Origin of the sequence: Thermoanaerobacter sp. A7A, from assembly GCF_000445185.1 — a bacterium.
In the GTDB taxonomy this organism is placed as follows: Bacteria; Bacillota; Thermoanaerobacteria; order Thermoanaerobacterales; family Thermoanaerobacteraceae; genus Thermoanaerobacter.
Genome location: NZ_AVAF01000115.1, coordinates 1 through 53,942, shown reverse-complemented (window position 1 = coordinate 53,942; position 53,942 = coordinate 1). Strand labels below are relative to the sequence as shown.

Below are 53,942 nucleotides of genomic sequence, written 5' to 3'. Positions count from 1 at the left end.
CGGAGCCTGAAGGTCGAGCTTTAGTTTTGTCGCTTTGGAATATCGGAACGACGACTGCAAATATCTCCTTTGAATATTTTTTTACTTTGTCAACAAACTGAGCCGGGAAAACCCCGGCTTTTAGTTTATCCTCTTAATCTTTTTTCTAACAATTCTTTTTCTTTTTCATATCCTGGTTTTCCTAAAAGTGCAAACATATTTTTCTTGTAAGCCTCTACTCCTGGCTGGTCAAATGGATTGACCCCATTTATATATCCACTTATGCCACAAGCCATTTCAAAGAAGTAGACCAGATTGCCAAAATAGTAAGCTGATATTTCAGGGATATTTACTACAAGGTTAGGAACATTCCCATCTGTATGAGCCAATAATGTACCTTCAAAAGCCTTTTTATTGACAAAATCTATAGTTTTTCCTGCTAAAAAGTTAAGCCCATCTATATTGCCCTTGTCTTCATTTATAACTATATCTTTAACAGGTTTTTCAACATTTAAAACTGTTTCAAAAATATTTCTGCTTCCCTCTTGTATAAACTGCCCCATTGAGTGTAAATCTGTCGTAAAATCTACTGAAGCAGGATAAATTCCCTTATTGTCTTTACCTTCACTTTCTCCAAAAAGCTGTTTCCACCATTCAGAAAAATAGTGAAGCTTTGGCTCATAATTTACAAGTATTTCTATAGCTTTGCCTTTTCTGTACAAAATATTTCTCAAAATTGCATACTGCATGCTTATATTTTCATTAAGGTCATTTTTGGTATAAACCATGGAAGCATCGTAAGCACCCTGCATCATCTCGTCTATACTAATGCCTGCCACTGCTATTGGCAAAAGGCCTACTGCTGTCAAAACTGAGTATCTTCCTCCAACATCATCAGGAATTACAAATGTTTCATATCCTTCTTCATCGGCCAGTTTTTTAAGCGCTCCTTTTTCTCTATCTGTTGTAACGTATATTCTTGATTTAGCCCCTTCTTTTCCGTATTTTTTCTCAAGGAAATCTCTAAAAACCCTAAAAGCTATCGCAGGCTCTGTGGTAGTGCCAGATTTAGATATTACATTTATAGAAACATCTTTGCCTTCTATAAGTTCAAGTAAATCGCTTAAATACGTAGAGCTTATGCTGTTTCCAGCAAAATAAATCTCCGGCGTATTCCTCTTACCTTTTGGCAATAAATTATAGAAGGAATGAGAAAGCATTTCAATTGCCGCTCTTGCCCCTAAATAAGACCCACCTATACCTATAACTACAAGCACATCAGAATCTGATTGAATCTTCTGTGCTGCTTTTTTAATGCGTTCAAACTCTGCTTTATCATAATCTTTGGGAAGACTTACCCATCCTAAAAAGTCATTCCCTTGAGCATTTTTATTAAGCACCATATCAAGAGATAACTTTGCATGCTTTTCCATATATTCAATTTCTTTTTGACTTACAAATTGTAGAGCTTTTGAATAATCAAAACCTATCAATTTCTTCATATGTAAACCTCCATTCCTTATTTACATACTCATATTTTATATCATAAATCTATCTTATTCAAGTTTTTCAAAAGTATGTATAAGTTTACTTAGCTTTATTTTTATACAGTAATAAATTTTTGTCAATCTTTTTGGAATTTTTACTTTATGGGATATAATATAAAGAGGAGGTGCAAAAGTTATGAAGGCATTAGAGGCTTTAAAAAAGAGAAGAAGTATAAGGAAATACATAGATAAACCTATTCCAAAAGAAATATTAGAAGACATAATAGACTGCGCAAGGCTTGCTCCCAGTGGAAATAACGCACAGCCTTGGCATTTCGTCGTTATAACAGACAAAGAAAGACTTAAATTCATAGCAGAAAAAGCTACATATGGGAAATTTATTAAAGATGCAGGAGCTTGTATCATCGTCTACTGCGATAAAAATAACAGACATCACCTGGAAGATGGTTCAGCAGCAACAGAAAATATATTACTCGCAGCTACTGCCTACGGCATAGGTTCCTGTTGGGTAGCTGGGTATAACAGAACCTATGAAAAAGAAATAAACGAATACCTCAACATTCCTGACAACTTAAGAATGATTTCTATTATATCATTAGGATATCCCGCAGAAGAGCCACAACCAAAATATAAAAAAGCTTTATCTGAAGTTTTACATTGGGAAAAATTTTAAATGAAAGAGGGTTATAATATGTCAAAAGTAGTGGAGAGATTTTTAAAATATGTAAAATATCATACAACATCGGATGAAAACTCAACAACTTATCCCAGCACTGAGGGACAAGTAATATTTGCAAAAGAATTAGCAAATGAGCTTGAAGAAATAGGCCTTAAAGAGGTGAATGTAGATGAAAACGGTTATGTTACGGCTTTACTTCCTTCAAATACTGACAAAGAACTTCCTACAATAGGATTTATAGCTCATATGGACACAAGTCCTGACATGTGCGGCAAAGACGTAAAGCCTCAGATAATAGAAAATTATGATGGCAAAGATATAATCTTAAACAAAGAAAAAAACATAGTATTATCTCCTACTGAATTTCCAGAGCTTAAAAATTACATAGGAAAAACTTTAATCACCACAGACGGAACAACTCTTTTGGGAGCTGATGATAAAGCAGGAATTGCAGAAATAATAACAGCTATGGAATATTTAATAAATCATCCTGAAATAAAGCATGGCAATATAAAAGTAGCCTTCACACCTGATGAAGAAATTGGTAGGGGTGTAGACAAATTTGATGTAAAAAAATTTAATTGTGATTTTGCTTATACTGTAGATGGCGGTGGAATTGGAGAAATAGAATACGAAAATTTCAATGCTGCCAGTGCTAAAATCAAAATTAATGGCAGAAATGTGCATACTGGAACAGCAAAAGGCAAGATGAAAAACTCCATTTTGATTGGAATAGAACTCCAAAATATGTTACCTGAACATGAAATTCCTGCCCATACTGAAGGATATGAAGGTTTTTATCATTTGAACAATTTTGAAGGCAATGTAGAACAAACTAAAATGTATTATATTATCAGAGATTTTAATAAGCAAACTTTTTTAGATAAAAAAGAATACCTAAAAAGCATTGTAGAAACATTAAATAAAAAATATGGTGAAGGCACACTAGAGCTTGAACTTAAAGACCAGTATTACAATATGAGAGAAATAATTGAAAAGCATATGCACATAGTCGATACAGCATTAGAAGCAATGAAATTAGTAGGAGTGGAACCTAAAATAGTGCCTATAAGAGGAGGCACTGATGGAGCAAGATTAAGCTATATGGGGCTTCCAACACCTAATTTATTCACAGGAGGGCATAATTTTCACGGTAAATATGAATTTATACCGACATATGCAATGGAAAAAGCAGTCGAAGTTATAATAAAAATAATTGAGCTTTATGCACAAAAATAAGGGATGGTCAAAAACTATCCCTTTAATAATACAACCACTAAAACAAAAAAGTTTTTCACATACACATATTTTTCATTTATCAAAAATTGAAGTTTGGCTAATAGCGCAAGATTTAATTTCCCTTTTTTTTATTACATCATCTTTTGCCAATTTGCTACACAACAATGGAGAATTCACATTATATTGCTTTACATTTTCTTTTATAGAACTTATATTGCTGTTTGCATAGCAATAAATACAACCATGCAAACAAGTATCATAAGCACCAACATCGACGCTTTCAGCGCAACCACAAAGCTTCCTCTGATTTTTATCTTTTCCTACATTAAGCTTTTTCCCCGAAAGTTCCGCTATTAAATCCGGGTCTATACATCTTGCATGCTCTACACCATAGGAAGATAAATCCAATTCTTCAGCACAAATCTCAAGTTTAATTGAGTGCTCTTTCGCTATTTCATAAAATCTATGTGCAATTTCTAACTTCTGTTCTTTATTTATCTCATAAGCACCTATCTTTTCTAAATTCTTACGCACTTTAGGATAAAAGGTCACAAAACTAATGATACATTTTGAAGTGTAGCCGTAAAGTTTAGACAGTATCTCTTCAAAATTTTTCACATGGTAATCTATATCAAACCCTTGAGTTAAAATAATAGGGTCATATCTTAAAATAACACGCTTTTTCCCTATTTCTTTGGCTAACCTTTTAAAAACTTCAATTGCATGAGACTTTTTCGGCACATTTTTTTCTATTTTTTTATCATAAGGATTTAAAGTAAATTGAAAATAATATGTATAGTCCTCTATTAAATGCAATTTTGGTATCATTTTTTCTGGATTTTTTGTCCAAAACACAATGCCATCTACTGCATCTTTCTTTAAAGAAACTTTACTGACTTGATGAAAATTAAAAGGATTCCTCACCAAAACATAGCCTTCCTCAATTCTTTTAAAAAACCAATCGCTGTAAAAAGCCGGAATATCCGTTCTCCTGCTCGCACTTATTATCATTCAAATTTCTCCTTTCAAAAAAAGAGAAATTGACATGTTCATTTTTACTTTAACATCAATGACAATTCATGTCAATTTCTCCGCTTTTGAATTAACTTTCTTTGTTAAGTTTGTACTCTATTGAATCAACAAGGGCTCTCCAACTGGCCTCAATAATATCTGTAGAAACCCCAATTGTGCTCCATGAATCTTTTCCGTCTGTCGACTCTATTATAACTCTAACTTTAGCAGCAGTTGCAGAATTAGAATCCAAAACCCTCACTTTATAATCTGTCAACCTCATTTCTTTTATCTGTGGGTAAAATCTCTCCAGTACTCTTCTTACAGCATTATCAAGAGCATGTACTGGCCCATCTCCCTCAGCTGCAGCTATCTCCTCTATACTATCGACTTCCACTTTTATAAGTGCTGAAGAATTAACACTATTTACAGAAGGCTCATTTACAATAACTTTGAACTCTTTTAAATTAAATGCTGGTTTATATTTTCCAAGAACCTTTCTTATCAAAAGTTCTAAAGAACCTCCTGCATTTTCATATTGATACCCTAAATACTCCATTTCTTTTAATTTATCTAAAATTAACTTTGTTTCAGGAGAATCCTTTGTAATAGTTGGATCTATTTCATTTATGGCATTTAGCACTGTTCCTCTGCCTGCAACTTCAGAAATCAAAAAGGTCCTACTATTTCCCACTAAAGAAGGGTCAATCAGTTCATAAGAATAAGTATTTTTATTTACAGCATCAGCATGCATCCCCGCTTTGTGGGAAAAAGCATTTTTCCCCACATAAGGCGCCCTTTCATCGTGAGTGACATTTGCAATTTCACTTACAAATCTGGCTAAATGAGTCAATTGTTTTAGATTTTCATCAGGCACACATTTATATCCCATAAGTAATTGCAAATTCGGTATCAAGGTACATAAATTCGCATTGCCACATCTTTCACCATAACCGTTTATTGTACCTTGTACTTGTATTGCCCCTGCTTGTACTGCCATTATAGAATCTGCGACAGCCATTCCGTTATCATTATGACAGTGTATTCCTACTTCTGTATTAAATTTATCCACAACAGTTTTTGTTATTTCATAAACCTCCATAGGAAAAGCTCCGCCTTTTGTATCACACAAGCATATACTGTCTGCGCCCGCCTCTAATGCTACTTCTAATGTCTTTAAAGCATACTCTGGATTTTGTTTGTAACCATCAAAAAAATGCTCTGCATCAAATATAACTGACTTACCTTTGTCTTTAAAAAACTTTACTGTATCATAAATCATTTTTAAGTTTTCTTCTAAAGTAGTTTTCAAAATTTCTGTAACTTGAAAGTCCCATGACTTGCCAAAAATAGTTACTACCTCTGTGTCAGCATTTAAAAGGGAAATCACATTAGCATCCTCTTCGGTAGTTGTATTCGCTCTTCTTGTGCTGCCAAAAGCGATTAATTTAGCATTTTTTAACTTAATATTTTTAACTCTTTCAAAAAATTCAATATCTTTAGGATTAGACCCAGGATTACCTGCCTCAATATATGTTACACCAAACTCATCAAGAACTTTAACTATCTTTAATTTGTCTTCCACAGTAAAAGATATACCTTGTCCTTGAACCCCATCTCTTAATGTTGTGTCGTATATCCGTATACTCTTCACAATGCATCCCCCTTTATACCTTTTTTATGTATAGTACATATTTTATCAAATTGAACTGATAAAGTGAAGAGGTAAATAAAAGTTTTTCATTAAAGGTTTCATTGGCTTAATTATGTCAATATCTATGTTATAATAACATTAGCAAATCAAATGAAAAGGAGGGCTTTCAATGGATGCACTAGACAAACTTAAAAATAGAAAAAGTTGCAGAAGTTTTCTAGAAAAGCCTAAAAGACTTTACATTAAAAAAATAAATAAATGATATTTAATTAATTTTACCATTTTAGCATAACAATACTCATTAATATAACTCCAATAACTATTGACATCGTTATAAAAACAGAAGCCAGTTTAGAATTTAATCCCCTTTCATTGGAATATACTACAGCCACCATTGGAGTTGGGAGTATAGAACCAATTGCAATAATTTTTACAATCAATTGGCTTGTATCAAATAAAAATGCCAATAATAAAAATAAAATGATACCAGGCAAAAATTTTACAAACATACCTATGCCCAAAGCTTTTAACTCATCTTTATTTAAGTTAAAATCTAAAAAGTAACCTATTGTAAATAAAGCAAGAAAACTGTTAGGTATAGAGAGCTGATAAATAAAATCTTTAACAATTCGTTCTAACTTAATATTTAAAAAATTCATCAAGAGAGACAATAAATATATATCAAGTGGAAAGAAAAAAATTATTTTTCTTATTACTTCTTTTAAATTAAAATTCTCCTTATCAGAGCCTAAAAATGCTACAGCATAAGCAAGTCCAAAAACAATAAAAGAATTGCCTATATCAAACATTGAAATAGTCATTACTCCTTTACTTCCATACACCTGCTGTATAAAAGGCAAAGCAAATAAACCAATATTATACCCACATATAGAAACTAATAAAGTCCATTTATCTTCATCATCCAATTTAACTTTTTTTACAATAAAATAACCTAATAAAAAAGTAAGTAAACCTAAAAGAATACTTATAATAGGCAAAATTAATAAATGCAAATTAATAGTATGCTCAGAAAAAACTATTAATATTGTAGCAGGTAGTGTAATATATAAAACTATTTTACTTAGTACATCTCCAGCGTTATCTGGTATGATTTTTAATCTTTTAAATAAATATCCCAATAAAATAATTCCAATGTTCAACAAAATCTTTTCTACTATAATAAAATGCTCCAATATAAGTCACCTCAATATTATTTTAGCATGATATGATATGTTGACAAATCATAGTTTGTATTTTAAAAAATGTTTTGAATTTTCTTTAGCATAGCATACCCGGAAGTCTTAATATTTATTTCAATCTGTCCTTTTGCATTATTACCTACAATTTTTATCCTGCTTTTACCTTTTTCAGTTTGTATAGTTTTTTCACCTTTTCCGCTTTGTTCAAAAACATTTATTACTTTATTTTCAGGTGTAATAAATACCAATTTGAATTTGCCTTTATCTACTTTTGAATCAAATTTAATCGTTACTGTCCCATTCCCCTCAGATTCTACTTCCCAAATAGTCTCCATTCCATAAAAACCACTGTATACTATTTTTAAGTTGTTATCTTTTATATCTCCTACCCTATTTAAAAATGTATAACTATCTCCTTCATTTATTATTTTAGCATTGTCATTGTATATTTCTTTTTGATAACTGCTAATATTGCCACATCCGCAAAAAATAAACATTACCAAAAACAAAAGTATGAATTGCTGTAAAAATTTATTCATCATGGAATTATACCTCCCATATTAATTTCTGATACATAAAGTAAACCACAGTATGTTTATTTATACTTAAAAATATTAATTTTTTCGATCTCTATACATTTGTCGCCATCAAACTCAAACTTTACAATCCACGGCATAACATGTTTGATTTCATTAAATTCATTATATCCAAATGATTTATCATAAAAATTGATAATAGTACTCAATATAGTACCATGAGTCCCTATTGCAATATTTTGGTTTTTATAATTCTCTAAAACTTTTTTCAGTGCTGCAATACCTCGTTGCTGTACCTCTGATAAACTTTCCCCATCTGATAATTTAAAATTAAAATCTTGCCATTGCTGTCTCGCAAAAGAATCAAAATCATCAATCCATTCACTATCAACCTTGCATTCTCTAAAATCCGGAACAGTAATTACTGGTAGGTTAACTTTATTAGCAAAATCTACCAAAGTATCCAACTGCTCGTTTATATGGACTTGATAAAATAATTTTAATATCTTTATCCATCAAATAAGCTGTGACAAGTTGTCTATCGATTAAGCCTTTATCCTGTAAGAGGTCTTAACTCATCATTGTGCTCTGTATAGTCTGATTCTGCATGACGAATAAAATAAATTGTTGTCAATTAACCCACCTCCACCATATTATTTCAACATTATTCCTTAACTCCTGTATTATGTTGATAAATTTTAACATAATCACCGTCACTTTGAAATATGGTTTCGTGATTAATTCCTCTTAGCATGATGTGGTAAATTCCCGTTTTGCTCTTTTCTCGTGCTTTCCTTGGCATTTACTACCTCCTATCGTAAATTATATATATATTATATCATATTGTTAAACAAGTCCCTGTTACAATATTTTTTTCATTTTCTTATTTTTCAGCCAGGCCCCTGTCTCCTTATCCTTAAGTATAAGTCTTCGTTACTGTAAATTTTCCCTTTTGTGCTATAATACTATTAGCAATTAAAAAGTGGAATTTTTGAAGAATACAATAGATAAATTTAAAAAGGAATTAATATAAAATAATGGTTGTATAAACTCCGCCAATTCCTCAACAAACAGGAGGTATTATATGGCAACTAAAAAAGAAATAAAAGAAATACTTAATTTAGCACTACCTGCAGTTGGAGAAATGCTACTATACATGGTAGTGTGGGTAGTAGATACGATGATGGTGGGACAATTTGGCGGTAAAGACAGTGTCAGCGCTGTAGGCCTTGCATCAGAAATTATATATACCTTCTCTAATATTTTTATAGCAATGGGAATCTCCATAGGAGTAACTTCTTATGTCGCCCGTAGTATTGGAGCGAAAGATTTTGAAGTTGCTAAAAAATACGCATCTCAAGGAATTTTTTTAGGATTTATTTTTGCTATTTTCATTTCTTTAATACTTTTTACCTTTGCAGGAAATTTTTTAATAATAGCTGGCGCTACTGGTAATGTGCTTGTCTTAGGAAGGATATTTATAAAAATTGCATCAATAGGTATTTTCTTTAATATGCTTATGAATATATTAAACGCAATTTTAAGAGCTCAAGGAAATACAAAAACGCCTATGATAGGAGCAAGTATAGTCATATTTATTAATATTTTATTGGACTGGATTTTGATATTTGGAAAATTCGGATTGCCTGCTTTAGGTGCAAAAGGGTCTGCAATTGCTACTACTATAGCACAAATTACTGGCTTTATATTTATAATGTTATATTACTTCAACCAAAAAATATTAAATATCGAGCTTCGTGATATAGTGGACTTTGACAGGCAAATAATTGTAGATATACTGAAACTTGCCTTCCCTGCTTCTCTTCAAGAAGCTGCCTTTGACATAAGTCGACTTATTTCAATATTCATGATAATGCACCTTGGGACAGTAGCTTTTGCAGCAAATCAAATTGCAACTACGATTGAATCTATATCTTTTATGCCAGGATGGGGTTTTGCAGTCGCTGCAACCACAATGGCAGGTCAAATGGTAGGAGCTAAAAAATATGACAGTGCAAAAAGGTATACAAATATTTCGGCATTATTTGCTGTAGCAATTATGGGTACAATGTCTATACTATTTCTGACAATACCCCATCTCTTTATAAGAGCTTTTATAAAAGATGCTGACGTAATAGCTGTCGGCATCCTTTGCCTTATGGTAGCCTCCATTGAACAGCCTTTTATGGCAGTTGGTATGGTTTATGGAGGAGGCCTTAAAGGAAGTGGAAATACAAAGACTCCCTTTATTATCTCTACAATATCCAGCTGGTTTATAAGACTTCCTCTTATGTACGTAGTCATTTACATCTTAAAATTAGGAGTTGTATATGTATGGTTTGTAACAGCTATCCAATGGGCTTTTGAAGGAACTACAATGTATTTATACTTTAGAAAAGAAATAAATAAATTGAAAGGTGCAGTAAAAGATTTTTAATACGCTTTACTGCACCTTTTTATCACTATTTAAGCATTATAAAATTAACTGGGAGGTAAGAAAATGATTGACGATGGCTTAATCCATGAAATCAAAAATAAATTCCCTTTTATTAAAAACCTAAAGGATAAAAATAAGTTAGACAATTTTATGAGAATCATCAAAATTATCAAGTTGAAAAATGGAGAAAAACTTTTAGAAGAAGGAGATTACTGTACCGACATAGTTTTTGTTATAAATGGAGTAGTAAGAGTATATAAACTTTCTCCTGAAGGAAAGGAAATAACTCTCTACAGACTTTACGATGGCGAAACCTGTGTCTTAAATGTAGCGTCTATTATGAGTAATACACCTTATCCTGCAACTGCTGAAGCTGAACAAGAAGTTTTAGTTGGTCTTATTCCAGTTTCATTTTATAATGATTTATTTTTTACAGAGCCATCATTCCAACAATTCATTTTTAATACTGTATCTACAAGGTTTCAAGAAGTTATATTGTTAATTGATGAAATTGTATTTAAAAATGTAAACTTAAGATTGGCTAAATTTATATTAAAAAAATCAGCTGAAAATGGGCAAAAAGGAAGCTTGGAAATTACCCATGAAAAAATCGCCGCAGAATTGGGTACCGCAAGAGAAGTAATCAGTAGAATACTTAAAGACTTCGAAAAAGAAAATATTGTTACACTTTTACGAGGAAAAATTATCATAAAAAATGAAGAAAAATTAAAAAGAATTGCAGAAATGTGACTTTGTCACTGAATTAAATTTTATAGTCTTGTATAATAGATATCAAGATAGGAAAAATAAATCGAGGAGGTTATAAAAATGAAAAATATTGGAAAAATTGATAAAATAATCAGATATATAATAGGAATAGCTTTGTTGAGTCTGTTGTTTTTAGTTCATAGTAACCTAAGATTTTTGGGATTAATAGGACTTGTACCAATATTAACAGCTGCTTTTGGTTTCTGCCCATTATATGCCTTATTTGGCATTAATACATGTTCAACAAAAAAATAAAAATTTTCTTTATGTAATATCTTAGTTTTAAATTTTAAATCAGTTAATGATGTAATAATTTTTTATCAAATTAATGTGAGGGTTTAATACCCTCCTTTAATTTGATATATCTTTAAAAAATTGAAGGCAACACCAATGCCACACTTTCCACATGATACGTATAAGGGAACATATCAACAGGCTGAACTTCTATCGTTTTGTATCCATTGTCTTCAAGATATCTTAAATCTCGTGCTAATGTAGAAGGATTACAAGAGACGTATACAATTTTTTTCGGATTCATTTTTATAACTGCTTCTAAAACAGATGTATCACAGCCCTTTCTTGGAGGATCCATTATAACTACATCTGCTTTGACTCCTTTATCAGCCAACTCAGGCATTACTTTTTCCGCATCCCCTGAAATAAATTCCACGTTTTTAATGCCATTTATGTAAGCATTTCTCTTTGCGTCTTCCACTGCTTGGTGGACAGCCTCAATACCATAGACAAAGGCTGCCTTTTGTGCTGCAAACAAAGATATAGTCCCTATACCACAATACACATCTATTACAGTCTCCTCACCTTTTAAATCAGCATATTCAAGGGCTTTTCCGTATAAGACTTCTGTTTGAACAGGATTTACCTGAAAAAATGACAAAGGGGATATTTCAAATTTTATGTCTTTTATATAGTCAATAATGTTATCGCTTCCGTAAATAGTTATATTTTCCTCCCCCATAATCACATTAGTTTTTTTGGTATTAATATTTATTACTATACTTTTAAGCCCCCTTATCTCTTCTTTTAAAGCATCAATCAGTTGTTTTTTATATGGTATGTCCTTTCCATTAATCACAATAACAGCCATAACTTCCCCAGTTTTAAAAGCAACTCTTGTGGCAATATGCCTTATCAGACCTTTTCCTGTTTTTTCGTCATATACAGATATGTTGTATTTTCTAATCCAATTCCTTACAATCCTAGCAATCTCATCACTAATCTCATGCTGTATCATACAACTTTCCACAGGCACAATGTCATGAGAACGAGGAGCGTAAAAACCTGTAACAGCAGCTTTCCCTTCAACCATTCCAACTGGAAATTGTGCTTTATTTCTATACCGCTGAGGCTTTTCCATCCTTATGGTATCGTGGACTTTTGTATACACTTTGCCTATTCTCTCTAAATTGTCTTTGACTTTTTGTGTTTTATATTTTAACTGCCCTTCGTAGCTTAAATGCTGTAAAGAACAGCCACCGCACTTATCTGCATAAGGACATAAAGGTTCTACTCTATCGCGAGACTTTTCTAATATTTCTACTACATGACCTATAACGTAATTTTGGGAAATTTTATCTATTTGTGCAACGACCCTCTCTCCTGTCAATGCTCCTTCTACAAAGACAGCCACTCCTTCAATTCTTCCAACTCCTTGGCCTTCATGGGCCATATTGTCAATATATACCTCGTATTTTTCCCCTACTTTTATGTCGTGCAATTCAAAAACGCCTCCTTCACAATTATTATACCTTTATATAGCAAAAAAATATAGAGGATAATACATCCCCGCTATTTTTTCCCTAACACATATCTATCATAAACTGTTTGAGGCATATCTACAACTTTATGCTCTATATTTGAAACGAACAATACTACATACTCTGCATGGGCCCAGTTAAGAGGCGATGCAGAATCTGTAGGAAGTCCTGTATCTTCCCAAACTTGCTCAGACAACACATAGCCTTGATTTGCAAAATTCTCCATTGCCTTAAGGTATTCATCAGCACTTTTACCTGCCGCTATTTCATACATACCTCTTTCACCAGTAAGAAGAGGCCATAATCTTCCTTTACCTGTGCCATGATATAGTTCTGTTTTAGAAGGCTCTCCATAGCCATCATGATTATACCTATACCAACAAGGACCTTTTGGAGTATTAACTTTTATGAGGTTGTCTACTACATAAATAGTGGTTAATATCTTAGGGTCATTGGCAGGTTTTACTCCCAACCGCACCAATTCAAGAAAACTTGGGTCTATAATTTCCTTTTGGTCATAGACTCCACCACCGTTAGCGATGCTTATTAAAAAGTCTGCATTTGGATCCGGTAGTCCTGCTATTCTTATGTAATACTGTCCATTTCCATACGGTCCTTTTGTTGTATAAGTCAGCTCATCAATTAACTTTTGCCATTTATCAGCCTTATCCAAATATTTTTGGGCACTTTCCATATCTTTATTTTGTTTTGCTATGTCCGCAGCACATACAAGTCCCGCAACTTCAGCTGCCATTGTTGCAGGTGAATATCCCCCTGCTTCTTCCCATCTTTCTTGCCCTGTTTTGGGGCCAATTTTTGTAATAAAGTCCGCAAGAGGTTTTACCAATTTTTCATACAAATCATACCGCTTTAGCTGATATGCCAGTATTATAGGGTCTGCTTGCTCATCCATTTGAATGCCATTCCAATAAGGCCCCCCATTTATCCAGGTATTTTGTGGAATAAACCCATTTTTCTCTACTACCATAGTTAAAAAGTCTAAGGCTCTATTAGCAGAATCTTTGTCTCCAGCTGCAATAAAAGCATTCGCAATGTGATATAAGTCCCTTGCCCAAACTAAGTGGTATCCCCCTTTATTTTCATCTCCTTGACCTTCACCCCATGGAATTGAAAGAGAAGCAATGTAGGCACCTTTATTAGTCTTATCTTCACTGGCTTTTAAAATCATCATACTCGTGTAGTATAACTCATTAGCTTTTCCTTTAAAATCTTTAAGCCCATCACAGTATTTATTCCACTCAGCAATGTATATGCCAAGCATTTTATCATAATTGTCCTTTAATGTACTCAAAGCAGTTTTTGCTGCCTCCTCTTCACTTTCTCCAAAAGAAAGCACTGTTTTAAACTCTGTCTTATCGCTTAAATCTATCTCTATTCCTTCAATAATATTCCCTCTTGCCTTATCAAAATGTTGTGTCATAGTTTTGTTTTTTTCTAAATCTGATATCGGGTCATTCACCTGATTATATCCTATAGAATACCCTTTCCATTTTACATCAGTTGTCAAAGCTGAATATATTTTTTCTCTATGTACTATAAGAATTTCCTTATCATTTGCCTTTATAACATACCCCTCATTGTATTTACCTTGATTAGCAATATGAGGGTCATAAGCAAGATAAAGTTTATAATCTTTTACATTCCCTTTCAATGCTTCAAATGTTGTCTTCATAATAACAGAATTCCTTCTAGGATCAGTGAATATCTCTTTTGTAATCTTATATCTTCCTTGTTTGTCAGTATTTATTAGTTTAAATGCTAAAGACCTAGTGTTGAGTTTCTCCACTTTGCTCACTGTATCCTTTGTCTCATCAGAAACAAAACTTTTTCCGTCAGTTACTAAAAATTTTAAAAATTTGCTATTAGCCATATCAATCGTGGGATAGTAAACTTCTGATATTGCACCATGAGTCAAAGTAAACCATACCTTTGAAACATCATTATTTGCAGTTCCAATGCCTTGTTTTTGAGCAGATGCCCAAGTGTCCTCTTTGCCAGGTGCCTGTGGTGCTTCATTAGCAGTTAAGTGCTGAATTTTTACATAAGAAACATCAGAAGAACATCCTGAAAAAATAGTTATTGAAAAAATTATTAAAAATAATATCGCTACAATTTTTCTATTCATCTAATAACACCTCCGTCTTATATCTCTATTTTATCTCAAATCATAAATTTGTGCAAACGTTTGTTATGAATAAAAAAGAAAAAATACACTTAGAAAGTGTATTGAGAAAAAATCGGTTACCCTATTATTTATTATAACTCATTTTAATAGTATTTTATACCATTTTTTATAAATTTTAATCACAGCATTTTGCAAGCATTTCATAAACTTCTGGCATTACTTTTTTTAAATTGATAGGCTTTTTTTCAAGATTTGTAAAGGGATGCTCTGTATAACCTTGTGCTAAAAGTTTGTTATCCTCTTTGCGTATTATATCATATAAAAATTTAAGACGAGTTCCTTTCACAAATTCTAATCGTGTTCGTATTATTATGAGGTCATCGTACAAAGCAGAAGAAAAATATCTACACTGAGCGTCAATTACAGGTAGCATTACATTTTTTTCTTCTAAGCTTCTGTAGGACATCCCCAAAGAGCGAAAAAACTCCGTCCTGCCAATTTCAAACCAATTAAAATAATTGGAATAGTAAACTATACCCATTTTGTCCGTTTCTCCGTATCGAACCCTTACCTCGGCATCCCATACATGCATAATTTAAATCACTCCTTAAAAAAACAAAGACAAGAGAAAATCTTGTCTTATTTATTTAATATTTACAATTCCTTTATACACAAATCCTCTAACTGTGTCAACCGTTACAGTCATGCCATCTTTTAATTTAGAAGTCGCTCCTTCACAACCTACAACTACAGGAATTCCTAAGTTTAATCCCACAATAGCTGCGTGAGAAGTAAGCCCTCCTTCTTCTGTAATTATAGCAGAAGCTTTCTCTATAAGAGGCATAAAATCTCTTTCTGTCTTTGCAGTTACTATTATATCGCCTTCTCTAAATTTATCTTTATCTTTGCTGATATCATTAATAACACATACAACACCTGTAGTAGCCTTAGAACCTATACCTATTCCTCTCAACAAAACATCTCCTACTATATGTACCTTCAACATGTTGGTGGTACCTGTCATAGCTACAGGAATTCCTGCAGAAATTACTACGATATCGCCATTTCTTATAAGTCCCGCATTTAAAGCACTTTGTATTGCAACATCTATCATTTCATCTGTAGTAGAAACCTCTTCTGTAACTAAAGGATATGCTCCCCAGACTATAGAGAGTTTCCTTGCAACACTTTCGCTTGGAGTAGTAGCAATAATCGGAGCTTGAGGCCTGTACCTTGATACCATTCTCGCCGTATAACCAGATTTAGTACAAGTTATTATAGCAGCTGCTCCTATATCTCTTGCAGTAGTACAAGTTGCATGGCTTATAGCATTTGTAATAGAAACATTTGTATCAATATTTCTATCAATGATATCTCTATATCCTACATAAGCCTCTGTCTTTTCTGCAATCTTTGCCATTGTTTCAAAAGCTTCTACAGGATATTTACCCTGAGCTGTCTCCCCTGATAGCATTATAGCATCTGTACCATCTAGAATAGCATTTGCTACATCTGTAACTTCTGCTCTTGTAGGCCTTGGATTTCTCATCATAGAGTCTAACATTTGAGTTGCAGTAATTACCGGTTTCCCTGCTTTATTACATTTTTGTATAATCATTTTTTGAACGATTGGTATTTCTTCAAGAGGAATCTCAACCCCTAAATCTCCTCTTGCTACCATTATTCCATCTGAAACCTTTATAATTTCGTCTATATTTTCTACTCCTTCGCGATTTTCTATTTTGGCAATAATTAAAATATGCTCTGCCTTATTTTCTTCTAAAAGTTTTCTTATTGCCAAAACATCAGCTGCTTTTCTAACAAAAGAAGCGGCAATCATATCAATGCCCTTTTGAATTCCAAACTCTATATCATCTACGTCTTTTTGAGTCAAAGCAGGAAGATTGAGTTTTACTCCTGGAACATTTACTCCTTTATGGTCTTTTACAGGACCAGAATTTTCTACAATACAAACTATATCTTCTCCTTTAACATCAGTAACCTTTAGAGAAATTAACCCATCGTCAATTAGTATGCGGCTACCTCTTTCCACATCTTGAGGCAACCCTTTATAGGATACACTGCATATAGTTTCGTCTCCTAATACATCTCTTGTCGTAATGACAAAAGTTTGTCCTTCTTTTAATTCCACTCCGCCATTTTTAAACTTTCCTGTCCTTATCTCTGGACCTTTAGTATCCAACAAAATAGCAACAGGTAACCCTAATTCTTCTCTTATCTTTTTAATATTGTCAATTCTTGCCCCATGCTCTTCAAAATCTCCATGAGAAAAATTCAATCGAGCAACGTTCATACCTTTCTCAATTAATTTTCTCAGTATATTATAGTCTTCGCTGGCAGGTCCTATTGTACACACTATTTTTGTTCTGCGCATACCTTCACTCCCTAAAATTTATTTATATAGACAATATCTTGCTGAGCTCATAAAGTTTTCTGTTAAACTCCTTTTTCATGGAAAGGGCTTCATCTATATCATCGTCTACAATTTGATTGTTTCGTATACTTATTATCCTCTTGGTTTTATTTTCTAAAAGCAACTCCACTGCTCTTGCTCCCATTTGGCTTGCCAATACCCTATCCATCACTGTAGGAGCTCCACCTCTTTGAATGTGCCCCAAAATAGTATACCTTAAGTCCAATTTTGGTAGCCTTTCTTTAATCATTTTCGCTAGTTCTGGAGCGCTCATAACTCCTTCTGCAAGGACAATTATATGATGAAGCTTTCCTCTCTTTATCCCGTAAGTAATTTTATCGCAAAGTTCATCGATGCTCCATTCCACTTCAGGAAGTATAATCATCTCCGCTCCACCAGCTAGACCAGCATACAAAGCAATGTAACCCGCATTTCTTCCCATCACTTCTATTATATTTGCTCTCTCATGGGAAGTAGCAGTATCCCTTATTTTATTTATTGCATCAATAACAGTATTACAAGCTGTATCAAAACCTATTGTATAATCTGTACAAGGTATGTCATTGTCAATTGTACCTGGAATTCCAATTGTATTTACATTCCATTCTTCACTCAAAAGCTGTGCTCCTCTAAAAGAGCCATCTCCTCCAATTACAACGAGACCTTCTATTCCATGTTTTTGAAGGGTTTCGTAAGCTTTTTTGCGCACCTCTTTTTTCTTAAATTCTTCACATCTAGCAGTTCTCAAAATAGTACCGCCTTTTTGCAATATATCTCCTACTGAAGAAAGATTTAAATCAATAACTTCATCCTCTACTAAGCCTGCATATCCCCTCATAATACCTTTTACTTTAAGCCCATAATAAATTCCTGTCCTTACCACAGCCCTTATAGCTGCGTTCATCCCTGGTGCATCTCCACCACTTGTAAGTATACCAATCGTCTTCATAGTCTACCTCCTCATTTTATCCCACATGGACTTTACTTGTCCCATTTTCGTTAAAGCAGCCCTTTCGGGCAAAAAATTATAAGCCATACTCAATAATAATGCTTTGCGCATCTTGAGCTTCTGCTTTTGGAACTAAAACCTCACAATAAGAACCTTTTTTGTCTATTTTTTTATTAAGTGGACGCAATTTTACCAAAAAACCTTCTTTTGTTAAAACGTCTTTGACCTTTTCTGCTGTCTCCATATTTTGTGCCATGTATATTACCGTCCACATAAAACGGCCTCCTTAGTATTTCTAAATTATATTTTAATCTATTTTTTTGCAGTTATCAACTCAAAAATTTGCAAATGCCTATTTCAAACTACTTTGACATTTTCCTCTCCTAAAACAGCATACAATTGTTTAATTAATTCCCTACTTCCATCTACCCATAAGTCTCTATTAGCAACCAATAATTTTTTACTATTAAGCTTTAGAACTACCGGCATATTACCAGGATTTTTACGTAATATTTGCTTAACAATCTCAATCTTTGTAGAATCCTGCAAATTAAGATAAAGTTTTTTCACTATCGCTTGAGACAACGGCTTAATTTCATCACATAAAATTTTAGGCTCTTCCTCTTCCTTTAAACTAACCTTTCCCCTCACTACAACCGGGCTGTCTTCTTTTATTATACTGGAATACTTTTCATATACAGTTGGAAATACTATTACTTCTACAGTTCCATACAAGTCCTCAATTGTGACAAAAGCCATCATATTATTACTTTTTGTAAATTTAATTTTCTTTGTAGCTATGACTCCCGCTATCACCACTTCTTGGTTATCTTGCAATTTAGGTTGAAACATTTCCTCTTCGCTAACTTTAAAATCCAAAGTAGTGGCATTAGTAATTTTAGGAATATCATCCACATATTCTTCTAAAGGATGCCCACTTATATAAAGACCTAAAGTTTCTTTTTCCATAGACAACAATCTGCTTTTGGAAAATTCTTCTAAATCAGGAAATTCAAATTCCACACCATGACTTTGTTCTACTTCGCCAAATAAAGAAATCTGCCCATTTAAATTATTATTTCTATTTCTCTTTATATTTTCCATTAATTTGTCATATACTGACAAAAGTTGAGAACGGCGTACACCAAAAGAACTAAAAGCTCCTGCTTTAATTAAGCTTTCCACTGCTTTTTTATTTAATTGACTGTCCTGCATCCTCTCAAAAAAGTCGACTACAGATTTAAATTTCCCATTTCTTTCTCTTTCACTTACGATTTCCATTGTCATATTTAAGCCAACATTTTTTACTGCGCTAAGACCAAACCTTATTTTATCTTCTACCACTGTAAAATAGGAATCACTCTCGTTTATATCAGGTGGTAACACTTTTATTCCCATTTTTTTGCATATTTGGACATAAAAAGCAATTTTATCTAAGTTATCCACAAAACTGTTTAAAAGTGCAGCCATAAATTCTACAGGATAATACCTTTTCAAATATGCAGTCTGATAAGCTATAACAGCATAAGCCGCGGCATGAGACTTATTAAAAGCATAGTTTGCAAAATCTAACATCTCGTCAAAAAGCTTATTAGCAGTTGCCTCATCTAATCCATTTCTTAAAGCCCCTGGAACTATCACATTTCCCTCTTCATCAACTATCCCATAAATAAAATTCTTTCTTTCTTGTTCCATTACATCCATTTTCTTTTTAGCCATAGCTCGTCTTACCAAGTCAGACCTGCCCAAAGAGTAACCAGCGACATCTCTCACGATTTGCATAACTTGCTCTTGATACACCATGCAACCATAAGTTACGTCTAAAATTGGCTTTAAAAGAGGATGATCATAGACTATACTCTCTGGATGATTTCTATTTGCAAGATATCTTGGAATTTGGTCCATAGGTCCGGGGCGATAGAGAGAAATTCCTGCTATTATGTCCTCAAGGTTTTTAGGCTTTAATTCTGCCATAAACTGTTTCATGCCAGAAGACTCTAATTGGAAAACGCCCTCGGTTTCCCCTTTTGATATAAGTTCATAAACTTTAGGGTCATCATATTCCATAGAATCAAAATCTATAGTCACACCCCTGTTCTTTTCTACCATTTCAATAGTATCCCTTATAACCGTCAAAGTTCTAAGTCCCAAAAAGTCCATCTTCAAAAGCCCTAACTCTTCAAGGGTGGTCATCGGAAATTGGGTCACTATGGAATCTTCGTTTTTTTGCAGTGGCACGTAGTTGACAAGGGGTTCTTTTGATATTACTACTCCCGCAGCATGAGTAGAGGCATGTCTAGGAAGGCCTTCTAAAGACCTGGAAATATCAATAAGCTGTTTTACTTTTTCTTCATTCTCATATCGCGCTTTAAGTTCAGGGTTTAAAGATAAAGCTTTATCAATAGTCATTCCTAATTCAAAAGGAATCATTTTTGCAATTACATCTACCTCTGCATAGGGATAATTTAAAGCCCTTCCTACATCCCTTATAACCGCTCTCGCCGCCATTGTACCAAAAGTTATAATTTGAGCCACATTGTCCTTACCATATTTTTTTACAACGTAATCAATTACTTCTTGTCTTCTCTCATAACAAAAGTCTGAATCAATATCAGGCATGCTGACCCTCTCAGGGTTTAAAAACCTCTCAAAAAGAAGGTTATATTTTATAGGATCTATGTTGGTTATTCCCAACGTATAGGCTACCAAACTACCTGCCGCAGAACCTCTTCCTGGTCCCGTCATAATCCCGTTGTCTTTTGCAAACTTTATAAAGTCCCACACTATGAGGAAATAATCCACATATCCCATTTGCTTTATCACAGAAAGTTCGTAATCTAATCTTTCAATCACTTCTTTGCTTGGATTTTTGTACCTCTTGTACAATCCTTCATAACATAAATTTCTCAAATATTCATAGGAATCAACGCCTTCTGGCAAATCGTATTTGGGCAATTTCGTCTTATTAAACTCAAATTCTACATTGCACATGTCTGTAATCTTCTCAGTATTTTCAATGGCCTCTTTACAACAAGAAAAAAGATTCTCCATCTCTTCTGGAGATTTTAAATAAAATTCATCAGTTGGAAAAGACATGCGATCTTCATCATCAATTGTCTTCCCTGTTTGAATGCACAAAAGCACTTCATGAGCTTTTGCGTCTTTTTTTTCAAGATAGTGTACATCATTAGTAGCAACTAAAGGTATTCCTGTCTCTTTGGATAGTCTTATAAGCTCTTTATTTACCTTTTGCTGTTCTAAAATTCCATGGTCCTGCAGTTCTAAATAAAAATTCCCTCGTCCAAAAATAGAGTCGTAAAAAAGTGCTGCCTCTTTCGCTTTTTCATACTCACCTCTTAAGATATAAGAAGGAACTTCTCCTGCAAGGCAAGCACTTAAAGCGATTAGCCCCTCACTGTGCTCTTTTAAAAACTCTCTGTCAACTCGCGGTTTATAATAAAAGCCCTCAATTGAAGCCACAGTCACTATCTTCATTAAATTTTTATACCCTGTCATGTCTTTTGCCAGTAACACCAAGTGATAATTTTCATTATCAATCCCATATTCTCTATCTTGCATGCTTCGAGGGGCTACATAAATTTCACAGCCTATAATAGGTTTTATTCCTTGTGCTACTGCTTCTTTATAAAAATCTATTACGCCATACATCACTCCATGGTCTGTAATAGCTATGGCTTTCATGTTTAACTCTTTAGTTTTGGCAATTAAATCTTTAATTCTGCAAGAACCGTCAAGTAAACTGTATTCAGAATGAACGTGCAAATGGACAAACATGATATAATCACCTAAACCATCTTTATTCTTTTAGAAAGTCTGACAGACATCAATGCCTTTGCAATTTCTTCTTTTTCATGAATGATTTGAATTTCCAACTTACTAAAATTATTACTAACTTCTATTATTTTTGCGAAAACCTCTATTAATTCTTCTGTACGCATAGGTTTAATAAAATAAACTGAGAAATTATCTAAAACCGCATCATATCTTTTATTCTGCGTTATAGCAAAAATACCAGATTCACACATTAACATCATCAAAGCACTGCTACTTACTGTACCAAATTGGTTAATCATCATCGAAGGGATCTTACCTTTAAATTTTACTCCATTTTCTATTTTTTCCATATCAAAATCTTTAAAAATTGTATCTTGAATAGCTTCACTAATCTGGGGCTGTTTTGTCGTATAATGTAGGGCCTTAATTACATCTTCCCTGCTTATGAGTCCTATCAATTCTCTGCCACGAGTCACAGGTAGTATCTCTACATTCCACCATATCATCAGATGGGCTGCATAAGAGAGCGTAGTAGTATCCGTTACAAATACAGGGTTAGGAGTCATAATACTCCCAATTTTATCATCATCCGATGCAGTGGCAACATCTCTTGAAGTTACCATACCGACTAACATCCCTTTAGAATCAACAACGGGATATCTGGTATGTTTAGTCTCTGTATATAATTTTTTCCAATCTTTTACTGTTTGTTGAGGCGTCATATAGATTGGATTATATGTCATTACATCGCTGACGTACAAAATCTTTTTTCGTGTCATACTTTCATTGATCGCCTTGTTTATAAGAGTCGCTACAGTAAAAGTATCATAAGAAGTAGATATAAGCGGCAATGAAAGCTTATCCGCCAGTTCTTTTATATGAGGTAATGTATCAAAACCTCCTGTAATCATCACTGCTGCCCCTGCTTTCAAAGCCGCTTCCTGTGCATCTTCCCTATTTCCCAAAATTACAAGGTCTCCTGGTGATATGTACTTCACCATTTCATCAATGGTCATGGCTCCAATTAAAAATTTGTGAAGTTCCATCCCCATTCCACCATGACCACCTAATACTGTCCCTTCCACTACATCTGTAATAACCTCATAAGTAAGACGGTCAAAAAATGGATCTTTTTGTTTTCTTCTTATAGTTCCTACTCTTGGAATCGTAGTTACAAGCATTAAATTTTCTGCATCCTTTATGGCTTTGTAAGCAGTACCTTCACTTATATGTAAAGTCTGTGCAAGACCTCTTACTGAAATTTTTGTGCCTTCAGGTAAATTTTTTATATATTCCAATACAATTTCATTTTTTTTCATAACTATCATCCTTTATACAAAAAAGGTTTCTAAAAAGAAACCTTTTTTGTTTACTCCTCACCGAATTTTGATTCAATAAGGTCCACCAATGCTTTTATAGCTGCCTCTTCGTCGTCACCTTCGGCACTCAATTTGACAATATTGCCTTGCGATACTCCAAGAGACATAATTCCCATTATACTTTTGGCATTTACTTTTTTGTTATCTTTCTCTACCCATATTTGTGAGGAAAATTTGCTAGCAGTTTGTACAAATAATGCTGCAGGTCTTGCATGAAGCCCCGTCTTATTTTTAATTTCAATCGTAACCTCTTTCATTATTGAACTCTCCTCTCTTTCAATTTCTTTGAAATTTCTTCAATCTTCCTAAGTCTATGATTCACTCCTGACTTACCGACAGGAGGAACTAGCATTTGTCCTAATTCTTTTAAGCTCAGATCAGGATAATTAATCCTGAGTTCCGCCACCTCTTTCAAATTAGGCGGCAAATAATCAAGTCCTACTGTTTCTTTAATATAATTTATACTCCCTATTTGCCTTAAAGATGCATTAATAGTTTTGGTCAAATTTGCAGTTTCACAATTTACAATTCTATTTACATTGTTTCTCATTTCTTTGTATACTCGTATATTTTCCAAGTTCAAAAGAGCACTGTGGGCTCCTATTATATTTAAAACATCAACAATTTGCTCTCCTTCTTTTAAGTATACTACATAATTATTTTTTCTTGCAATAACCTTTGAATTTAAGTCAAAAGAATTTATCAATTTACTTAAATCTTTCCCGTGTTCTAAATTATGAGTAATAAACTCCATATGATAAGCTTTTTCAGGATCGCTTATTGAACCACCCCCCAAAAAAGCTCCTCTCAAATAAGCCTTTTTTGCTTTACTGTTTTTTAAAATCTTTTGGTCTATCCCATAATTTAATTTTATATGACCTTTCTCATAATTCAATATCTTAACTTTACCTAAAATTTCTTCTGCAATTTTTGTATCAGGTACAAAGATAAGGTAGCTTAAGGTTTTTTTTAGATATCTACCTCTTCTTACCATTGTCTCAGGAATTATTCCAAATAAATCTTTTATTAACTTAAAAACTAATCTCGCCACAGAAGCATTTTCTGTAGTAAAGGTCAAAGAAATTTTTCCATTGCCATACATTGAAATGCTGCCTATCGTCCTAATCAAAGCAGCTAACTCTGCTATTTTACTTTCTTCCTCTTCAGGATAAATCCTTGCCAATTCGTCTTTTGTATCTGAAGAAAATGACATAAAGCATCACCTCAATAGGCTTATCTTTATTATACTACATTATTTCAAAAAAAAACCCCTTTAAAAAACAAATGAACAAAAAGGGGTTTATAGTTTTATAGCAAACTACAATAATTTTTTCTTTTCCCATTCAATATATTTAGGTGAATTTTTCCAATTATGTCTTTCTTCAGAATTACACCATTCCTTGAACTCTTTGTAATCTTTCCACTCTTCATATTCACTTGCTTCAACTAATTTTTTTAATGTGATAAGCTTTGTAATGTCGTAACTTCCATATAATCTCTCATAATCCTTATAATATTGATAATCTCTGCCATAGCGGGATGTATCTTTCATACCATCACCCCTGTTTTTTTTAAAAAATATAGGGGAATTTTAATTCCCCTATATTTTTCTATCTTCATATTATTCACTTAAACTCAGATTGGTTACTTTAAAATATAGGCAGAGTTAGGTTGCAAGTAAAGGAGATTTCCACTTCTTTTTAATTCCTTCATCTTTAAAATATCTTCTTTTCCTTCTACTTCATTCAAAAATATCACTTCCTGCTTGCTACTGTTATTTAGTACAACAATTATTGATTTACCTTTGTATTCCCTCTTAAAAGCAAATACCCTTCCTATAGCGTATAAAGTACAGAAACTTCCGTATTTGAGCTCCTCATTTTCTCTCCTTATAGAAATCAGCTTTTTATAGAAATTAAAAATACTTTTATTTTGCTTTTCCTCCTCCCATATCATGCATCTTCTGCAATCAGGGTCATAACCCCCTACCATTCCTACCTCGTCTCCATAATAAACATATGGAATTCCAACAAAGGTAAATTGAAACACCAACGCTAACTTCATTCTCGCAACCATGCCATTAGCTAAAGTCAAAAACCTTTCAGTATCATGACTTCCTATTAAATTAAACATAACCCTATTTACACTATCCATATGCCTCATAAGTTGCTCTGTAATCATTGTATTAAAGCGAGAAGCACTTATTTTCCTTTCTGCAAAAAAGTCTACAACCGCATTTCTAAAAGGATAGTTCATTACACTGTCAAACTGATCCCCTCTAAGCCAAGGAGAAGCATCATGCCAAACCTCTCCTACAATTATGGCCTCCGGTTTAGCTGCCTTTACAACTTCTCTAAACTTTCTCCAAAAATGGTGGTCTATCTCATTAGCAACATCCAGCCTCCAGCCGTCTATGTCCACTTCTTTAATCCAATATTCCGCTACTTCCAATAAATACTTCTGTACTTCTGGATTTTTTGTCATAAGTTTTGGCATTCTCCATACAGTATCTGCAAAAGCTTCATATGATGGTTTTGGATGAGTTTTAAGTGGCCATTCGTATATATTAAACCAATTCCAGTATTTTGATTTTTTACCATTTTTAATAACATCCTGAAATGCAAAAAAATCATATCCACAGTGATTAAAAACGGCATCAAATATAACTTTTATGCCATTGTCATGACATTTTTGCACAAGTTCTCTCGCTTTTTGCGTATCACCAAAGTGGGGGTCAATTGTATAATAATCAGTGGTATCATATTTGTGAGTAGAAGGCGATAAAAATATGGGGGTTAAATAAATAGCATTTATACCCAAATCCTTTAAATAATCTATTTTATCTATTATTCCTTGCAAATCTCCTCCAAAGAAAGAATCTGCAGTAGGTTTTTCACCCCAAGGCTTTACACTTTCAGGGTCATTTGATTTGTCACCATTATTAAACCTTTCAGTAAATATCTGATACACTATGCAATCGCTTGTCCACTCTGGAGCAAAAAAGACATCCTTTTCTCCTATATACGGGTAATGGAAAAATCCCCAAAAATGATTTTCTGGCCTTTTTTTGTAAAATCCTGCTTCTGTATAATATAACTTCTCGCCCCCATCAGATACCAAATAGAAAAAATACACAAATTTTTTATTAAGCTCTAAAGTAGTCTCATAATAATCAAATAACTCGTTGGTATGAGTTAATACCATTGGTTTTATTTTGAATTTTCCCAGCCAATCGTATCTGTCTTTGTATAAAACATACACCCTATCTACATCAAATACAGCAGTCCTTAGTACTATCTTTAATTGATTTTCATTCAGTGGATATGCGTAAGGCACATCGCTTTTATGGAATATAGCTTCTTTTATCATCTTTTTTCTCCTTTCTATGGATGAATATTTATAGTAACCGGTGATGGTGTATGTACTGTTGGTAGCTCCTCACCGTCTACAGTTATTTTAACAGCTGGCGGATATCCCATCAATATAGTAATACTATCTTTTACATCAAAAATTTTAGACATATCCTTTGTCATAAGGCCTTCATAAACGACATTTCCATCTACTTTTACACTAAACCAACATTTTTCGCCAGGTACGCTTATTTCTACTTTATAACTTTCTCCAAAGGGAACAACTTTATATTCTATTTTTTTAGAAGTCTCTGCTACTTTTTCAATCGACGTCTTTACTATAGGTTGAGAAACATTGCTTTCCTGTGGAAGATTTGTTTTGTCTTCCGAAATTGTTGAAGCTTCACTTTGATTTTGTTGTGGAATTGGTGCAAGTCCTTTTTTAACTTGAATTAGAAAATAGTAAAAACCGTATCCTATAATACCTATTATTAAAACAACAATTACTGCTTTTTTTAAAGTCAAAAAAAATTGTGAAAAATCTCTTCTCTCTTTTTTGTAAGATGTGGTCTCTATATTAGGTATGGCTTCCTCCTCTTTCTCCTGAAACAAATACTCATACTTTTTTACCAACTCATTGCCATCTAACCCTAAGGCCTCAGCGTAACTTTTTACAAAGCCCTTAGCATATACAAGTGCAGGCATTACGCTAAAATCTCCATCTTCAATAGCTTTCAAATAGCGTATCCGTATTTTAGTTATTTCTTGAATTTCTTCAAGAGTCAATCCCATTTTAATTCTTTCACTTTTTAAAAATTCTCCCAATTCCTTCATACCTATCACCCCTTACTAACCATCCACTTATTATATATTCCACACAAAATACATTTTTCCTTCATTATTTTCGGAAAAATAAAAATTAAAAGGATGATTTCAGCAAACTACCTCCATCCTTTTTCTATACAAAAGATCCACAAAAGCTTCCAAACGGGTTTGGTAACCTGCTTGTCCAGTGTTTTCATCATATACTAAAGACATCACTGGAATATTGTAATCTCGGCTAATTTTTGCAATTATTCCTTGAGCTACTATTTCAGGGGTGCAGGTAAATGGAAGTATGTGAATCACGCCATCATAATTTAGTTTAGCATATTTTACGGTATTTGCAACAGTGTTGAGCCCATGTCCTCCTATATCTCTTTCTAAATATCCTCTTGCGTTTTTCTTAAACTCCATTCTTTGAGGCAATTTAAAAGCACTGTTAATTAAATAATCTGAAAGATATTCTGTTTTTGTAACTTCTACCCCCAATTCATTTAAAGATTTGCTGATATCCATATTAGTAAAGGGTTCTAGGAGCATATAAATTTCTCCCACTAGTGCTACTTTAAGCTGTATTTTCCTCCGTACATTTGCATTTTCCTTTATTTTTTTCATGGCCTCTGATACTATTTTGTCCACTTCTTTACCATTTTGAGCTTTTTCTAGCTTTTTCATGTATTCTTCGTATATTTTTGTAGTTACACCTGGGTTATCTTCATGGGCTCTGTATTTTAATAAAAACTTTTCTAATTTATCAGCCGCTATCATTTTTTTCACTGCAAATACAAAAGATTTTAAAGCTATTTTTCCATCTACATTAGGAAAATATGAAGCTAATTCTTTTAAAAAGTCTATCAACCTGCCATGGGGTGGATCAACAATTATCATTTTAAAGTCATAGCCCAAATCTTTTAATATCTCTCTCTGCACCTGACCGTAATACCCAAATCTGCAGGGCCCAATTCCACCTAACATTATAATCGTATCTGCTCCCTTATCAAGAGCCTCAATAAAATTTCCGACATTGATTTTAAAGGGTAAACATGCAAATTCATGAGAATTTCTAACTCCTAAGGTCAAAGTTTTATTAGTAGAAGGTGGTGGGTCTATCACTTCTACCCCGATTCCTTCAAACATCGTCTTTAAAATCATATTTAAAGAACCCATGTGAGGATAAGTAATTTTCATACCATCACCGCCTTTTTATTAAATCTTAAAAGGTCTGTAAAGGCCTCCAACCTCGTCATAATGCCAGCCTCTCCAGAATGTTCATCAATTGTAATCAACATAAAGGGTACCTCCTTCGCTTTTTTGTACAGCCTCTCCAACAGTTCTTCTGTCATAGAATTAGGTCCACATCCAAAAGCAGAAACCATAATTACCCCATCTACATTCTTTTGTTTTAAAAAATACAATCCCGCTCCCAAAATATCTCTTTCATAGTTCCAAAACATTTCTTTTGAAAGCATTGATGCTCCTTCTAATATTAGATCTTTCTGTAGCATTTCCATGGTATAAACTTGTGCTCCCATGTTTTTTAGCTTCTCAATAATCCCCATACTTATGTATTCATCCATAATATCATAAGGATGAGCAATGACGGCTATTTTAAGGTCATAATTACTTTCTTCTTTTACCAAATTCTTTCCTTCCCAAACTTTTAAAGCTTCTAAATTGGTAAGACCTTCTTTCAACAAACTCTCGAACTTTTTTTGTTGGTGGGTAGCCTCAAAATAGGCTTTTAAAGATTGGTCTTTAGTCTTCCCAAACATCCTACCAACTTTTATAAATTCATTTTGAGTAAATTCATCGTTATTTTTATAATAATTAATCTCAACATCTATAATAGGTGGTAAATCACCAATTAAGCTTTTTATAAAATCTGGCAGTCCTAAAAACTTTGAACAAAGGTATTTTTTTCTTTCTACACTTACAATCCTCGGAATAAATATATAATCAACATCTTTTTCTTTTAAATTTATCACATGTCCTACATAAGTTTTAACAGGAAGACAAGCATCTTCAACACAGTTTTTTACTCCTTCATCAAGAATTTTTTTATTTGTATCCTGAGAAACCACTACTTTTGATCCCACACCTTCAAAAAAAGTCTTCCACATTGGATAAAAATCGTAATATAAAAGTCCTTTGGGTATTCCTACAGTCTTACTCATTTTTGACACCTCCTTTAAAAGCAAATACATATTTATTTTTGCCATAAGTTTTTATTTATATACAAAAATAAAAATACCGGAAATAATCCGGCATTTACAAATTGTTCCATGTGTAACAATTTTTTATCCTTTTACTGCACCTGCTGCAAGACCAGCTTGCAAATACCTCTGCAATACCATAAAGAGTATTACAAGAGGCAAAGATGCCATAACAGAGGCTGCCGCAAATTGAGTCCAGTGGGCCGAAAATTGGTTTTGAATAAACCTTTGAAGCCCTAACGCTATTGTGTAATTTTCAGGTGACTTTAGTACCGCACTGGACAAAATAAATTCACTGTATACTCCCATAAAGCTAAATAAGAATATAACTACAAGCATGGGAGTCGCCAAAGGAAGAATTATTTTCGTGAAAATTTGCCAATGAGTAGCTCCATCAACTAAAGCAGCTTCGTCCAACTCTTTTGGAAGACTATCAATATAGCCTTTTAAAAGCCATATACTAAAAGCGCTGCTACCTGCCATGACCAGCATAAGGGCATAGAGATTATCCAGAAGGTTTAATTTTGCCATTATACCAAATATAGCAGGTAATGCCATAAACGTAGGAAACATCTGAAGTATTAAGAGAGTCTTTAAGCCATTTTTTCTTCCAGCAAACTTCATTCTACTGAAAGCATAAGCTGATGTAGCAGTCAAAAATAATTGAATAGTTGCTACACCAACGCTTAAAATCATACTATTTTTTACCCAAAGTAAAAAATTAGTCTTAACAAGCACATCCTTATAATTTTGAAATGTCATATGTTGTGGAAAAATTGAACCGGAGAAAAAGGCATCTCCAGGCGCCATAGACGCTCCTACTACCCAAGCTACAGGAAACATCATTATTGCAATTACAGCCCATATAATAAGTCGGCTAATCCATAGAGATACTTTTTCATGAGGTTTTAATTTTTCCCTATAATAAATCTTTTTAGTCGTTTTTTTGTCACCAATTTTAACACTTGCATATTCCACCTTAATCCACCTCCTCGAAAGCACGAGTCATCTTCATATTGATAAGGCTCAATGTGCCAATTATCAAAAATATAATTATAGACAAAGCTGCCGCCAAGTCATACCTATTAAACTGCATTGTCATTTTATAAGCTGAACTTACAAGCAAATCAGTATGACCTGCAAAAGAAGTATCTGTCCTTGGAGGCCCTCCTCCTGTAATTAAAAACGCTGCGCCAAAATTGTTGAAATTATAAGCAAAAGATGAAATAATAAGTGGCAAAGTAGAAGATGTCAACATTGGTACTGTTATCATCCTAAACTTTTGAAACCATGTAGCACCATCAATATCTGCAACTTCATAAAGTTCAGGTGGAATAGCCTGCAAAGCTCCTAATGAGGCGTTCATCATAAAAGGATAACCCATCCACACACTGACCATTATAATCGCAACTCTTGCCCAAAAAGGATCAAGAAGCCATGGTATCATGGGAAGGTGCAACTTTTGCAGTATCAGATTTATACCCCCATACTGCTGATTTAAAAGTCCTGTCCAGGTAAGTGCGGCAATTGTGCCAGGAAGTCCCCATGGAATAATCAATATTGCTCTATATAAATTTGTTTCCCACATATTTTTGTTATTCAAAATAACTGCTAAAAGAAGACCGATAATATAACTCAATAATGTAGCTGAAAGAGCAAAAATAACTGTCCACACAAATACAGGAGCAAAAACTACTTTGAAAGGGCCGGCAAGTATATCAACAAAATTTTTAAATCCTACAAATTGATAATTTTTAAAATGATATAAATTAAAGTTTGTAAAAGCAATATAAATAGTATACAAAATAGGTGCAAAACTTAATACAGTCATAGATAGTATAGCAGGAGACAAATAAGCATAAGGTCTTAATTTATCCCGCATAGTTTTGTTTGTTTTCATCTAGCAACCTCCTTCTCTAAAAAAAGGGGCTAAAAGCCCCTTTTTGTTATTGCTGTGTTGCAATGCCTTGCTTGATTTGATTTACCATATCATCAGCAGCTTTGTCAACCGGAACTTTTCCAGATGTAATAAGCTGTAATGCATTGCCTGCAGGAGTCCAGACTGCTGCCATTTGCGGTATATTAGGCATTGGAATAGCATGTGTAGCTTGCTCAGCAAATGCATTCAAAATCTCATTATTCTTAACTTCTGGATTGTCTAAGAGGGATTTAAGAGCTGGTATCCTGTTACCTGTTTCAAATAATGGCAATCCTGTATTTTCAGCAAGATACTTCATTAAATCCCATGCTTCTTGTTGGTGTTTTGAATTTGCACTTACAAAAGCAGCTTGCACACCTGCAAAGGAAGGCATTGGTTTACCATCAACCTGTGGTAGTGGAGCAACTTTGAATGGAACATTAGCTTTCTTGAAGCCATCCACATCCCATGGACCACTTATATACAAACCAGTCTTTCCACTTTGGAAGTTACCTTTTGCCATATCTCCATTTATATCTGCAGGCATGAATTTATACTTTGTCACAAAGTCTTTTATAAGTTCTAAGCCTTTCTTTGCACCATCGTTATTCAATCCTATATCGTTTGGATCAAGTCCACCGCCTGTATCCTTGAACACATAACCGCCATAAGCAGATATAAAGGCAAAGCTAAAATAGAAGTTATTTACATCGTATTGGAATCCTACTTCTTTGCCCAGCTTAATTAAATCATCAAGTGTTGCTGGAGGCGTTTTAACTTTCTCTGTGTTATAGAAAAGCGCATAAGTTTCCATAGAAATTGGAATAGCATACATCTTTCCATCATAAGACACTGCGTTTATGCTCATTGGAACATAATCATCTTTGTTTATAACTCCCTCTGGAACTTCAGCTAAAAGTCCTGCCTTTTGGAAAGTACCCAAGTTATCGTGTGGTAAACCAAACATGATGTCTGGGCCCTTACCACTTTGAGCAGCTGTTGAGAAAGCTTGGAAGTCACTCTGGTCTGCCAAAACTTTTACTTTGTTGCCAGTTTGCTCTGCCCACTTATTTGCAATCTCTTGAACCTTTGCTATTTCAGGATCTGTTAAGTGTGACCATACTACAAGTTCTACAGGCTCTTTCTTTTGTTCTGTCTGACCTGATGAAGTATTTTCGCTTGTCTTGCTGCCACCACAACCTGTTAAAGCAGCTGACAAAACGAATACCATCACAGTCAGCAAAGCAATTATTTTTGTGTACTTCTTCATACAAATCCTCCTCTTAATTTTAATTTTATTATAATTTTGGGAAAATCCCAAAATCTTATTTCACTTTTACATTAGTCCATATACTGACACTGTCTTTAGGTAAAGTTAATCTTAAAATGTTGTTTTCATCCTTACCTTTTTCAACTTTTAAAATAACTCCTTTCAATAAACCCTTTAAATAATCGTTGTATTTGCCTTTTTGAAGAGAAGTTTTTATATTCTGTACAGTAGTCTTTTCTCCTTTATTTATTGCAACTACAACTATATCTTTGCCATATTGCCTCTCATAGATATAAACATCATCACTAACATATCTTGCTATTGTCTTACCATACTGTAATGCCGGTGTAATCTTACGCAAATTTGACAGTTCTCTAATTAAAACATAAGCCTTAGTATCCTCATTAAACTTTTCCATCATTGGCCTATTGTAAGGGTCATTTCCCCCATTTGTGTCATTGTGTAGATACTGCTCTGTGCCATAATATATTGCAGGTATTCCTCGTGATGTCATTATAAAAGCAATAGCTTCATGCAATTTGTCCTTATCATTATTGACTGATAAAAACCTCGGCATATCGTGATTGTCCACAAAAGTAATCAACTTATAAGGATTATCATAATCTTTATTTGTCTCTTCAATAGTATCATTCAATCTGTCAAAGCCATAACCTTTTTCAAAAACATCTTTTATTGCACTGTTAAGCATAAAATCCAATACAGAAAAACCACTTGTATTAGCAAATTGAATATTATAACCGTACAAAGGGTCAGTGGGACCGTTTAACATCCACTCGCCAAAAAGAATAGCATCTTTTTTAACGCCGTATATGGCATCAGCAAAACTTTTTACCCATTCCATAGGCATATGCTTTACTGCATCTAGCCTTACCCCATCAATTCCATGACTAAACCATAACTTGATAGAATCCTTTAAATACTTGTCAACAATAGGATTACTTTGATCAAGGTCCGCAAGGTCAAACAAATTTTTATCCTGCAAATCTTCTAAATTGTTCCAGTTGGTAATCCCACCATTATGATGAAAAAATTTATTGACATCATTGCTATAAGTTCCCAATAATTTCCCATCGTCATAAAGTGCACCGTTTTCAGCAAAGTCAGGATTATTTTCATCTGCAGGACTCGTATGATTGGGAGCAAAATCTAGTATAACTTTTATCCCATTAGCATGAGCAGTCTTTACAAAATTGTCAAAGTCCTCCCATGTACCAAAATGTTCTTCTACTCTTTTAAAGTCCCTCGCCCAATATCCATGATAAGGTGCATTTATTTCGCCATTATATATTGCCGGTTTGTTGATGTTATCTACAACAGGAGAAATCCAAATAGCTGTTACTCCCATCCCTTTTATATAAGGAATTTTTTCTGTCAGTCCCTTTAAATCTCCGCCCCAATACATTCTCCAATTGGTATAGGTTGGATCAAACATACCTTTACTTACTTTAGGGTCATCGTTGGACTTATCACCATTGTAAAACCTATCTATCATAACCTGATATATTACATCCGACTCAGGAACATTATTAGAACTGGCATCTTTAACACCACAACTGGTCAGCAATAAGGATAAAACTAAAATTATCGCCGCAAATAGCTTTACATTTTTTCTCATCACTTTCCCCCTTACAAGTAATTGCTAATATATTACAGCAATCGCTTTCTTGAAATGTATTTTTTAAAAGCGCCCAATTGCAACAGTCTTGCAATCGCTTGCGCTTGCTTTTACTTGCTTTTAATAATATTGTATATCTTATTTCAACAAATGTCAATATATTTTTTTGTACAACATAGACTAAAATTTTGCATTTATACTAATAGGCTTATAATCACTTCTGCAAGCTTTTGCTCATTATGCCTTATAAATTCCTTTTTTAAAGCTACTAAATTTTCTTCTACTACTTTAATTCCCATTCTTTCTAACTGATTTTTATCGTATTCAACAGGTTGTGACATGTCTTTTATATAGCGCTCCATATAATCATGAGGAATTTCGCCATTGTTGACAATAATGTAATCTATAGATTTAAGCCCATGTTCAAAAAGAGCCTTCACATGGTCACAAGCAGTATAACCCAAAGTCTCTCCTGGCTGTGTCATGATATTACATACATAAATTTTAACCGCTTTGGAGGTTTCAATAGCATCACACATTCCATCTACCAAAAGATTAGGTATTACACTTGTATATAAACTTCCAGGACCCAATATAATGGCATCAGCATTTAATATATCCACTAACACTTCTTCAAAAGGCGCTGCATGAGAAGGTTCAATATATATCCTCTTTATCTTGCTGTTTTCTTTTTGTTGTACAACAGGAATTTGCGATTCCCCTTTAATAATAGTCCCGTTTTCCAGCTCTGCTACAAGCCTTACATCATTAAGAGTTACAGGAATAACTTTTCCAGATACAGCAAGCACATCACTCATCTTTTTTACAGCTTCTTCAAAATTTTTAGAAATACCTATCATGGCTGCCAAAAACAAATTCCCAAAATTTTGTCCTTTTAACATTCCCTCAGTAAACCTGTACTGCAAAAGTTGTTCCATTGTAGGCTCTGTATTTGCTAAAGCCAGTATACAATTTCGTATATCTCCAGGCGGCAGTATCCCTAAATCCTGTCTTAGGATTCCCGAGCCACCGCCATCATCTGCTACTGTAACTACCGCAGTAATATTAGTTGTATAAAATTTTAACCCCCTCAACATAGTAGAAAGCCCTGTACCTCCACCAATAGCAACAATACGAGGTCCTCCTTTAGAATTATTTTTCATAATCATATTACTCCTCTCCTATATCTCTATGGTGCAAAATAACAGAATAATCTTCTTTTTTTAGAAACTCATAAAGGGCATTTGCAATAGTAACAGACCTATGCTTTCCTCCTGTGCATCCAATAGCTATAACAAGTTGAGATTTACCTTCTCTTATATAATACGGGATTAAAAATTTAATCATGTCCCCTAATTTTTTTAAAAACTCCTTTGCTTCCTCCCACTTCATCACGTACTCTTTTACCTTATCATCATTTCCTGTTAAAGGTCTTAACTCTTCAATATAAAAAGGATTAGGCAAAAACCTCACATCAAATACAAGGTCAGCATCAAGAGGTATTCCATATTTATATCCAAAAGACATAATATCTATTATGATTCCTTTAAACTTTTTCCCTTTTAAAAAGATATTAGACAATTCCTCTTTTAACTGGGAAGAAGTTAAATTAGAAGTATCTATTATGCTATTGGCAATTTTCCTTATTTCTGCAAGTCTCTTTCTTTCCTCATTTATTCCATCAACTATTCTACCTTCCTCAGAGAGAGGATGTTTTCTTCTGGTTTCTTTAAACCTCTTTATCAAAACCTCGTCAGAAGCTTCCAAAAAAACTATTTCGTAATCGTAGTTGTTTTTTTTCAAAAACTCAAGGCTAGAATAGATGTCCTCAAAAAACTGGCCACCTCTTAAATCCATACCAAGGGCTACCTTATCAACATTTTTTGAGTGATAAAAAAGGTCAGCAAGTTTTGGAAGAAGAGCAGGTGGAAAATTATCTATACAAAAAAAGCCCATATCCTCCATCGCTTTTAATGCCTGTGTTTTTCCAGCGCCAGAAAGCCCTGTTATTATGACAAACCTCATAAATATCACCTCTTTGCGTTTATTATATCTTCTTCTGTTAGTCCCGCCTCTTTTGCAATTTCTATTCCTCTTTCAAAGTCTCCAACTCTAAAAGGTGTATGGGCATCGCTGTTTATTACAAATTTGCATCCCTCTTTTTTAGCTATCTTTACATATTCAACTGTCATATAACCGTGACTTGAATTAATTTCAAGAGATGTCCCTCTCTCTTTTGCTGCTTTTGCAAGCTTTTGTGTATCAATGTCTACTTTTGCTCCGGGGTGTGTTATTATGTCAATTTTGTACTTTTTTATAGCATTAATCATCGCTTGAGTATTTTTTTCTCTCATCTCTTCCCGCAAGGAAATAAAATATTTACTTGCCATGTTCTTACCAAAAAGCTGTAAAGTACTTCTAAAGTCTTTAGGCATAACTCCTTCATGATATCCCATAAGCAAAATATCTAAATATTTCATAAGTTCATCAGGAACATCAATATCTCCTTCTAAGCTGATTAAATTAGCTTCTACTCCCATCAGCACTTTAATTTGAGGATATTTTCATTAATCTTATCTATTTCCTCCCTCATTTTTTTAAAATCCCTTTTTCTTAAACCATAAAATACATGAGCTGGTCCATGGTCAGTAATCGCAATTACCTCAAGTCCAATTTCTATTGCCCTTTTTACATTATCTTCTATTGTGCCTTTCCCATGGCTGTATACCGTATGGGTGTGATAATCAGCAAAAATTCTCATTTGTCTAATCACCTATTTCTCTCCTACTATTTTTATTTCTGGTACAAGTTCCACTCCAAACTTTTCTTTTACTACTTTTTGTATATGTTCAATCAAATTTAAAACATCGTAGAAAGTTGCATTGCCAGTATTTATAATAAATCCCGAATGCTTTTCAGAAACTTTAGCCCCTCCAATTGAATAACCTTTAAGTCCTGCCTCCTCAATCAATTTTCCAGCATAATATCCAGGTGGCCTTTTAAAAGTACTTCCGGCACTGGGATACTCTAAAGGCTGTTTTTCCTTTCTTTTTGCATTTAGTTCCTCCATTTTGCTTTTTATTTCTTCGTATTTCCCCTTTGTTAAACTAAGCCATGCTCTTAAAACAATCCAATCCTTTTCCTGAATAATGCTGTGTCTATAGGAAAAATTCATTTCTTCGTTTGATAAAATCAATATATTGCCTTTTTCATCTAAAACCTCTACTTTTTCTACCACGTCCTTCATTTCAGGCCCATAAGCTCCTGCGTTCATCACTATTGCTCCACCTAAAGTGCCAGGAATCCCGCTAGCAAATTCAAATCCCGCAAGTTCATGTACAAGTGCCACATTGGCAATATAGGAAAGAGGGGCTCCCGCTTCAGCAATTATGCTATTACCTTCTACCATTACATTCCTTAAAGAGGATAATTTTATTACAACTCCTCTAATGCCCTTTTCACTTACCAATAAATTAGTACCATTTCCTAGTATAAAAAAAGGAATGTTTTCTCCTTTCAACAAAAATATGACTTCCAATAATTCTTTACGATTATTTGGTACAACTAACACATCTGCAGGTCCACCTATTTTAAAAGAAGTGTGTCTTTTCATGGGCTCGTTTAAATACAATTTCCCTTCTCTTAAGATATCTTTCAATTTGTCAACTATCTCAATCACTCTACCACTCCTCAAAATTTAAAGTTTAACTACTCCATCTATAGTCTATCAATAATATATTGTTTTCATTCCAAAATGAAACTTTATATGCAATTTTATAATATCACTTTTTTTTCACAAAATAAATAGAGGGGATAACCCCTCCTTTATGCATTGTAACAAACTTTAAATCTCTTGCTTATGCAACCTTCCGAATCATACATGCTCACAACAGCTGTGCACTTTTTTATCTTTATCTCGCAATTGCAATCCCTGCAAAAATACAGGTTATTCCCTATTTTGCCCACATTCGTACTTTTGCAATTTGGGCATTCCACAGCAATCACCTCTTAATTAGCTGCTTACACTATGAACTGCATCGCCAATGAATTAGTGGGCTGCAGAGTCACAGACTGCCATCTGTTCCTTCTCTGGCGTGTCCAACACACCTCCTGTAATTAAATTTATTCCAGTATAAGCAGCTTTTGATTTGTGCATTAAATAATCTTAAAATTTTGATTTCCATTTCAATTTTTATTATACCACAAGGGAAGAAATCGGTTATAGCTTGAAATTTCCTTATATCTTCTAATATTTTGAATTTTTCCTTATATTTATTCAGCATTTCTCCCTTTAGCAAAAAAAATATCCGTTTTTCTATGCTTTTTGCTAAAACTTAGAGCATATAATTATATGAGGTGTTCAATATGATTTTTAAAGCTATAAAAGTATTTTCCATCCCTTTTTTCACTTCAATGGGAGTTGTCATCGGCGGGACGCTTATTGGCGCTCTATCTTCTATTTTTACTTCAGATTCTCCTATTAAAGTCATAAACATGATATTAAAAGACATACGCTTATGGGCAATATTAATAGGACTTGGAGGATCTTTCTCCGCTATAAGAGGCTTTGAAATAGGTTTAAAGGGTGAATTTACACAACTTATAAAACAAGGCTTAATAATTCTAGGAGCCTTTTTAGGATCTTATGCAGGGTTTAAAATTATTTCTTTTATTGTTGGTGATTTGAAGTGAGAAAGTTTCATATTTATATTGGCATCTTTATTCTTGGCTTTATTACTGGAAGTTCTATTATAAATGCAGTAAATGGTATTAAAATTGAAAAACTAATTTTTGAAAAAGAAGCTTATAGAATGAATAACATTGAATTAAGTGAAAAGGTGTCAAAACTTAATGAATCCCTAAAAAACAAGCCTCAAAGAGTAGTCACAGAGATAATTGTGCACATAAATAATGCTGACAATAAATTGGCTATTGAAATAGAAAAATACGTAAAAGAAAAACTATATGGCTTATACGGAAAAGAGGTAGAAAAAATAGACCCCATATTAATAAAAAACATTTTTGATGGCAGAGTCTTAACAATTGAAAATAAAAAAATAATCCTAAAGGTTAACTTTATTGTAATAAATACTATTATCGAAATTTACCTTGATATTCATGAAAAAAATTCTCTAGAAGAATAAACATAAATTACAGATTGTTAACAAACCTTTTTGTATGTAATTTAAAGTCTCCTGCTTTTATGCTAGGGTGCAGGCTCACGTATCTAAGTCGTGTCTAAGGCTCATTTTGGGCAGATGAGACACACTACACCTTGCGCATAAAAGCGGAGACTTTTTAAAAATGACTTTGTCTACAGTCTGACATAAATTATTCATTTTGTATGTTAATTTCTTTCTTTATTTTCCAAACAATAGAATCGGCAGCTTCAAATCCCATATTTATGCATTTTCCCGCCTGGTCAAACCTATACCAGCGAATATTATTAACATTAGGTTTTATTGTATAGACTCTTTTACCCCTCTCTGTTTTTTCAGAATTTTTGTTAGAGCTGTCTTTTAATAACTTCATAGTTGTAGCTGTAATAGATATGATTTCGGGCAATGTTCTTTTTAAATTGAAATATTTTTTTAGAGGCAGCAACCTATCACTATTAGCTAAAGAATAAAAGGTTTTTTCAAAAACTCCCATATCTATGCTAGAGCTCACATCACATTCTATAATTATATCTGCACCCAATTTAGCTGCTAATTCTATTGCCTCAGAATCAACAATTGACCCATCAACTAACTTGGTTCCATTGTACTCCACGGGTTCAAAAAAGACGGGGATAGAAATGCTTGCCCTTATAGCTTTTATCAAGTCTCCCTCTGAAAATACTATTTCTTTTCCTGTTTGAATATCAGTAGCCACAATATATAGAGGAATATTAAGTTCCTCAAAACTTTCTTTCACATAACCCCGCAAGTATTTCTCTATTTTTTCACCCTTTACTAAGCCGGTTCGTGAGGCTTTAAAATCCAATAAACTTATAAATTTTAACATATTAATCTTTTTTGCATCACTTATAAGTTTGTCTACATTATGTCCTGAAGCATAGATTGCTCCTATTATCGCTCCCATACTTATGCCTATTATAAAATCAATAGGAATATTTTCTTCTTCAAATCTTTTTAGTATACCTAAGTGCGCATATCCTCTTGCTGCTCCACCACCTAGTATAAGTCCTATTTTGGGTCTCATTTTTCATCACCATTTCTATTCAAAAATAATTTGTATGGCATTTAACGCATCCAAAATTTCATTTTCATTAGAATCTAAAATCACTTGAATTCCCGTACCAAACATTGCACCAAGTATCATCCTCGCTACTGCTCGTGGAGAATAATTTCTAAAATTCTCTCCTAAAGCACTGTTACTTAAAATTTTTTCCTCAATCATTTTAGATAAGTCATTAAATAAATCTTTTAATAAACTGTTAAAAGAAGAGGACCACATAGCTAAACCTGTAAAATCGTACAACAGTTTAAAAAGTCCTGGATTATTTTTTAAAAGGTCTTTAAAAAAATTCACTAAGGATAGCATCTTATCTTTTGCAGTTTCTCCCATACTCAAAGCTTCATTTATTTCTTTTAAATATTTATCTATCATCATCTTTATTACCTCTGTAAAAAGCCCTTCCTTACTGCCAAAATAATAATGCAATTGGCTTAACACAACACCAGCTTCCTCTGCAATGTCTCTTAAGGAAACATTAGCATATCCTTTAGTTGAAATACACTTATATGCAGCATTTAATATTCTTTGCGATTGGTTTCTTCCTTCCATCTTGGATTTCCCCTTTTGAAGTTTATTTATTAAAGCCGCCCAGATCGGAAAATAGAAATTGCTAAACCTAAAACTATGACAAAAGCTATCGCTAAACCAATCTTTAAAATTATCCCATTAAGCTTATACATTTCTGCACCAGCATTAGCACTCATTCCTGACCCTATTAAAATCCCTGCAATGACAATACTTAAAGCCAAAAGTATAATACTGGTGGAAAGTCGATTAAATACCTTATCAACCCGTTTCTCTAAATTTTCAAGGTCTCTTATTTTCAATTCTATAGCATAATTTTCTTCTTCTGTTTTCCTTAAAAAATTCAATAAAAATGATGGCAACTCTTTTATCAATCTGCTATAATCCATTGTGGCATTTATTATCTCTTCTTTCATATGTTGAGTAGAAAACATTTTAGGTATCAACTGCTTTGCAATTGGTTTTGCCACTTCTAAAACGCTAATTTTGGGATCTAACTTTTCTACTATCCCCTCTAACGTTATAAGGCTTTTAGCCAGCATATTAAATTCATTGGGAATTACAATATTATACGAAAATACAAGGTCAAATATCCCATTGAGGACTTCTCCAACTTTGAGCTTTTCTAGCGGTATTTCAACATATCTATCTCGCAAATTATTTATATCTTTTTCTAGCTTTTTCATATTAACATTTAAAGTCATCGCATTTAAATCTATAACGCTTTCAATAATCATCCTGCTATTTTTGTAAACAATCCCCAACAACATTTTAGAAAACTGTCTTTTCCTTTCTGGGCTTAAGCTACCTACCATTCCAAAATCTAAAAATGCTATTGTCCCATCCTCTAGCACCATAATATTTCCCGGATGAGGGTCTCCATGGAAAAAACCATCCCTTAAAATCTGATTCAATACAGATTTTGCAAGGTTTCTTGCAATTGCACCGCGGTCTAATCCAGCCTCCTCAATTGCATTAAAATCATTTAACGGAATGCCATCAATGTATTCCATCGTCAATACACGTCTTGTCGTATGGGTCCAGATTATAGAAGGAATTTTGACTTTTTTGTCTTTTAAAAAATTCTTTTTGAACTTTTCTGCGTTTTCCCCCTCTATTCTAAAATCTAATTCCTCTCCCAATCTCTTTTTGAAGTCTTCTACCATTTTTGTAAAATTATATATTTTCCCATACTTTGTATGATTATCAACAAATTTGGAAATATCTTCTAATATCCTCATATCTTGGGCTATGATTTTTTCTATCCCTGGCCTTTGAACCTTGACAACAACAGTTTTGCCTGACCACAACAAAGCCTTGTGAACTTGTGCTATAGAAGCCGCCGCTAGAGGAGTAGGCTCAAATTCAGCATAGGTTTCCTCCAAACTTTCGCCAAATTCATTTTGTATAACTGATTTCACCTCATCAAAAGAAAAAGCAGGAGCTTTGTCCTGTAATTTTTCCAATTCCTTTATTATATCTTTTGGCAAAATATCAGACCTTGTGCTTAAAATCTGCCCCATCTTTATAAAAGTAGGTCCTAATTCTTCAAGAGCAAGTCTTAACCTTTCTCCCCGGGAAAGTTTCGCAATATTTTCATCATTTGTTTGCTTCAAGATTTTTCTTCTTACATTTATATGTTTTAAAATTCCAATATTGTCAATTATAGCACCAAACCCGTATTTGATGAATACAAAAACTATTTCTCTGTATCTTCTTAAATGTTGCATTATTTCACACCTGTCATCAAAATTTTATAGTTACTTATTTCTTTGTGTTTTGCATTTCCTCCAGCACTTTTCTGACTTCCTCACGAACAATATTTCTTATATCTTCTTTACTAACAATGTCCTCCTTTTTGGCGATGTTCATGTAATCTAACGTTTCAGCAACTGCGTCTTTAATCATTTTTCTCAATTCTTCCTTCTGTTCTTCACCTTTTTTTACTAAGTCTTTTACCATTTTTTGTGCATCTTCTCTTGCAACTTCTCCTCTATCTACAAGCTCTTCTACTATTTTTTCTATTTTCTCTCGCGATAATGCAAATAATCCTAAGCCAAAATTGATAGATTTTTCAAGCAAACTTGTCATATTTATAACCCCTTTCAAAATTAATTCGGACATCCGTCCTAATATCTCTACTAATATTATATACTAAAATTTCCTAAAGTCAATATGGAATTTTATTACTCCTCCAACAGCTCTTTTACAACTTCTATACCGTTTAATTTCATGTGATACAAAAACATGGTATGTATCAAATTGCCATCATGAGGCATTATCTTGAGGGACTCGGCAGTTTTTACAGATGTATCATAGGTTTCAACGCAATTTTCCGGTACAATTACATTTACTTTAAGATTATTGGCATTTGCAATCATTTTTATAGACATAGCCGTCTGGTAAACGCATAAATCAGTACAATCTCCTACAACGATAAAAGTAGATTTTCCTTCCTTTATCATTTCAACAACTTTCTTTAAAAACTCATTCCCGCCTTCTAATTCCCCTCCAAAAAACACATTCAACGAATTTTTCTCTACAATCACAGGTTCTCCTTCAACTACTTCTTTTAATTCGTTAACAATTTCACTTTCAAAAGTGTCTTTTACACAGTGAGGTGGAAATTCTTCAAATTCAACTGCATCTGAAGGATGAGCGTCATTTAAAAAGAACACATTTTTTATACCCATTCTGTAGCAGGCCTTTAATAAATTTTTTATGGGTTCTATTATCCCTGCAACTCTTGGACTAGCCAATGGACCGCTTTTACAAAAACCATTTAGCATATCTACAACCAAAACTGAAACCTTATCCTTTCCATCAGCATTGTATATTACACTGCTTAAACTTTTTTCTTCAAGGTTGCTATAAAAGTCAAAAAGGTAATTTAAAAATGGCCTTGTGTTATACAAAAAGCTATCAAAATTCATAAAAAATTCCCCCTCTAATCAACTCTTTTGCCAAAATTATACCACAAAAATACTTAATCCAGTACATTGAAAAAAGTTTCTCTTGCCACAGCCAAAAGTCTCCCCTCTTCTGTGTAAGCCTCACAAACTGCAACAGTAGTTTTATTGCCAGCATGTACTATTTTTCCAATCGCCTTTACTTTGTCAACCAAATTTGCAGGTGAAACATAATTTATATTCATTTCAAGAGTCACCACTTGCTTTCCAACTGTGCGAGCTGCCATACCCATTGTAATATCCATCAAAGAAAAAAGCACGCCTCCATGAGCAATGCCAAGAGGATTTAAGTGTTTTTCTTCAATTTCTATTTTTGTAACAGCATAACCCTTCCCTAATTCTGCTACATGCACCCCTATTAATTGATGAAAATTAGTATTCCTATTTATTTTTAAAAGTTCTTCAAAAAGTTTTTCATCTATTCCACCATTTATTGCTTTCACATTCCCGCCCTCCTCATAAGTTGTTGTTATTATTATAGCATAAAAAACACAGGACTTCTCCTGTGCAGTTTGTTGACAAAGTTAAAAAATATTCAAAGGAGATATTTTGCATCGTTGCTCCGATGTTCCAAAGCGACAAAACTAAACTCGACCTTCAGGTTCCGGCAGGGTACCGGGCACAATCGGCATCCATGCCTTAAGGTGCCCGCCTCCGCCATCCATGGCTTCGGCCCTGCCTCCACCCTCGGTCTTGTTAAGTTTTGTTACCGCTTTGTAACAAGTCACTCCTTATGCAAAATATCTCCTTTACGAAAGTTTGCCTACAGTCTGCACAGGACTTTTCCTGTGTTTATGCAAATATTTCATGCCATATTTTTATAATATACCCTTCAACAGGACTAAGTATTCCTTCAAGTCCTCTTAAAATTTTACTGCTTATAAATCCTATTATAAAGCCAGCTATGATATCCAGTGGATAATGTACTCCCACATATATTCTTGCAAATAAAAGTAATAGAGTTAAAACCATCATTATACTGCCAATAATTTTGTCATACATAATCTCTGTAAAAGATAAAGCAGAACCTCCTGACGCATGGTCACTCGGAAAAGAAGCATCTGCAGGATGTTTTACCAAAAGATTGACTTTGTGATGCACAAAAGGTCTGGGTTCAAAATAGACGGTAGAAATTATTAAATTTAAACTTAGTGCAATAATAGCTGCAAAAAAGGCGTTCATAGAAGTCTTTTTACCCTTATCACCGCCTATAAACCACTGAACCAACATAAGCATCCCATACAAAATTGGAGAATACACAGCAATAAAAGTCATAATCTTGTCCAAAAAAATATTATGGCCTGCTAAGCCATTTATCATGTGAAAAAGTGTCAAATTCATATTTCTTCACCTCATGAAATATTATATAGGTGAAGTCTTAAAGGAAAATTAGATTTTCATTAAAAACAAATTAAAAAATTATAATTGATTATGTATTAATGTTAAATTAATAGTCAATACCTAAATCTTCTATTATAGATATAAACGCATCAACAATTTTAGGATCAAACTGTGTTCCCGCATTTTTTTTCAATTCTTCAATAGCTTGAGCCATTGTAAATGAATCTCTGTAAGGCCTCTTAGAAGTCATGGCATCAAAAGCATCAGCCACGGCTATTATTCGTGAACCTAAAGGTATCTTCTCACCTTTTAATCCATCAGGATATCCTTTGCCATCATATTTTTCGTGATGATGACGTATTATCTTTGCGATATTTTCCATAACCTTCATCTTATTTATAATCTCATAACTCATAACCGGATGATCCATTATTTCAGCAAATTCTTGATCAGTAAGTTTTCCTGGTTTGTTTAACACCTCATCTCTTATGCCAATTTTCCCTATGTCATGAAGTTTTGCTGCCGTGATTATATCTTCCGCTTTTTTCCCTTCAATTCCCATTTTATAAACAATTTGTGTTACAAGTTTACAAACCCTTTGAGAATGTCCTTGTGTATACACATCCTTTGCTTCTAACGCAGAAATCAATGCATTTTTCATATCTTTTAGATTTTCATTTGTTTCCTTGATTAAATCTCTAAGTCTCTCTGCCTGTAATTTAAAGTAACTAATAGATATGGATACAAAATAATACAGTGGAATAGATATTAGAAAAATATAAGATTTTTCAGTTAAATATATTTCTAAAAACTCTCCTATACTTATTAGCGTAGGAGTAATTAAGCTGCGTTTCAAATCATACATTAGAGCAGAAATTACAAGAGGAATATACAAAAGTCGCGTATAGGCGTAAAAATATATAGTGTTTATCTTTCGGGAAGTATAAAATATAATTCCAATCATTATAAGTAACAATATAAAAATTAAAATGTCTGTAAATTTTTTGTTTTTTAAAAGACAGAAAATTTTACTTTTAAATCTCTCCATAACTCTCCTCTCCTCTGAAATTACAAAAAATTTGCTTTTTCGTAAATTTTCTTGCTTATTCTACGAATATTGTATATTTATAAATTTTTATTGTCAACAATCGACTATAGTCAAATTTTAATGAATTTTTAACACTATTTTGATATAATAAGCTAAGAATTGTAAAGGGGTGGAAAATTTATGAGAATTCTCATTGTAGATGATGAAGAAAATTTAGTAAATGCTTTATATAAAGCTTTAAAAGAAGAAGGATATAGTGTAGATATTGCACAAGATGGTTTAGAAGGGTTAGAATATGCCAAAATGAATGTCTATGATGTAATAATTTTAGACATAATGCTTCCGGGAATGGATGGCATTAAAATTTTAGAGAATTTAAGAAATGAAGGTATTAACACTCCTGTACTGATGCTTACAGCGAAAGATGCTACAGAAGACAAAGTAAAAGGTCTTGATACAGGAGCTGACGATTACATGACAAAACCTTTTGAGTTGTGTGAGTTAATGGCAAGAATTCGCGCCCTTTTAAGGAGAGAAGCTCCTACTAAAAGCCCTATTTTAAAGGTTGCCGATTTAGAATTAAATACTTTGACACGCCAAGTCAAAAGAGGAGACAAAGAAATAACTCTCACAAGCAAAGAATTTGCCCTTTTAGAATATATGATGAGAAATGCAGGGAGAGTTTTAACCCGCACCCAAATAGCCGACCATATATGGGACTATGAATTTGATGGCTTTTCCAATATTATCGACGTATACATACGCTATCTCAGAAAAAAAATTGACGATGATTTTGAAAACAAACTCATTCATACGATAAGAGGTAGCGGATATTGTTTAAAGGAGTCTAAGTAAAATGAAAAAAATTTATTTTCCATTAAAACTAAAATTGACATTATGGTATGTGCTGCTATTAACTATTGTAATAACAATATTTAGTGTCGTAACCTATTTAAGTCTGGAAAAAATGATAATTATAAATGAAGATACAATACTTAAAACACAAGTTCAACAAATATCATCAGTACTTGATATAGAAAATGGAAAAATTAAATCTGGCGACGAACCTTTTTATGCCAACACAGATTTTTACGGAGCTATTTATTCTTATCCAGACTTAAAGCTAATAGAATCCAATATTCCTTCAAAAATTCTTAGCCAATATACTACAAACACTGATTTCATAGGCAAATACCAAACTGTTACATCACCTGAAGGAAAGCTTAGGATGTATTCTGCTCCTGTATATTATGACAGTAAAATAATAGGAATAATTGTAATAGCTCAATCGTTAAATTTAATGGATATAGCAATGAAAAATCTGTTTGGCATCTTCACCATTATAATTCCAATTTTAATTGGTATTACAATTTTAGGCGGGATTATTATTTCAAACAAAGCATTAAAACCAATTAGTCACATGACTAAAGTTGCAAGAGAAATAAGTGTTGGTGACCTATCTAAAAGACTTAACCTACCTTACACTAATGACGAAATAGGAAATCTTGCCCAAACCTTTGACATGATGATTGAAAAACTTGAAAACTCTTTTAAAAGGCAAAAACAATTTACCCATGACGCCTCCCATGAACTTAGAACTCCTATTGCTGTAATACAAACCCAAGCAGAATCAGCATTAAATGGCACAGGCACAAAGGAAGAATATAAAAAAGCTTTACAAGTAATACTTGAGGAAGCAAAACACATGTCAAAACTTGTTCACGATTTATTATTCCTTGCCAGAAGTGACTCTAATGCAGAAAAATTGACTATAGAAAATTTAAATTTCAGCGAATTAATAGAAGGAATTGTAAATGAACTTGCCCCTCTTGTTGAAAACAATGGCTTAACATTAAAAATTATAAAAAATGATTCTTCCTACATTAGGGGAGATCAAACAAGAATAATTCAACTTTTTTATAACTTAATAGACAATGCCATCAAATATACACCAGCTGGTGGAAAAGTAGAGATAAGTGTAGAAAATTCAGGAAAATTTATCAAGACCTCTATCAAAGATACAGGAATAGGAATACCTGAAGAGCATCTACCCCATATTTTTGAAAGGTTCTATAGAGTTGACAAAGCAAGGACAAGAAAAAGCGGAGGAAGTGGATTAGGGCTTTCTATCTGCCAGTGGATTATAAACGCCCACGGCGGAAAAATCCAAGTCGAAAGCTGTGAAGGCAAAGGAACGACTTTTGTAGTATGGCTTCCTACCTTAAAAAAATGAGTTTGGACAATTCCAAACTCATGCCCTAAACCTTCTCAATCTTAAAGCATTTGTTACAACTGACACTGAGCTAAATGCCATTGCCCCTCCTGCTATAGCTGGAGTCAAAAATCCCATCGCAGCAAATGGTATGCCGATTGTATTGTATAAAAAAGCCCAGAATAAATTTTGATATATATTTCTCATGGTAGCTTTGCTTAATTTTATAGCGGTCACAATACCCATAAGATTTCCACTTAAAAGCGTTATATCTGAGGTTTCTATCGCCACATCTGTACCTGTACCTATCGCTATGCCAACATCCGCAGTAGCTAAAGCAGGAGCATCATTAATACCATCTCCCACCATTGCAACTACTTTTCCCATTTTTTGAAGCTTCATAATCTCTAAAGCCTTATGTTCTGGCAATACTTCTGCTAGAACATTTTTTATACCAACTTGTTTTGCTATTGCCTCAGCAGTCCTTTTATTATCTCCCGTAATCATGTATACTTCAATACCCATAGCCTGTAACTTTTGAATTGCTTTTGCCGAGTCACTCTTTACAGTATCTGCAACAGCTATAATGCCATAAACTTTGTCGTGAGATGCCAATATCATTGCTGTTTTACCTTGTGATTCTAGTTCTGTGACCTTATCTTCAATTGACGTTATATCAATATTTTGTCTGTCCATGAGCCTTCTATTGCCAATATAAAACTCTTTTTCATTTATCATAATGCATATACCGTAGCCTGGTATAGCCTCAAATTTCTCAGAGTCTTCCAATATTTTGAATTTTTCTTTTGCTTTATTGACAATTGCTTGTCCCAATGGATGCTCAGAATTTTTTTCCGCAATTCCCGCAATTTTCAAAATCTCATCTTCGGTAAAATCTCCAAGAGCTACTATGTCTGTAACTTCCGGTTCTCCTTTTGTTATCGTCCCAGTCTTATCAAGCACTATTGTCGTGATTTTTCCTGCCCTCTGCAGATGCTCTCCTCCTTTAATGAGTATACCATTTTCTGCTCCTTTTCCTGTCCCTACCATCACAGAGGTCGGAACTGCAAGTCCAAGGGCACACGGGCAGGCTATTACAAGTACTGATACTGCATTTATTATGCCCCCATTAAAATCTCCATACCCAAAATACCAAATTAAAAAGGTGGTAGCAGCTATACCCATAACTGTGGGTACAAAAATACCAGAGATTTTATCAGCAATTTGTTGAATTGGCGCTTTGGAACCTTGGGCGTCTTCTACCATTTTAATAATTTGCGATAGTACCGTATCTTTACCCACTTTTGTCGCTTCAAATTTAAACGTTCCTGTTTTATTTATCGTAGCACCAATTACTTCATCACCAACGCCTTTTTCTACAGGAATAGATTCACCAGTTATCATAGATTCATCTATTGTGGAACTACCCTCAACTATTTTACCATCAACTGGTATTTTTTCACCCGGCCTTACAACAACGATATCCCCAACTTTGACTTCTTCAATAGGTATATCTAATTCTTGCCCATCCCTTATCACTCTTGCGGTCTTTGCTTGTAGTCCCATAAGGTTTTTTATTGCTTCAGATGTTTTCCCCTTGGCTGTAGCTTCAAGCAGTTTACCCAATGTTACAAGCGTTATAATAACTGCTGATGCCTCAAAATACAAGTAATTGTGTATCTCATGAGAGGGTTTGGTAAATACATTGTACAAACTATAAAAATACGCTGCAGATGTTCCCATAGCTACCAAAGTATCCATATTTGCCGTCATATTTTTTAAATTGTTCCACGCACCCTTATAATATCTAAAACCTACGATAAACTGAACAGGTGAAGATAAAAATACCTGTAACCACGGATTATCAAGTATTCCTCCTGAAATTTTAAACATTCTAAAAACCATTGATATTACTAACGGCACAGTTAAAATCGCTGAATATATTACAAGTTTCCTTAATGTATTTATTTCTCTCTCCTTTATCTCTTTTTCTGTGTCAATACCTACTCCAGTCTTTTCTTTTGCATCATATCCTATATCTTTTATCGCTTTAATCATTTTTTCTGTATCAATTTCATTTGAATCATATTCGACAATTGCTGTCTCAGTCGCAAAATTAACTGATGCATTGCTTACACCAGGCAGGTTTTTTAAGGTTTTTTCGATTTTGGCAGCGCAGGATGCGCAGGACATACCCATAAGTGCAAGCTCTGCTTTATCTTTTATTACACCATATCCTATATCTTCTATTTTTTTCTCCATATCGCATATATTAATTTTATCTGGATCATATATAACTGTTGCTTTTTCAATCGCAAGATTTACATTTGCGTCTAAAACTCCATCTAAGCTTTTAAGCCCTTTTTCTATTTTGGTTGCACAAGCTGCACAAGACATCCCTGTTATTTTTAAATTAGCTTTTTCGGCCATATTTTCATCTCCTCTTCATTCTCTCAGTATTTTTATAGGAAATTCTTCCAAATAAAAGGAGATTCCGAAATTTTATCTAACTTTTCTTTCTATTGTTCCCCCTCCTACAACAATATCTCCATCATAAAAAACTACTGACTGTCCTGGTGTAATAGCCCTTTGCTGATTGTCAAATTTCACAAAAACCCTCCCATCTTCAAGTGGTCGTATTACTGCATCCTGCTCTTTTGCAGTATACCGTATCTTTGCTTTTACTCTCATCTCTCCTTCAAGTTTGTCAATTGAAATAAAGTTGTTATTATAGGAAATGAGTTCATCCCCAAATACTTCGTCACCGTATCCTAATACTACCACATTATTTTCTGCATCAATATCGACAACATAGAGGGGTTTGCCAACAGAAATTCCTAAACCTTTCCGTTGTCCTATTGTATAATGTATAATCCCTTTATGATAACCTAAAAATCTACCTCTCGTATCGCGGAATTCTCCTGGTTTTATCTCTTCTTTGGCATTTTCTCTAATAAATTTTCCATAATCATTATCAGTTACAAAACAAATTTCTTGACTGTCTGGCTTTGATGCAACAGGCAGGCCTAAATTTTTAGCTAACTCTCTGACCTCATCTTTTTTATATTTACCCAGTGGAAACAAAATATGCTCAAGCTGAGTTTGAGTAAGATTATATAGTACATAAGTCTGGTCTTTGGAAGTATCTACAGACTTCTTTAATATATACCTTCCTCTTTCTTCATCGTACTCACAAATCGCATAATGGCCTGTTGCTACATAATACGCATCTATCATCCAGGCTCTTTTCAAAAGTTCTTCAAATTTTATATATTTATTGCAAGCAATACATGGATTAGGAGTCCTACCTTTTAAATATTCATCTACAAAGTAATCTATTACTTTTTCTTTAAAAACATCTTTAAAATTCATTACATAATATTTAATGCCAATCTTATTCGCTACTCTTCTGGCGTCACTAACAGCACTTAATGAACAACAGCCGCCTTCAACTCTTACGGCTTCCTCATCTTTGTCCTGCCATATTTGCATCGTAACACCTATAACATCAAATCCCTGCTCTTTTAAAAGATACGCTGAAACAGAGCTATCAACACCTCCGCTCATTCCTACAACTACTCTGTTATTCTTTTTCATAAAAAAATTTTCTAACCTCCTTGTAGATTCTCTCATACAATCTGTGATATTGACCTTAATCTTTTAACAATTTGTGGAAGTACTTCTAAAACCTTATCTATATCTTCTTCTGTGTTATCTTTGCCTATTGTAAGTCTCAAAGACCCTCGAGCTAATTCTTTTGAGAGCCCAATTGCTAGAAGCACATGAGATGGCTCCAATGAACCAGAAGTGCATGCTGAACCACTTGAAGCACATATTCCTGCCATATCTAAGTTTAAAATAAGGGATTCGCCATCTACAAATTCAAATGATACATTAACATTGCCTGGAAGCCTTTTTGTTGGATGCCCGTTTAACCTCGCATATGGTATTTTTTCTAATATTCCATTTATAAGTTTATCTCTTAAAAATGTAAGTTTATTTATATGAGAATCCAAATTTTTCGTGATAAGCTCTATCGCTTCCCCCAGTCCTACTATTCCTGCAACATTTTCTGTGCCCGCTCTTCTATTCCTTTCCTGTGTTCCACCTTGTATAAGCGAATGAATCTTTACCCCCTTCTTTATATATAATGCTCCCACGCCTTTAGGTCCATATATTTTATGGGCAGATAGAGATAACAAATCAACATCTAATTTTTTTACATCTATTGGTATATTACCAACTGCTTGCACAGCATCAGTATGAAAATATACATTTTTCTCATGAGCTATTTTAACAAGCTCCTCAATTGGCTCTATCGTACCTATCTCATTATTGGCAAACATTATAGAAACAAGGATTGTTTTATCTGTAATTGCCTTTTTTAAATCTTCAGGCTTTACAAGTCCATATTCGTCAACTGGAAGATATGTTACTTTGAATCCTTCTTTTTCAAGATATCGACAAGTATTAAGTACTGCATGATGTTCAATTTCCGTTGTAATAATGTGATTTCCCTTATCTTTTAACGCATATGCTACACCTTTTAATGCCCAATTATCAGACTCAGACCCACCACTGGTAAAATATATTTCGTCTGCATCTGCACCCAGAGCTTTTGCCACTTTTTCCCTCGCTTCTTCAATAGCTTTTTTCGCTTCTTGACCATATGAATACGGAGAAGATGGATTACCAAAAACATCACTATAATATGGTAACATCGCCTCTAATACCCTTTTATCAACTGGAGTAGTCGCTGCATTGTCTAAATAAATTCTATCCACAAAAATCGCCTCTCTATTATTTTCTACTTCTTAGTATCTCTCTTACCTTTATAATTTCATCAATAATGTCAAGATTTAATGTGTCAGATGTTTTTTGCTTTGTACCTTTTTTTATAATTTTTTTAC

General features: G+C 33.6%; 50 protein-coding genes and 1 pseudogene. 9 read left to right on the top strand and 42 right to left on the bottom strand.

From position 1 onward, the window contains the following. Window positions 1-125 precede the first annotated feature (125 nt). On the bottom strand, window positions 126-1,481 hold the full coding sequence (locus M663_RS0108420) for a glucose-6-phosphate isomerase (protein ID WP_029688606.1): 1,356 nt from the start codon (window positions 1,479-1,481) through the stop codon (window positions 126-128). 181 nt (window positions 1,482-1,662) lie between these two features. Between M663_RS0108420 and M663_RS0108415 the strand changes: the two genes are divergently transcribed. After that, window positions 1,663-2,160 (top strand): nitroreductase family protein, encoded by a 498-nt coding sequence (locus tag M663_RS0108415; protein ID WP_029688605.1) that lies wholly within the window; start codon window positions 1,663-1,665, stop codon window positions 2,158-2,160. A gap of 18 nt (window positions 2,161-2,178) precedes the next feature. Next, entirely contained in the window at window positions 2,179-3,405 is a 1,227-nt protein-coding gene (gene pepT, locus M663_RS0108410) for a peptidase T (RefSeq protein ID WP_029688604.1), read from the top strand. Between the two features lie 72 nt (window positions 3,406-3,477). Here the strand turns inward: pepT and M663_RS0108405 are convergent, their stop codons facing one another. The 6 genes from M663_RS0108405 to M663_RS15420 all read right to left on the bottom strand — a co-directional run bounded on the left by M663_RS0108405 (window position 3,478) and on the right by M663_RS15420 (window position 8,607). Then, window positions 3,478-4,416, bottom strand: a complete 939-nt coding sequence (locus M663_RS0108405; protein WP_029688603.1) for a DUF1848 domain-containing protein — start codon at window positions 4,414-4,416, stop codon at window positions 3,478-3,480. Window positions 4,417-4,507: 91 nt separating this feature from the next. Beyond that, on the bottom strand, window positions 4,508-6,070 hold the full coding sequence (gene cimA / locus M663_RS0108400) for a citramalate synthase (RefSeq protein WP_029688602.1): 1,563 nt from the start codon (window positions 6,068-6,070) through the stop codon (window positions 4,508-4,510). Between the two features lie 275 nt (window positions 6,071-6,345). Further along, entirely contained in the window at window positions 6,346-7,263 is a 918-nt protein-coding gene (locus tag M663_RS0108390) for an AEC family transporter (protein ID WP_042805250.1), read from the bottom strand. A gap of 62 nt (window positions 7,264-7,325) precedes the next feature. Next, window positions 7,326-7,811: a hypothetical protein gene (locus M663_RS0108385; RefSeq protein WP_029688600.1), complete on the bottom strand. Its 486-nt coding sequence runs from the start codon at window positions 7,809-7,811 to the stop codon at window positions 7,326-7,328. Between the two features lie 53 nt (window positions 7,812-7,864). Next, on the bottom strand, window positions 7,865-8,263 hold the full coding sequence (locus tag M663_RS14675) for a histidine phosphatase family protein (protein ID WP_273702671.1): 399 nt from the start codon (window positions 8,261-8,263) through the stop codon (window positions 7,865-7,867). Window positions 8,264-8,469: 206 nt separating this feature from the next. Continuing rightward, a complete protein-coding gene (locus M663_RS15420) occupies window positions 8,470-8,607 on the bottom strand; it encodes a hypothetical protein (RefSeq protein ID WP_273702670.1) in 138 nt (45 codons plus the stop codon). Between the two features lie 282 nt (window positions 8,608-8,889). Between M663_RS15420 and M663_RS0108370 the strand changes: the two genes are divergently transcribed. The 3 genes from M663_RS0108370 to M663_RS0108360 all read left to right on the top strand — a co-directional run bounded on the left by M663_RS0108370 (window position 8,890) and on the right by M663_RS0108360 (window position 11,265). Further along, window positions 8,890-10,242 carry an MATE family efflux transporter gene (locus M663_RS0108370; RefSeq protein ID WP_029688599.1) on the top strand — a complete coding sequence of 451 codons (1,353 nt, stop codon included), beginning with the start codon at window positions 8,890-8,892 and terminating at the stop codon, window positions 10,240-10,242. Window positions 10,243-10,305: 63 nt separating this feature from the next. Continuing rightward, complete coding sequence (locus tag M663_RS0108365; protein ID WP_003871321.1) at window positions 10,306-10,992, top strand: Crp/Fnr family transcriptional regulator; 687 nt, start codon at window positions 10,306-10,308, stop codon at window positions 10,990-10,992. Between the two features lie 78 nt (window positions 10,993-11,070). After that, window positions 11,071-11,265 (top strand): DUF2892 domain-containing protein, encoded by a 195-nt coding sequence (locus M663_RS0108360; RefSeq protein WP_029688598.1) that lies wholly within the window; start codon window positions 11,071-11,073, stop codon window positions 11,263-11,265. Window positions 11,266-11,377: 112 nt separating this feature from the next. Here the strand turns inward: M663_RS0108360 and rlmD are convergent, their stop codons facing one another. The 24 genes and pseudogenes from rlmD to M663_RS0108240 all read right to left on the bottom strand — a co-directional run bounded on the left by rlmD (window position 11,378) and on the right by M663_RS0108240 (window position 38,980). Next, the gene (gene rlmD, locus M663_RS0108355; protein ID WP_029688597.1) at window positions 11,378-12,745 is read right to left on the bottom strand and encodes a 23S rRNA (uracil(1939)-C(5))-methyltransferase RlmD; all 1,368 of its coding nucleotides are present in this window, start codon (window positions 12,743-12,745) and stop codon (window positions 11,378-11,380) included. A gap of 71 nt (window positions 12,746-12,816) precedes the next feature. Beyond that, complete coding sequence (locus M663_RS0108350; RefSeq protein WP_029688596.1) at window positions 12,817-14,931, bottom strand: glucan 1,4-alpha-glucosidase; 2,115 nt, start codon at window positions 14,929-14,931, stop codon at window positions 12,817-12,819. Between the two features lie 175 nt (window positions 14,932-15,106). Further along, a complete protein-coding gene (locus tag M663_RS0108345; RefSeq protein WP_029688595.1) occupies window positions 15,107-15,523 on the bottom strand; it encodes a thioesterase family protein in 417 nt (138 codons plus the stop codon). Window positions 15,524-15,574: 51 nt separating this feature from the next. Beyond that, complete coding sequence (gene pyk, locus M663_RS0108340; RefSeq protein ID WP_029688594.1) at window positions 15,575-17,326, bottom strand: pyruvate kinase; 1,752 nt, start codon at window positions 17,324-17,326, stop codon at window positions 15,575-15,577. 22 nt (window positions 17,327-17,348) lie between these two features. Further along, the gene (pfkA, locus tag M663_RS0108335) at window positions 17,349-18,314 is read right to left on the bottom strand and encodes a 6-phosphofructokinase (RefSeq protein ID WP_003868325.1); all 966 of its coding nucleotides are present in this window, start codon (window positions 18,312-18,314) and stop codon (window positions 17,349-17,351) included. A 76-nt stretch (window positions 18,315-18,390) separates the two neighbouring features. Then, the gene (locus tag M663_RS0108330; RefSeq protein ID WP_029688593.1) at window positions 18,391-18,588 is read right to left on the bottom strand and encodes a hypothetical protein; all 198 of its coding nucleotides are present in this window, start codon (window positions 18,586-18,588) and stop codon (window positions 18,391-18,393) included. Window positions 18,589-18,671: 83 nt separating this feature from the next. Then, on the bottom strand, window positions 18,672-22,109 hold the full coding sequence (locus M663_RS0108325) for a DNA polymerase III subunit alpha (RefSeq protein WP_029688592.1): 3,438 nt from the start codon (window positions 22,107-22,109) through the stop codon (window positions 18,672-18,674). 11 nt (window positions 22,110-22,120) lie between these two features. Then, entirely contained in the window at window positions 22,121-23,428 is a 1,308-nt protein-coding gene (locus tag M663_RS0108320; protein ID WP_009052940.1) for a DRTGG domain-containing protein, read from the bottom strand. A gap of 50 nt (window positions 23,429-23,478) precedes the next feature. Further along, window positions 23,479-23,745, bottom strand: a complete 267-nt coding sequence (locus tag M663_RS0108315) for an HPr family phosphocarrier protein (protein ID WP_003868320.1) — start codon at window positions 23,743-23,745, stop codon at window positions 23,479-23,481. Beyond that, window positions 23,745-24,701, bottom strand: coding sequence for a DNA-binding protein WhiA (gene whiA / locus M663_RS0108310; protein ID WP_029688591.1), 957 nt, complete (start codon window positions 24,699-24,701; stop codon window positions 23,745-23,747). The genes M663_RS0108315 and whiA overlap by 1 nt, the downstream gene beginning before the upstream one ends. Window positions 24,702-24,806: 105 nt before the next feature. Beyond that, a complete protein-coding gene (locus M663_RS0108305) occupies window positions 24,807-25,040 on the bottom strand; it encodes a hypothetical protein (protein ID WP_003868318.1) in 234 nt (77 codons plus the stop codon). Window positions 25,041-25,132: 92 nt separating this feature from the next. Further along, window positions 25,133-26,857: a glycoside hydrolase family 13 protein gene (locus tag M663_RS0108300; protein WP_029688590.1), complete on the bottom strand. Its 1,725-nt coding sequence runs from the start codon at window positions 26,855-26,857 to the stop codon at window positions 25,133-25,135. Window positions 26,858-26,871: 14 nt separating this feature from the next. Continuing rightward, entirely contained in the window at window positions 26,872-27,672 is an 801-nt protein-coding gene (locus tag M663_RS0108295; RefSeq protein ID WP_012269127.1) for a helix-turn-helix domain-containing protein, read from the bottom strand. A 99-nt stretch (window positions 27,673-27,771) separates the two neighbouring features. After that, window positions 27,772-28,848, bottom strand: coding sequence for a 2-hydroxyacyl-CoA dehydratase (locus M663_RS0108290; RefSeq protein WP_012268668.1), 1,077 nt, complete (start codon window positions 28,846-28,848; stop codon window positions 27,772-27,774). After that, window positions 28,845-29,834 carry an acyl-CoA dehydratase activase-related protein gene (locus M663_RS0108285; protein WP_029688589.1) on the bottom strand — a complete coding sequence of 330 codons (990 nt, stop codon included), beginning with the start codon at window positions 29,832-29,834 and terminating at the stop codon, window positions 28,845-28,847. The genes M663_RS0108290 and M663_RS0108285 overlap by 4 nt, the downstream gene beginning before the upstream one ends. Window positions 29,835-29,957: 123 nt before the next feature. Continuing rightward, window positions 29,958-30,851: a sugar ABC transporter permease gene (locus M663_RS0108280; RefSeq protein WP_003868312.1), complete on the bottom strand. Its 894-nt coding sequence runs from the start codon at window positions 30,849-30,851 to the stop codon at window positions 29,958-29,960. Window position 30,852: 1 nt separating this feature from the next. Further along, entirely contained in the window at window positions 30,853-31,773 is a 921-nt protein-coding gene (locus M663_RS0108275) for a sugar ABC transporter permease (protein WP_029688588.1), read from the bottom strand. A 46-nt stretch (window positions 31,774-31,819) separates the two neighbouring features. Next, window positions 31,820-33,061: a maltose ABC transporter substrate-binding protein gene (locus M663_RS0108270; RefSeq protein WP_029688587.1), complete on the bottom strand. Its 1,242-nt coding sequence runs from the start codon at window positions 33,059-33,061 to the stop codon at window positions 31,820-31,822. 55 nt (window positions 33,062-33,116) lie between these two features. Next, entirely contained in the window at window positions 33,117-34,697 is a 1,581-nt protein-coding gene (locus M663_RS0108265) for an alpha-amylase family glycosyl hydrolase (RefSeq protein WP_029688586.1), read from the bottom strand. A 194-nt stretch (window positions 34,698-34,891) separates the two neighbouring features. Then, window positions 34,892-35,866 (bottom strand): YvcK family protein, encoded by a 975-nt coding sequence (locus tag M663_RS0108260; RefSeq protein WP_003868730.1) that lies wholly within the window; start codon window positions 35,864-35,866, stop codon window positions 34,892-34,894. A gap of 1 nt (window position 35,867) precedes the next feature. Next, window positions 35,868-36,722 (bottom strand): RNase adapter RapZ, encoded by an 855-nt coding sequence (rapZ, locus tag M663_RS0108255; RefSeq protein WP_003870534.1) that lies wholly within the window; start codon window positions 36,720-36,722, stop codon window positions 35,868-35,870. 5 nt (window positions 36,723-36,727) lie between these two features. Then, window positions 36,728-37,458: pseudogene (locus M663_RS14670) on the bottom strand (PHP domain-containing protein). 12 nt (window positions 37,459-37,470) lie between these two features. Continuing rightward, on the bottom strand, window positions 37,471-38,376 hold the full coding sequence (gene murB / locus M663_RS0108245; RefSeq protein ID WP_009052950.1) for a UDP-N-acetylmuramate dehydrogenase: 906 nt from the start codon (window positions 38,374-38,376) through the stop codon (window positions 37,471-37,473). 385 nt (window positions 38,377-38,761) lie between these two features. Beyond that, window positions 38,762-38,980, bottom strand: coding sequence for a hypothetical protein (locus M663_RS0108240; protein ID WP_029688585.1), 219 nt, complete (start codon window positions 38,978-38,980; stop codon window positions 38,762-38,764). Between the two features lie 82 nt (window positions 38,981-39,062). On the opposite strand from M663_RS0108240, the gene M663_RS0108235 reads away from it, so the two are divergent. Beyond that, entirely contained in the window at window positions 39,063-39,389 is a 327-nt protein-coding gene (locus M663_RS0108235; protein WP_029688584.1) for a YtrH family sporulation protein, read from the top strand. Continuing rightward, window positions 39,386-39,841, top strand: coding sequence for a hypothetical protein (locus M663_RS0108230; RefSeq protein ID WP_029688583.1), 456 nt, complete (start codon window positions 39,386-39,388; stop codon window positions 39,839-39,841). The genes M663_RS0108235 and M663_RS0108230 overlap by 4 nt, the downstream gene beginning before the upstream one ends. Window positions 39,842-40,028: 187 nt before the next feature. Here M663_RS0108230 and M663_RS0108225 read toward each other — a convergent pair whose 3' ends face one another. From M663_RS0108225 to M663_RS15415, 8 genes are all read right to left on the bottom strand, one after another. After that, window positions 40,029-40,901 carry a patatin family protein gene (locus tag M663_RS0108225; protein WP_029688582.1) on the bottom strand — a complete coding sequence of 291 codons (873 nt, stop codon included), beginning with the start codon at window positions 40,899-40,901 and terminating at the stop codon, window positions 40,029-40,031. Between the two features lie 15 nt (window positions 40,902-40,916). Continuing rightward, entirely contained in the window at window positions 40,917-41,486 is a 570-nt protein-coding gene (locus M663_RS0108220; RefSeq protein ID WP_004401599.1) for a TetR/AcrR family transcriptional regulator, read from the bottom strand. A 29-nt stretch (window positions 41,487-41,515) separates the two neighbouring features. Further along, window positions 41,516-43,192 (bottom strand): 2-polyprenylphenol 6-hydroxylase, encoded by a 1,677-nt coding sequence (ubiB, locus tag M663_RS0108215; RefSeq protein WP_029688581.1) that lies wholly within the window; start codon window positions 43,190-43,192, stop codon window positions 41,516-41,518. Between the two features lie 34 nt (window positions 43,193-43,226). Further along, window positions 43,227-43,586, bottom strand: coding sequence for a hypothetical protein (locus M663_RS0108210; protein WP_337954497.1), 360 nt, complete (start codon window positions 43,584-43,586; stop codon window positions 43,227-43,229). A 62-nt stretch (window positions 43,587-43,648) separates the two neighbouring features. Beyond that, window positions 43,649-44,395 carry an isochorismatase family cysteine hydrolase gene (locus tag M663_RS0108205; RefSeq protein WP_029688579.1) on the bottom strand — a complete coding sequence of 249 codons (747 nt, stop codon included), beginning with the start codon at window positions 44,393-44,395 and terminating at the stop codon, window positions 43,649-43,651. A gap of 53 nt (window positions 44,396-44,448) precedes the next feature. After that, entirely contained in the window at window positions 44,449-44,874 is a 426-nt protein-coding gene (locus M663_RS0108200; protein ID WP_029688578.1) for a PaaI family thioesterase, read from the bottom strand. Between the two features lie 349 nt (window positions 44,875-45,223). Next, window positions 45,224-45,772 carry an undecaprenyl-diphosphatase gene (locus M663_RS0108190; protein ID WP_029688577.1) on the bottom strand — a complete coding sequence of 183 codons (549 nt, stop codon included), beginning with the start codon at window positions 45,770-45,772 and terminating at the stop codon, window positions 45,224-45,226. 106 nt (window positions 45,773-45,878) lie between these two features. Beyond that, a complete protein-coding gene (locus M663_RS15415) occupies window positions 45,879-46,820 on the bottom strand; it encodes an HD-GYP domain-containing protein (protein ID WP_273702669.1) in 942 nt (313 codons plus the stop codon). Window positions 46,821-47,000: 180 nt separating this feature from the next. Between M663_RS15415 and M663_RS0108180 the strand changes: the two genes are divergently transcribed. Both M663_RS0108180 and M663_RS0108175 read left to right on the top strand, forming a co-directional pair. Next, window positions 47,001-47,675, top strand: coding sequence for a response regulator transcription factor (locus M663_RS0108180; protein WP_019907869.1), 675 nt, complete (start codon window positions 47,001-47,003; stop codon window positions 47,673-47,675). 1 nt (window position 47,676) lies between these two features. After that, a complete protein-coding gene (locus M663_RS0108175) occupies window positions 47,677-49,053 on the top strand; it encodes an ATP-binding protein (RefSeq protein ID WP_029688575.1) in 1,377 nt (458 codons plus the stop codon). Between the two features lie 18 nt (window positions 49,054-49,071). Here the strand turns inward: M663_RS0108175 and M663_RS0108170 are convergent, their stop codons facing one another. The 3 genes from M663_RS0108170 to nifS all read right to left on the bottom strand — a co-directional run bounded on the left by M663_RS0108170 (window position 49,072) and on the right by nifS (window position 53,816). Further along, window positions 49,072-51,462, bottom strand: coding sequence for a heavy metal translocating P-type ATPase (locus M663_RS0108170; RefSeq protein ID WP_029688574.1), 2,391 nt, complete (start codon window positions 51,460-51,462; stop codon window positions 49,072-49,074). A gap of 72 nt (window positions 51,463-51,534) precedes the next feature. After that, the gene (gene mnmA, locus M663_RS0108165; protein ID WP_273702668.1) at window positions 51,535-52,665 is read right to left on the bottom strand and encodes a tRNA 2-thiouridine(34) synthase MnmA; all 1,131 of its coding nucleotides are present in this window, start codon (window positions 52,663-52,665) and stop codon (window positions 51,535-51,537) included. Continuing rightward, window positions 52,662-53,816, bottom strand: a complete 1,155-nt coding sequence (gene nifS / locus M663_RS0108160; protein WP_029688572.1) for a cysteine desulfurase NifS — start codon at window positions 53,814-53,816, stop codon at window positions 52,662-52,664. Before nifS ends, mnmA begins: the two co-directional genes overlap by 4 nt. Window positions 53,817-53,942: the final 126 nt, after the last annotated feature.

Excerpts from the sequence above, each read along its gene's own strand:
- M663_RS0108420 (WP_029688606.1), bottom strand. The coding sequence starts at position 1,481 with ATGAAGAAATTGATAGGTTTTGATTATTCAAAAGCTCTACAATTTGTA.
- M663_RS0108415 (WP_029688605.1), top strand. The coding sequence starts at position 1,663 with ATGAAGGCATTAGAGGCTTTAAAAAAGAGAAGAAGTATAAGGAAATAC.
- pepT (WP_029688604.1), top strand. The coding sequence starts at position 2,179 with ATGTCAAAAGTAGTGGAGAGATTTTTAAAATATGTAAAATATCATACA.
- M663_RS0108405 (WP_029688603.1), bottom strand. The coding sequence starts at position 4,416 with ATGATAATAAGTGCGAGCAGGAGAACGGATATTCCGGCTTTTTACAGC.
- M663_RS0108385 (WP_029688600.1), bottom strand. The coding sequence starts at position 7,811 with ATGATGAATAAATTTTTACAGCAATTCATACTTTTGTTTTTGGTAATG.
- M663_RS15420 (WP_273702670.1), bottom strand. The coding sequence starts at position 8,607 with ATGCCAAGGAAAGCACGAGAAAAGAGCAAAACGGGAATTTACCACATC.
- M663_RS0108370 (WP_029688599.1), top strand. The coding sequence starts at position 8,890 with ATGGCAACTAAAAAAGAAATAAAAGAAATACTTAATTTAGCACTACCT.
- M663_RS0108365 (WP_003871321.1), top strand. The coding sequence starts at position 10,306 with ATGATTGACGATGGCTTAATCCATGAAATCAAAAATAAATTCCCTTTT.
- M663_RS0108360 (WP_029688598.1), top strand. The coding sequence starts at position 11,071 with ATGAAAAATATTGGAAAAATTGATAAAATAATCAGATATATAATAGGA.
- M663_RS0108350 (WP_029688596.1), bottom strand. The coding sequence starts at position 14,931 with ATGAATAGAAAAATTGTAGCGATATTATTTTTAATAATTTTTTCAATA.
- M663_RS0108345 (WP_029688595.1), bottom strand. The coding sequence starts at position 15,523 with ATGCATGTATGGGATGCCGAGGTAAGGGTTCGATACGGAGAAACGGAC.
- pyk (WP_029688594.1), bottom strand. The coding sequence starts at position 17,326 with ATGCGCAGAACAAAAATAGTGTGTACAATAGGACCTGCCAGCGAAGAC.
- pfkA (WP_003868325.1), bottom strand. The coding sequence starts at position 18,314 with ATGAAGACGATTGGTATACTTACAAGTGGTGGAGATGCACCAGGGATG.
- M663_RS0108330 (WP_029688593.1), bottom strand. The coding sequence starts at position 18,588 with ATGTGGACGGTAATATACATGGCACAAAATATGGAGACAGCAGAAAAG.
- M663_RS0108325 (WP_029688592.1), bottom strand. The coding sequence starts at position 22,109 with ATGTTTGTCCATTTGCACGTTCATTCTGAATACAGTTTACTTGACGGT.
- M663_RS0108320 (WP_009052940.1), bottom strand. The coding sequence starts at position 23,428 with ATGAAAAAAAATGAAATTGTATTGGAATATATAAAAAATTTACCTGAA.
- M663_RS0108315 (WP_003868320.1), bottom strand. The coding sequence starts at position 23,745 with ATGAAAGAGGTTACGATTGAAATTAAAAATAAGACGGGGCTTCATGCA.
- whiA (WP_029688591.1), bottom strand. The coding sequence starts at position 24,701 with ATGTCATTTTCTTCAGATACAAAAGACGAATTGGCAAGGATTTATCCT.
- M663_RS0108305 (WP_003868318.1), bottom strand. The coding sequence starts at position 25,040 with ATGAAAGATACATCCCGCTATGGCAGAGATTATCAATATTATAAGGAT.
- M663_RS0108300 (WP_029688590.1), bottom strand. The coding sequence starts at position 26,857 with ATGATAAAAGAAGCTATATTCCATAAAAGCGATGTGCCTTACGCATAT.
- M663_RS0108295 (WP_012269127.1), bottom strand. The coding sequence starts at position 27,672 with ATGAAGGAATTGGGAGAATTTTTAAAAAGTGAAAGAATTAAAATGGGA.
- M663_RS0108290 (WP_012268668.1), bottom strand. The coding sequence starts at position 28,848 with ATGAAAATTACTTATCCTCACATGGGTTCTTTAAATATGATTTTAAAG.
- M663_RS0108285 (WP_029688589.1), bottom strand. The coding sequence starts at position 29,834 with ATGAGTAAGACTGTAGGAATACCCAAAGGACTTTTATATTACGATTTT.
- M663_RS0108275 (WP_029688588.1), bottom strand. The coding sequence starts at position 31,773 with ATGAAAACAAACAAAACTATGCGGGATAAATTAAGACCTTATGCTTAT.
- M663_RS0108270 (WP_029688587.1), bottom strand. The coding sequence starts at position 33,061 with ATGAAGAAGTACACAAAAATAATTGCTTTGCTGACTGTGATGGTATTC.
- M663_RS0108265 (WP_029688586.1), bottom strand. The coding sequence starts at position 34,697 with ATGAGAAAAAATGTAAAGCTATTTGCGGCGATAATTTTAGTTTTATCC.
- M663_RS0108260 (WP_003868730.1), bottom strand. The coding sequence starts at position 35,866 with ATGATTATGAAAAATAATTCTAAAGGAGGACCTCGTATTGTTGCTATT.
- rapZ (WP_003870534.1), bottom strand. The coding sequence starts at position 36,722 with ATGAGGTTTGTCATAATAACAGGGCTTTCTGGCGCTGGAAAAACACAG.
- M663_RS0108240 (WP_029688585.1), bottom strand. The coding sequence starts at position 38,980 with ATGCTGAATAAATATAAGGAAAAATTCAAAATATTAGAAGATATAAGG.
- M663_RS0108235 (WP_029688584.1), top strand. The coding sequence starts at position 39,063 with ATGATTTTTAAAGCTATAAAAGTATTTTCCATCCCTTTTTTCACTTCA.
- M663_RS0108225 (WP_029688582.1), bottom strand. The coding sequence starts at position 40,901 with ATGAGACCCAAAATAGGACTTATACTAGGTGGTGGAGCAGCAAGAGGA.
- M663_RS0108220 (WP_004401599.1), bottom strand. The coding sequence starts at position 41,486 with ATGGAAGGAAGAAACCAATCGCAAAGAATATTAAATGCTGCATATAAG.
- ubiB (WP_029688581.1), bottom strand. The coding sequence starts at position 43,192 with ATGCAACATTTAAGAAGATACAGAGAAATAGTTTTTGTATTCATCAAA.
- M663_RS0108210 (WP_337954497.1), bottom strand. The coding sequence starts at position 43,586 with ATGTCCGAATTAATTTTGAAAGGGGTTATAAATATGACAAGTTTGCTT.
- M663_RS0108205 (WP_029688579.1), bottom strand. The coding sequence starts at position 44,395 with ATGAATTTTGATAGCTTTTTGTATAACACAAGGCCATTTTTAAATTAC.
- M663_RS0108190 (WP_029688577.1), bottom strand. The coding sequence starts at position 45,772 with ATGAATTTGACACTTTTTCACATGATAAATGGCTTAGCAGGCCATAAT.
- M663_RS15415 (WP_273702669.1), bottom strand. The coding sequence starts at position 46,820 with ATGGAGAGATTTAAAAGTAAAATTTTCTGTCTTTTAAAAAACAAAAAA.
- M663_RS0108180 (WP_019907869.1), top strand. The coding sequence starts at position 47,001 with ATGAGAATTCTCATTGTAGATGATGAAGAAAATTTAGTAAATGCTTTA.
- M663_RS0108175 (WP_029688575.1), top strand. The coding sequence starts at position 47,677 with ATGAAAAAAATTTATTTTCCATTAAAACTAAAATTGACATTATGGTAT.
- M663_RS0108170 (WP_029688574.1), bottom strand. The coding sequence starts at position 51,462 with ATGGCCGAAAAAGCTAATTTAAAAATAACAGGGATGTCTTGTGCAGCT.
- mnmA (WP_273702668.1), bottom strand. The coding sequence starts at position 52,665 with ATGAGAGAATCTACAAGGAGGTTAGAAAATTTTTTTATGAAAAAGAAT.